Below are 50,950 nucleotides of genomic sequence, written 5' to 3'. Positions count from 1 at the left end.
TCCGGCATAGTAGTACATGGTCGTCCCTCGATGATGCTTGGAGCGGGCTTGCCCGACTCCGGTTTTTGACACCATCAGTTTGAGGGACGACCGCCTCCCGGCAAAGCCGCACGCGAGCGCGCTTTCAAATCGCGCCGTAGCGAGCGTGCGGCTCGATCGGCCGGCCCGTTACCCCATCTACGCTTGTTAGCCACCTTGACCGCGGATAGGAGGTCCTGCGCGTTTGCCTAACCGAGATCCACGTAAACTTCAAATGGCAAGTTAAGCTTGTGCGAGAGCTCCATCGTCGGTGAAATCATTGAGCTGCCATTCCTTCTATCAACTCGAATGAAGATGAGATCACGATAAAATCGCATCTCCGAAATCAGTGGATCCAGATTGCGAGCCGCAAACTGATCGATCCATCTTGTCAGCTTATCTCCCGTCAGAACTGATTGATCCTTGCTCCATGGCTCCGCTTCAAGCCGTTCAAGGATCCATGTCCTCGCTTTGCCGGGAGCAACATGCTCGATGTCAGGATCAAACACGACGAAGCACATGTTGGGCGCTAGCCCAGATCTGGGCCTCCCCCCATCTAGGACCGAGATATGGAAATCCCGCGCTCCCTTCGGTGGCTTCCGGGGTAGCAACTGTTCGCCGACCAAGAGACGCAGACCGTGTTTCCCGGCAAGTCTCCAGGCGTGCAGGACCCCCTCCTCCCCAGCTGAGCCCGCAAAGATCACGTCGATTACATTCCAATAAAAGCAATACTCCGTACTGTAGGGGTCATCCGGATGTGCATCCCCTATCAACGGAAAGGAACGGCACATGTCGTCAAACCATTTTCGTAGACGAGGCGAAGACGATCCTGGCTTGTCCCAGTCGCCCTTTGGGGCGCCCTTGATCTCGCGCATGATCCAGTCGCAATAATCGGCCTGCGCCAACGCAGCGCGCTCATCGAACACGAAAACTCTGATACCCACCTTTTTCTTCCCCCAAGATGGCTTGTGACTAGACGTCCGAAGCTACCGGATTTGCCAAAGAGTTTGGTGATTTACCTGCGGTCCGAGCATGCCCGGTCGAACTTGCAGGCAGCAAGTAGCGCGAATGAGCGCAGCGGCATACGAGAATCGGGACGCGCTCCCGTGGATATCGTTTCGCTCATCCGTGCTACGGGTGTTCACGTCAAGCGTTGCGAGTTGCCCCAGACCCGCTCTTCCGTCCAACCCAGCTCCGCGAATTCAGCCGCCCGCAGCGGCGCCTCACCCACCGCGAAAAACTCGTCGAGTTGCGGTGGGCTCACCGACGTGCCGCTGAGCATGCAGTGCGCCTGGCCGCGGTGATGCACCTGATGCTGGAACAGATGCAGGAGCAGGCGGTCCATCCGCTCGCGCTGGATGGAGGTTTCCCGATGCACTGAGACGATACGCTGCAATCCGGCGGCGTCGAGCGCTTCGACGACCTTGAGCAAGCGCTGGTCGACTGCGGCCTGCGCTTCTTTCAGCGCGGCAACGGTTGCACAGGGTTCGTCGTTCGCAAAGGCAGCCGGTCCGAGCGTGCCGCCTTCCATCGCGTCGACGTAGAAGCGATCGATGATCAGGATGTGGTTGAGCGTGGCGCGCAGGCTCGGAAAGAAGCCGGTTCGTTTCGCGGTGAATTCATCCTGCGACAGCGCAAGACAGGCGGTGAGCAGACGGTGGTTTGCCCAGGCGTTGTTGTACGCCATGGTGCGGAAGGGAAGGACAGCGTTCATTGGCGTTGCCAGCGAGTAGCCCGCATGAGCGCAGCGATATGCGGGGAACGATAACGAAAATCCCGGATATCGCTTCGCTCATCCGGGCTACGCTTGCTGACCGACCCTACCCAACAGCATCATACAATTTCCAGATCACTAGCCAACATTTCGATGGCCAGACCCGATTCATTCTCGACAAGCACGCACACTGTTCCCACAGCGACACCTCGCTTTTCGGCCACCGACGGATCGTCAATTGTCCGAAAACCACAAACCGAACCTTGGCTGAACTCATAGGGGTTCGGCGTCGCGCTCACGCGAACAGATGAGCCGTAGTCGAAGGGCGGGTGCGGCGGCACCATTTGATAGATAGTCATAGTCCTATCCGAGATTGGTACTCGCATCGCGGATTTGCGAGACGTGATCCGCCCGCTGTCGTGACAAGAACGGTGGGTTACGCCTTCGGCTAACCCACCCTACGAATTGAGAACTACTCCGCCGCCTGCCGCGTCGGCTCGTCCAGCTTCTCCAGCACCTTCGGCGGCGACATCGGCAGCGCGTAGAAGCGTTTTCCCAGCGCGTTGTAGATCGCGTTGGCCACCGCGGCCATCACCGGCACCAGCGGGACTTCGCCGACGCCTTTTACACCTTGCGGGTGCTTGGGGTTCGGGATCTCGACCATGATGCAGTCGATCATCGGCAGGTCCGAACAGACCGGCATGCGATAGTCGAGGAAGCCGGGGTTATCGACCTTGCCCTCTTTCGTGTAGATGTATTCCTCGTTCAGCGCCCAGCCGATGCCTTGGGCGACGCCGCCCTGGAGCTGGCCTTCGACATAGCCGGGGTGAATGGCGCGGCCGACGTCCTGCACGGCGGTGTAGCGGATCACCCGCGCGATGCCGAGATCGACGTCGACCTCGACGTCGCAGATGTGCGTACCGAAGCCGCCGTCGGCACCTTGGGTGTTGAGCTGCACGCCGGCCCCAATGGGTCCGCCCATCGCCGGCGCCTTCTCGGCGAGTTCTTCCAGCGTCAGCGGTTCGAACTGGCCGGCGTTCGGGCTCACCGGATACGCCGCGCCGTTCTCCCACTTCACCGCTTCGGGATCAATCTCCCAGATCTTGGCCGCGCGCTCGCGCAGCGTCTGGATGATCTTTTCGGTCGACTGCGTCACCACCATCGACGACGCAAACAGCACGCGGCTGCCGCCCGTGAGGTTGGAGAAACCGACCGTCTGGGTGTCGCCGATAATGACGGAGACGCGGCGGTAGTCGATGCCAAGCAACTCGGCGCAGATGTTGGCGATGCCCGCGCGCGAGCCGCCAATGTCAGGATGCCCCGTGGTGACGACGACGTTGCCGTCCTCGGTAATGTTGACTTGGGCTGAGGATTCGCCGCCGGCGTTGAACCAGAAGCCGGAAGCAACGCCCCTGCCCCTCAGCTTGCCGTGGCCGTCGCCGAGCGGCGCGGCGTAATGCGGCGAAGCTTTGGCCGCTTCCACCGTCTCGATATAGCCGATGCGCGGGAAGACCGGGCCGTGCGCGGCTTTGGTGCCTTCCTTCGCCGCGTTCTTCAGGCGGAAGTCGAGCGGGTCCATCTTCAGGGCTTCGGCGACTTCGTCGAGCACGCATTCGACCGCGTAGGCGCCGATCGGCGCGCCCGGCGCGCGATAGGCCGCGACCTTCGAGCGGTTGGAGCAGACGTCAAAACCTTCCGAGAGCAGGTTCGGGATGTCGTAGGGCGTGAAGCTGCATCCGGCGGCACCGCGGATCGGCGAGCCCGGGAAGGCGCCGGCCTGCAGATAGAAAGTGCCGTGCGCGGCGACGATCCTGCCGTCCTTGGTGGCGCCGATCTTCACCGTGCTCTTCGAGCCTGAGGTGGGGCCGGTCGCGCGCATCACTTCCTCGCGCGTCATCACCATCTTCACCGGGCGGCCGGATTTCTTCGCAAGCAAGGTCGCGAGCGGTTCGAGATAGACGATGGTCTTGCCGCCAAAGCCGCCGCCGATCTCGGCGGGGATGGCGCGGATGTCACTCTGCGGGATGCCGGTGAGATAGGCCGTCATCGCGCGCACCATGAACTGGCCCTGGCTGGAGCTCCAGATCGTGGTCTTGCCGTCGGGCGCGACCGAGATCAGGCAGGCATGCGGCTCGATATAGCCCTGGTGCACCGGGCGCGTGGTGAAGGTGCGCTCGATGACGATGTCGGCCTGCTTGAAACCTTGTTCGATGTCGCCCTTCTTGTGCTCGAGGCGGCCGACGATGTTGGACGGCTTGCCGTCGAACTTGTTGAACTCGTGAAGGATGGGCGCGTCGGGCTTGATCGCGTCCTCGATCTCGATCGACCACGGCAGCACCTCATAATCGACCTCGATCAGCGCGCAGGCTTCGGCCGCGATCGCTTCCGTGGTCGCGGCGACGGCAGCTATCGGGTGCCCGGGAAACAGCGCCTTGTCGCGCGCCATCACGTTGCGGCACATCCAGCGCATATCCTGGATGCCCAGCATCACCGCGCCCTTCTCGATCGGGAAATCGACGATGTCCTTCGAGGTGACGACGGCCTTCACGCCCGGCAGCTTCTCGGCCTTCGAGGTATCGATCGATCTGATGCGTGCATGCGGATGCGGGCTGCGCAGCACCTTGCCCCAGATCATGCCGGGCATCGTTGTGTCGGCGGCGAACTGGGCGCGGCCGGTGACCTTGTCCATGCCGTCAGGCCTGATGGTGCGCTGGCCGATCCACTTGTTGTTGGTGACGAGGTTCATTGAACTATCTCCCGCAATTCATTGCGCGCGCATTTCGGCAGCGGTTTCCATCACCGCGCGGACGATCTTGTCATAGCCGGTGCACCGGCAGAGATTGCCGGCGAGCCAGAATCGGACCTCCTCCTCGGTCGGGTCCGGGTTTTTCTTCAATAGCGCGTCGGAAGCGACCAGCATGCCGGAGGTGCAGATGCCGCACTGGAGCGCGGCCATTTCGAGAAATTTTTGCTGCAGCGGATGAAGCTTGTCGCCCTGCGCCATGCCCTCGATGGTCCTGATCTCGTGCCCCTCGGATTCGACCGCGAGCATCAGGCAGGAGCAGACCAGGCGATCGTCGAGCGTGATCGAGCAGGCGCCGCAGTCGCCGGACGCGCAGCCTTCCTTGGAGCCGGTCAGCGCCAGCGGCCCGCGCAGCGCGTCGAGCATGGTATCTGATGGCTCGCACAGAAATTCCATCGGCTCGCCGTTGATTGACGTGGTGACGTGAACTTTGGCCATGAATTATTTTCCTGTCGCGCGTTGGGCGGCGATCACGGCGGTGCGCTTGAGCAGCACGCCGGCCACCTTGGTGCGGTAGGCGATGGTGCCGCGCTTGTCGTCGATCGGGCGGCAGGCGGCGGAGCATGCAGCGGCGGCCTTCGCCAGCGCGGCGTCGTCGAGCTTTGAGCCGATCAGCGCCTTTGCGGCGTCTTCCACCAGCAGCACGGTCGGCGCCACCGCGCCGAGGCCGACGCGGGCGGCGGTGACGGTGCCGTCCTTGATCGTCAGGCTGACGCCGACGCCTACCACGGCAATGTCCATTTCGGTGCGCGGGATCATGCGCAAGTAAGCATCGCTCGATCCAGGCGGGCGTGGCGGCAGCGTGAAACTGACCAGGATCTCGCCGGGCTTAAAGTTGGTGCGGCCGGGGCCGGCGGGGACGTCCTCCACCTTCATCTCGCGGCGGCCATCCGGGCCCTGCACGGTGACAATGGCGCCGGCCGCGACCATCGCGGGCACGCTGTCGCCGGCGGGCGAGCCGTTGCAGAGATTGCCGCCGGCGGAGGCGCGGCCCTGCACCTGCTTGGAACCGATCAGGTTGACCGCCTCGAGCACGCCGGGCCACGCCTTGCCGAAATTCTTGTGTTCGGTGAGCGCCATACCCGAAACGGCGGCGCCAATGCGAAAGCCGCCGTCGGCGGTCTGTTCGATTGCCGTCAGCTCAGGGATTTTCTTGATGTCGACGATCAGGCCGGGCTTCAGCGCGCCCGATCGCATCTGCACCAGAAGATCGGTGCCGCCGGCCAGGACGCGCGCCGCGCTGCCGGCTTTCGCAAATGCGCCGACCGCTTCGTCAAGCGTGCCAGGCGCCAGATATCGGAGTTCCGTCATGGTCTTTCCGCCATCTCCCTCGTTCCGCCCGCCCCAGTGATTGTCGGCTCACCTTCAAAAGTCGGGCAGACGGCAAGCCTACACGGGGAAAAGCGGTTGGAACAGCCTGCGAGATCAGGTTGATACGGCAGGCTCCTATGCGCAAGGCGGGATTGTGTGGGCGGCAGGGCTGGTAGGAATCGCCAATTTGTGGTCGAGATCGCTACTTTCGTTTGATGAGGGAAATGCCGGATGACAGCAAGGCTCGCGGGCAAGGTCGCGATCGTGACAGGGGCCGGACGCGGCATCGGCAGCGCAGTGGCTAGGGCGCTTGGCCGCCAGGGAGCATCGGTGGTCGTGAACTACGCGCGTAACCACAGCGCGGCAAAGGAGACGGTCGCTGCGATCGAGGCCGGGGGCAGCCGCGCGCTCGCGGTGCAGGCGGAACTGAACGGCGAGGCCGCCGTGCGCGCGCTATTCGACGCGGCGCTGGCCGCATTCGGCCGCGTGGACATCCTGGTGAACAACGCCGCCATCGCCCGGTTTGCGAAGATCGATACGGTGACCGAAGTCGAGTTCGACCAGACGGTGGCCGTGAACGTCAAGGCGGCGTTCTTTGCCTTTCAGCAGGCCGCGCTGCGGATGGCGGATGGCGGTCGGATCGTGAGCATTTCGGCGGCCATGACCGCGGTAGGTTATGAGAACACGGTGCTCTATGCCGGCACCAAGGGCGCACTGGAGCAATTCGGCCAGGCGGCCGCGAAGGAGCTCGGCAAGCGCAGCATCGTGGTTAACACCGTCAGCCCTGGCGCGACGGAGACCGAACTTTACCTTGGCCTCAGTACCGAAGCCGGGCGTGCCGCGGCAGCGCAGCGTTCGCCGTTCGGGCGGATTGCGAAACCTGAAGACATCGCGGATGTGGTCGCCTTCCTGTGCGGGCCGGAAGCGCGCTGGCTGTCCGGCGAACGGCTCCGGGTCAACGGCGCGGCATTGTTCTGATAGCGTGCGGTGGGCTGATGACGGTACGGCTCGGGGACTCTACGATTCCTCTGATTGCGGCGGTGATATTGATGCCAACTTGCAGATTTCTCCTGGTCGCCGCGGCATCGTTGGCATTCTCATCGGCAAGCATAGCGCAACCGGCGCCCGCACCGGCCCGACCGGCGGCGGTGCAACCGAGACCGCCGGCCGCAGGCGTTCCCGGCCAGCCGGTCGCGAGGGCGCCCTCGCCCCGCGCGGCCGCCTGCCACAACGGCCTATCATTCGACCGTTTCCTGGCCGACCTCAAGCAGCAGGCGATTGCGGAGGGCGTGTCGCAGCGCACGTTGGCCGAAGCCGCACCTTACCTCGTCTACGACCAGGGCATCGTCAACCGCGACCGCGGCCAGCGCGTCTTTGGCCAGGTGTTCACCGAGTTCGCACGGAACAGGGCGTCCGATGCCGCGGCGAAAAACGCGCAAGCGCGAATCCGGATGCATGCGGCCGCGTTCAACCGCGCCGAGAAGGAATATGGCGTGCCGCCGGCCGTGATCGCCGCGTTCTGGGGGCTGGAGAGCAGTTTTGGCGCCGAGTTGGGCAATCTGCATGCGCTGCGCTCGCTGGTGTCGCTGGCCTATGACTGCCGGCGCTCCGAGATGTTCAGCAAGGAAACCATCGCCGCGCTGAAGATCATCGACCGCGGCGATCTCACGGCAAGCGAGATGATCGGCGCATGGGCCGGCGAGCTCGGGCAGACGCAGTTTCTTGCGACGCACTACTTCAACTACGCGGTGGACTATGATGGCGACGGCCATCGCAACCTGTTGCGCAGCGCGTCCGACGTAATCGGCTCGACCGCGAACTATATCGCCAACGGATTGAAATGGCGGCGCGGCGAGCCGTGGCTGCAGGAAGTGCGCGCGCCGCAAAATTTTCCGTGGGAGCAGGCTGACCTGACGACAAAACTGCCGCGCGCGAAATTCGCGCAGCTCGGCGTCACCTATCCCGACGGCCGGCCGCTGCCGAACGACGACATGCCGGCCTCGCTGCTCTTGCCGATGGGCCGCACCGGACCGGCGTTCCTGGCGTATGCGAATTTCGCGGCCTATACCGAGTGGAATAATTCGCTGATCTATTCGACTACCGCAGCCTACCTCGCCAGCCGCATCGCCGGCGCCCCGCCGATGCGCCAGCCATCCGCGCCGGTCGTGCAACTGTCGCTCAACGAGCTGAAGGAGTTGCAGCTTTTATTGGTGCGCGCCGGCTTCAATGTCGGCAAGGTCGACGGCGTGATGGGGCAGTTGAGCCGCACGGCGGTGAAGGCGATGCAGATCAAATACGGCCTGCCTGCGGACTCTTGGCCGACGGCGGAGCTCTTGGCGCGAATGCGCGGCCCCAGCGTCCAGGCGCAGCCCGCCGGCCTGGTAATGCCGGCGCGGTAATCGTAGCCCGGATGGAGCGCAGCAAAATCCGGGGCCCTCGCCACCGGCGAATTTCCCGGATTGCGCTTCGCTCCATCCGGGCTACGACGCGATCGGATGCGTCCCAGCCGTTGCATTCTTCCGCCCGCCGCCCCATCTCGAAATGCACCTCATCCTCCCGAGGCATCATTCCACATCACGAAAAGAGCATCGCATGTCATTCCACGACCTAACCGTGCCGGCCTTCCTGCAAATTCTCGGCAGCCTTTCCGGCCTGCTCACCAAGGCGGAAGCGCATTGCAAGGCAAAGAACATCGAGCCCGAGGTGCTGCTCAATGCACGGCTCTATCCGGACATGTATCCGCTGATCCGCCAGGTGCAGACCGTCTGCGATTTTGCCGCGAAAACCTGCGCGCGCCTCACCGGTAGCGAAGTGCCGTCCACGCCCGACACCGAAAAGAGCTTTGAGGAATTGCAGCAGCGAATCGCGAAGACGGTCGACTATGTGAAGGCCTTCAAGCCGGCGCAGTTCGAGGGCGGCGAGATGCGCGAAGTGACCTTTCCGATCGGCCCGAGCAACACCATGACGGTGAAAGGCCAGCAATATCTCGTCAATTTCGCGTTCCCGAATTTTTACTTCCACGCCGCCACCGCCCACGGCATTTTGCGCCACAACGGCGTGGAAATCGGCAAGCGGGATTTTCTCGGGGTGAGGTAATCGTCAGCGCAAGGACGCCAGCTCGCGCGCAAGGTTTTCGCGGGCCTGCCGGTCATATCTCGCAGCAAAGGTCGCATCGGGAAAGATTACCGGCCGCGCGGCGAACTGCCCGAGCACCCTGGCGCGGCCGGCGCGATAATCGCGCTCCGGCACGTGGATGAACTCCTGCCGGATCGCGGCGGCGTAAGCGTCGTAGCGCGCGGGCTCGGCGCCGAGGATGCTGAGGTCGATCGAGATCAAAATGGCGCCCAGACGATCGCCGGGCTGGACGTCATGCGTCTTCGTCAGGCGGATCAGGCGGGCGACTTCCGCTCCGATATCCTCGCGGACGTGCTGCTCGGCCAACTGCGCGCTGAGCTCTTCATTGTCCGAGCGGGTCGGATCGTAAACGACATCGTGCCACCAGATCGCCTCGGTGAGGATTTCGCGCTCGGCTGCCGAAAGATTGTCGACGCGCGCGAGCGCAGCGAGACAGTCTTCGATGTGCGTGAGGTTGTGGTAGTGGCGGCCCGGGGCAGAGTAAGCGGCGATCAATTGTTCGCGGTTCATCGCAAGGCTCCGCGTCCCTGCCGTAGGGTGGGCAAAGGCGCGAAGCGACGTGCCCACCATCCAAGACACTGATCAAAATGGTGGGCACGCTTCCGCCTTCGCTCGTTGAGCTACGGCGGACAAGTCGCTTTGCCCACCCATCTCTTTTCTACCGCATGGTGATCGCTAGCCCGCTGAGATCCGCGTTCGCCATCAAGCCGACCTGGTGCCCGGTCAATTCCAGCACCGCGCCCTTCTGGTTGGTGAGCACGATCGCGCGCGCGCCGCGGCCGATCGCAAGGCCCGCGCCGGCTGCGCCGTAAACGCCGGCGACGTCGCTGGGGCGATAGATGTTGCTGACGCGGCCGCGCAGCACCGTCTTCGATCCGCCGAACACCAGGCCGTAGTCGAGCCCGCCGGTCGAAAGCGGGTAGCGCCGCCCGCGGAAATCCAGGACGCCGCTGCCGCCGGAGCCGCCGATCACCCAGCCCGCCTTATAGATCGTGAGCTGCACGAAACCTTCGTCGGCATGCGCGGCGGAGGACAGCGTGACGCCCGCAAAAGCCGCAAGCGCGAGCACGGCGGCGCGAAGGGCGGATGGCATGTTCATGGATCGTATCTCCGGAGGCTTGCAAAATCAGAAAGTGTCGGGTGGGCTTTGCGGCTCAGATTGAGTCGCAACTATCGGATTGTAACCGATCGGCGGAAGGGGCAAAGCATATTCAGGCCCCTGCGCGACGGACTCCGCGTCGACCCGCGCCGTGCGCCCGACACAATTTCATCACGATTGCACGAACACAAAATCCCGGCCCTGTGAACTGCATTACTGTCACAGCAACCGAACCCGCTATTTCGTGTCAGGCGAATTTCCCTGACTTGCGGGACCTTCAAACCAATCGGCGGGTCGTGAAGCGCGTGCGCCGCTGCCTTTCCAGCGAGGCAGCGGCGCGTTAGGCTTCAAGGCACCGAACCATCCACGAGGTGTCCCATGCCCCCGATCCAGCATTTTGCGCCGCCTGCCGGCGTCAAGGCCCCGCCGCTATCCTTTGCCACGCGCACCGGCGACCTGCTGTTCATGTCGGGCATTCCGGGCTTTGACGACAAGGGCGCGCTGGCGGATGGTTTCGAGGCGCAATTCGGCTTCGTCGTCGCCAATATCAAGCGCGTGCTCGACGAAGCCGGCGCGACGTTTCGCGATCTGGTCAAGGTCAACGTGCTGCTGACGCGCGCATCCGACGTCGCCACGATGAACGTGCTGTATGCGGCGGCGTTCGGGCCGGCGCCCTACCCCGCCCGCACTACCTGCGTGGTGCAGGCGCTGCCCGACCCGAAGATGCTGATCGAGATCGAAGCTGTTGCCTCACTGACGAAGGCGTAGGGCGGATTGGCTCTACTGCGTCACCTGCTTGAACCCCCCATCCTGAGGAGCCCGCAGAGCGGGCGTCTCGAAGGATGTAGGCCACGGACCGGGCCCTCATGGTTCGAGACGGCGCGGAGCCTGTCATCGGGCCGCGCTTTGCGCGGACCCGTTGGCGCTCTTCACCATGAGGGGCTTATGACGCTCACGGCTTCGGCATGGATTCCTTCAGCGTATTGCCGACGAAATCGGCGGCATGGCGATAGGCGGCATCGTTATCGCCGCGGAACGTCACCGTTCGCCGCATCAACAGTTTCTCGGCTTCGAGATCGAGCAACTGGATTTCGCCCCATTGCACCAGCGTGCTCATCTTGCGGATGCCGCCATAGACCACAAGGCGCGCGCCGGCCTTGCGGGCAGCGGCGATGAAGAGGTCCTGCGACATGCTGGTGGCCGTGCAGGGATGATCGGGACATTCGATCGGCACCACGCGATAACCGCCCTGCGCCGCCAGATTATCGCGCAGCAACGCGGCAAACGACGCCACGCGGGCGCGGTGCTCCGCGCTCTGGTCCAAAACCTCGCCGGAAGTATCGAAATAATCGAAATCCGCTACCGCGACCGCGATCGGCGCGGCGGCCGGCGATCCGGTTGATGCAAACGACAATGCGGCCAGCGCGCACAGCATCGTCAGCACGGCGCTCGCGTCATTCCACCGACGCGACGCGTGCCATCCGGTTGCCGTTTTCGTCATGCCTGGCCTCCTTGAACTCCGACGTCGGCATCGCTCCGCGGCCGACGGGGAGCGAAATTGTAACAGGGCTGAAGGATTTCGCTAACCCATTCCGCAGCTCCCATCTTTGAACCTTCTCGCCCTCCTCGCTACTCAATCGGTGATCGGGCGCTGAGCCCCGTATGCCAAACAGGAGATTGAAGATGCGTCGCATTTTTGCCCTTTGCGCCGTTGCCGTTATCGGTTTTACCGCACTTGCCGCGTCGAGCCCGGCGCAGGCCGCGTATCACCTGATCCGCTGGCAGGACACCGGCTTCTGCCAGATCTGGGACCGGAGCATCCCGACCGCGCCTTATCCCGGGAATTACAGCGTGATTGTAGGCTCGGAAGTGCCGACGTTCGGTGACGCGCTGCTCTTCAAGGACGGCTTGCTGCGCAATGGCACCTGCGCGTTCTGATTTTTCTTGTAGCCCGGATGAGCGCAGCGAAATCCGGGTTCTCGACCCTGAATAACCCCGCATGTCGCTACGCTCATGCGGGCTACACAAGGCCGGCGAGAGGATGAATCGCCGGCCTTTTCGTGAGGCACGTTTGAACCAATCACGTATCGCTTACACCAAAGGGATGCCCGGTCATCCCGGCCGGAAGCCCGCTCCCTCAATTCCCCCTTGCGGAGCGCGGCCACGCATTTTCAAGACAGGAGTATTTTGCCCATGCTTCGAGTTACCGCCCTTGCTGCCACCGCCGGCCTCGCGCTCACGGCGATCGCCACGACCAGCCCCGCCGAAGCCGCCTTTCACCTGATCCGCTGGGAAGGCACCGGCGTCTGCCAGGTCTGGGATCAGAGCATCCCGACCAAGCCGATCCCCTCGAATTACAAGACGGTCAGCAAGCCGGTCCCGACATTTGCCGCCGCGCTCGCGGTGAAGGATGGCATGCTCAAGAAGGGCACCTGCAAGCTGTAAGTGCAATAGCAGTTCCGTAGGATGGGTGGAGCGAAGAGATACCCATCATTTCGCTCACCAGCACCAAATCGATGGGTTTCGCTTCGCTCTACCCATCCTACGGACTGCAACAACCGCTCCCACTTGTACAAGCGGGCACGCTTGCTATCCTCTGCCAAAATCAAGCAAGAGGAAATGCCCATGCCCCTTCTTCAAAATCACATCGCCGTCGTCACCGGTGCAGGCTCCGGCATCGGACGTGCCATCGCACTCGGCTACGCCCGCGAGGGCGCGCGCGTCGTGCTGCTCGACAGGGACGAGAAGGCGGTAGCAGAAGCGGCAAAGGAAGTCCGCGACGCCAGCGGCAATGCGGACAGCTTTGCGCTCGATGTCAGCAAACGCGAGGATTGCGTCGCAATTGCGAAGCAGATCGCCGACAAAGTCGGGCAGGTCTCGATCCTCGTCAACAATGCCGGCATTGTCCGCCGCAACGGCATGCTGGGCGCGGCCGAGGCCGTGATCAGCGACTGGGAAGACATCATCGCGATCAACCTCACCGGCGTCTTCAACGTGACGCATGCCTTTCTCGAACCCTTGCGCGCGAGCAAGGGGCGCATCGTCAACATCGGCTCGATCCAGTCCTTCGTGCATGTGCGCACGCCGAGCTCGCCGGCCTACACCGCCTCCAAACACGGCGTGCTCGGCTTCACCAGGGCGCTCGCCGCCGAACTCGGCAAGGAAGGCGTCCGCGTCAATGCAATCGGCCCCGGCTTCATCGCAACGCCACTGAACGCCAATGCCCGTGCCAACAATCCGGAACTGGTGAAGACCTTCATGGATCACACGCCGCTCGGTCGGCCCGGTACCGCGGAGGACATCGTCGGCCCCGCGATCTTCCTGGCGTCCGACCTGTCGGCCTATGTCTCCGGATCGATCGTGATGGTCGACGGCGGATATCGGGCGGTGTGAGGTCATCATGTCCAACGCCCCGCACTTCAACATCGACGTCCCCGCCTTCTGGGCCGATCCCTATCCTGCGCTGGCGAAGATGCGCAAGGAGGCGCCGATCGCGTTCGTGCCGCAGCTCGGCTCGACCGTGTTCACCCGGCGCGACGACATCTTCACCCAGGAGAAGCGCATCGACGTGTTCTCCTCGCATCAGCCGAACGGGCTGATGAACGTGCTGATGGGCCACAACATGATGCGCAAGGACGGCGAAGCGCACATGACGGAGCGGCAGGCGATGTTTCCCGCCGTGTCGCCGCGCACGGTGCGCGATACCTGGATCCGGCAGTTTCAGGCCCATGCCGACCGCATCCTCGATGAACTGGCGCCGCAAGGCAGCGCCGATCTCTGCAAGGCGTTCGCGCTGCCGCTGTCGGCCGAATGCCTGAAGGACGTCACCGGGCTGACCAACATGCGCTACCAGGACATGGACGCATGGTCGCAGGCGATGATCGACGGCATCGCCAATTACACCGGCAACAAGGCGGTCGAGGCGCGCTGCCATGCCGCAACCGCCGGCATCGACGCCGCGATCGACGACATGATTCCGGTGGTGAAGAAACACCCCAACACCTCGATCCTGAGCGTGCTGCTGGCTTCAGGCCAGAACATGGAAAGCATCCGCGCCAACATCAAGCTCGCGATCTCCGGCGGACAGAACGAGCCGCGCGATGCGATATCAGGCGCGACCTGGGCGTTGCTGATGCATCCCGATCAGCTCGCGCTGGTGCGCGATGGCAAAGCGAAATGGATCGACGTGTTCGAGGAATACGCGCGCTGGATCGCGCCGATCCAGATGTCGCCGCGCCGCGTCGCAAAACCGTGGACGTATCACGGCGTCGATTTCGAACCGGAGGATCGCGTGTTCTTCATGTTCGGCTCGGCCAACCGCGACGAGGCCTGCTTCAACGACCCCGATCGTTTCGACATCACCCGCGATACGCAAAAAAGCATCGCCTTCGGCGCCGGCCCGCATTATTGCGCCGGCGCGTTCGCCTCCCGCGCCATGGTGGCCGACGTCGCACTGCCGAGCCTGTTCGCGCGGCTGAAAGGCCTGCGGCTGGACCAGCGCGAGCCGGTGCGGATCGGCGGCTGGGCGTTTCGGGGGTTGCTCAATCTTCCGGTGAAGTGGGACGCAGCCTGAAGGCGCGAGCTGATCTGGCGCTCGCTCTGTAACATCCAGCGGCGATGGACCATGATTAATTCGGGAAAACTGGAATAAAACTGGAACCACGCGGCCCGATGGCGCTTGAATCGCGTGAGTTGCAGGACATGCGCCTATGCCAAGCACTGGCTGGTCACCCGGTGTGGTACCGTACGGGGCAGACGAAACCGTCTACCTTGTCGTTGATAGCTTTTCCAACGGGACGGTTTACCGGGAAACCGAGATCGAAAAAGCCGACGTTGAAACCATCGTCGGCGATCTACTTTCCGGCCAATACAACAGTCCCGTACGCGTCGTTGCGTTCAACACGCTGGAGCACTGGTCCGAAGACGTTTCTTCGGACATAGCGGCTGAAATCCAGATGCGCTGCGACGTGGATGGCGTCCCTGTGCCGGAATATTTGACTGACTTCGTTCAATCTCATGTGCATCCGGTCCGCCAGTTAGCTCTTCGGCTTGTCTAAGCCTAGACCATACGTCGACACCAAGACGCGCTTTCTACCGGACGAATGCAAGAACGGCGAGAGCCCGCATGGCCAACCTGCCCGGTTCATCATGTCAAATAAGCAGCAGTCGATGAGGGCGTCATCGCATCATGACGACGTCTCGCTGCTGGCGCCGTGATCGCCATTCAGCGGAAGCAGGTGCGGGCGTTGAAACGCCCAGCGCATGCCGAAGTACCAGAGATAGCCTGCAACGGCTCCACAGATGACCAGAATGACGATGTTGGCGGGATAGCGTTCTTCGCTCCACCACAGCATCGCGGCGACCCAGAAGATCGTGAAAGCGACGGCGCTCAGTTTCAACCGCTTGGCTTGATCCATGGCAGTGCTCCGATGGCTGAACCGATGCCATCATGGACGCCACGGCCGCACCATGACGTGCATCACGCCCTGCGCCGGAACCGGGTGACTATGGACCCATAATTCAGAGTGGTTGGCCGACTTCCCCTTTGATTCGCATTCCGGACTCATGTCGGACATCGCGTGAGGTCCGAAAAGTGCCGATTGTGTTGCAAAAGTTTTTTGGGGTGGCGAACGAAAATTCTTAGAGCCGCTGATCCGTTTTACGCGCGGCGACGTGAGGGGGCCAAGTCGCTTCATCCAAAATTGATCACGGACCTCCGTAGTGGCGCTGAAAAGGGACGCAGCAGCAGAGAAGTCAAAAAATCAACTTTCGCGAGATTTTTGGTGCTGTTCGATTTTCGACTTTTGCAACACAATCTGCCAGAAGCTGCCCTTCACGTGCAGTCAGCTGGTGGTGTTTCCCCGTGCCCTGCCGGCCACTTTGCAGTAGGCTTAAAGCACCTGGTACTCTGAAACGAGAGCCGGGAGGAGCCCATGGACGTCGGGGCCTGGCTAATTAGTTTGGGGCTGGGACAGTACCAACATGCGTTCCGGGAGAACGACATCGACGCCGAGGTCCTCATGGACCTCACGGCCGAGGATCTGATCGGGCTCGGCGTCGCCTCGATCGGCCATCGCCGCAAGCTGCTCGCCGCCATTGCTGGCCTGCGCGCCGGCTCAATGTCGGCGACCACCCCTGCCACCGCCGCACCCGCCGCCGTCTCCGGGAAGGCCTCGCTTGCACCCGAGGCCGAGCGCCGCCAGCTCACCGTGATGTTTGTCGACCTGGTCAACTCGACCGCGCTCGCGGCGCGGCTCGATCCGGAGGAAATGGCCGAAGTCCTGCGGACCTATCACAGCGCAGTGGCGGACGCGATCGCGCGGTTCGAAGGGCACGTGGCGAAGTACATGGGGGATGGTGTGCTGGCCTATTTCGGCTATCCGCGCGCCCATGAGGATGAGGCCGAACGCGCGGTACGGGCCGGCCTCGCCGCAGTCGCGGCGGTGCACAGCCTGGGATCGGTGCATGGCGAGACGCTGGCGGCCCGTGTCGGCATCGCGACCGGCCGGGTGGTTGTCGGCGAGTTGATCGGCGAAGGCGCGGCGCGCGAGGAGACGGTGGTCGGCGATACGCCGAACCTTGCGGCGCGGCTGCAAACCCTGGCCCAGCCGGGCACGGTGGTGATCTCCGCCCGCACCCGGGAGCTCATTGGCGGGCTGTTCGAGCTCGCCGAACTCGGCTCGCAGATCTTGAAGGGGTTTCCCGTTCCGGTGCGGGCGTGGCGCGTGGTCGGGGAAGGCGCCGCCGAGAGCCGTTTTGAAGCGCTGCACGGGGCAGGCCTGACGCCGCTTGTCGGTCGCGAGCATGAGATCGGCCTGCTGCTCGAGCATTGGGAGCGAGCCAAGGAGGGTGAAGGCCAGGTGGTGCTGCTGGCGGGTGAGCCTGGCATCGGCAAGTCGCGCCTCGTGCGGGCGTTGCGCGGGCGACTTGAAAATGAGCCGCATACGGCCCTGAGCCACTACTGCTCACCGCACCATCAGACCAGCCCGCTTCATCCGGTGATCGGGCTGTTGGAGCGCGCGGCCGGCTTCGCCGCGGACGATCCCGCCGCAACGAAGCTCGACAAGCTCGAGGCGCTACTTGCGCTATCGAGCGATGATGTCACCGCGGTGGCCCCGCTGCTCGCGGCATTGCTGTCACTCGAGACGGATGCGCGCTATCCGCCGCTCGACATGAGCCCACATCGGCAGAAGGAGCGGACGCTCGAGGAACTGGTCAATCAGGTCTTGGGCCTCGCCACGCGGCGGCCCGTCCTAGCCCTGTACGAGGATGTGCATTGGGTAGATCCGACCTCGCTCGAGCTGCTCGATCTCATAGTCGACCGGGTGCAAGGCGCCCCCGTGCTCGTCCTCATCACGTTCCGGCCCGAGTTCGAGCCGCGCTGGACGCGGCGCTATGCCCATGTCACCGCGCTGAACATCAGCCGGTTGAGCCGCCGGCAGGGTGCGGCCATGGTGGCCCGGCTGAGCGGCGGCAAGGCGCTACCTCCTGCGGTGCTCGACCAGATCGTCGCCAAGACGGACGGCGTGCCGCTGTTCGTCGAGGAGCTGACGCGGACCGTGATCGAGACCAATCTGCTCCGGGACGAGGGCGACCACTACGCGCTCGCGGGGCCGCTGCCGCCCATGGCGATTCCAACCACGCTCCAGGAGTCGCTGCTGGCCCGGCTCGACCGGCTGGCCCCGGCCCGTGAGGTAGCCCAGGTCGCGGCCGCGATTGGCCGGGAATTCTCTCACGAACTGCTCGCGACTACGACGGCGCTGCCGGAGAGCGAACTGCAGGCGGCGTTGGACGATCTCGTCGGCGCGGGCCTGGTGTTCCGGCGCGGGACGCCGCCTCAGGCGACCTACAGCTTCAAGCATGCGCTCGTGCAGGACGCCGCCTATGCGACCCTGGTGCGCGCGAAGCGGCAGCGCATGCACGCCCGGATCGCCGCCGCGATCGAGCAGCATTTTTCGGAGACGGTGCAGGCGCAGCCCGAACTTCTGGCCCACCATTACATGGAGGCGGGACTGGCCCAACCGGCGATCGACTATTGGCTGAGGGCGGGACAGCGAGCCATCGCCCGCTCGGCTATGACCGAAGCGCTTGCGCAGTTGCAGAGCGGGTTGGACCTGCTCGCGAGCCTGCCGGAGGCCGATCGGAGCCGGCGAGAACTTGACCTCCAGGTGGCATTGGGCGTGGCGCTGATGGCCACGCAAGGCTGGGCAGCGCCGGAAGCTGGGCGGGCCAACGCCCGCGCCCGCGATCTCTGCGAGCAGATCGGGGCCACCGCCCAGCTCTGGCCCGTGCTCTATGGTCAATGGGTGTTCCACGGCGTGCGCGCTGAGCAAAACGCAGCGCGCGAAGTGGCAGACGAGTTTCTGCGCCGGGCGCAGGACCATCAGGAGGCTTCCGCAACCGTGGTGGCTCACCGCATCAGCGGGACCGGTGCCTTCTGGCGCGGCGAGGTGGCTGCTGCCCGCACCCATCTGGAGCGGACGCTCGCCCTCTATGACCCGGAACGGCATCAGTCACTCGCCTTTCTCTACGTGCAGGATCCGCGGGTGGCGGCGCTGTCGGCGCTCTCATGGACGTGGTTGGTGCTGGGCTATCCGGAGCAGGCCCGGGCGCGGAGCCGCGAGGCGCTCGACGCCGCCCGCGAAATTGCTCACCTCAACACGCTGGCGTACGCGCTGTTGTTCGCGTGTTTCTTCGAGCAGTTCCGTGGGGCGGGGCGCGAGGCAAAGGACCGAGCCGAGAAACTAATTGAGCTCGCGACCGAGCAGAACTTTCCGCATTTTCTCGCGGCGGCCACGGTGATCCGGGGGTGGGCGCTGACTCAGTCGGGTGAGCTGGAGACAGGGCTCGCGCAGCTTCGGCAGGGTCTTCCGGCGTGGCGGGCCACCGGCGCTGGGCTCTATGAGCCGTATTTCCTCGGTCTCCAGGCCGAGGCGCTCGGCCGTTCCGGCGCAGCGGAGGAGGGGTTGGATCTGGTCGCAAAGGCGCTGGAGCGCGTGGAAGAGACCGGCGAGCGGTGGTTCGAGGCCGAACTCCATCGGATCATGGGCGAGCTGATGCTGCGGTTGCCGAAGCCCGATCCGATCGCCGCGGAAGCACGGTTCGGGCATGCGGCGGCAACGGCGCGCCAACAAGGCGCCAAGGTGTGGGAGTTGCGCGCGACGACGCGCCTTGCAGAAGTTTGGAGAGAACAGGGCCGGTGCGGCGAGGCACACGACCTGCTCGGCCCGCTCTATAGCCAGTTCACCGAGGGTTTTGGGACACCGGATCTCCAGGCTGCCAGCGCACTACTTCGAGAGACCGCTGCCAGCTTCGAACCGAACAACCCGATCCCAAATGCCAGTGGTTGATTCTGCACACGAGCATGGCCGTGCGGCCACAGTTCGCCTGTTGCCCCTTAAGCCCAGCCCAGTTGCTTTAGTGCCATGCCAGAATGCCAGATCTTCGTCATGTGGCTGATCTTGTCGTCGGTGAATTGCATCACGTAGACGTAGTCTGAAGTCGTCTTTCTGCCGGTTGGCTCACACGGACCACCGGGACCGGTGTGAGTACCCGAAAAGACTGCATAGGCGGCGACGTTGTTTCGTTCGGTATCGGTAGCGAAGGATTTCACCTCGTAGCCGCTGTCCGGCATAGCGGTTGTTACCCCCTTCATCCAATCCGCGTATTCCGCAAGCGTTTTAATATCTGTAAGCGGTTCGGCCTGAGCGGCGAAGGTCGCGTTTGGAGCACAGTAAGCCTTGCAGATTTCCCAGCCTTTTCCTGTCTCGCAGGCGGCAAAGAAATCTTTGGCAATTGCCGTGATCGATGCCATGAGCGGTTCTCCTTGGTGTTTATTGCACACTTGGCTTGAAATGAACTAACCGCGCGAACCGAGGGACTTCCACGTTAACGCCGCGATCGTGGTCCCCCACAGGCGATGCCTGACATCAGCATTGGTCCGCGAGAATCCTCATCTCAGGAGGCACGAGGTCATAACTGGGCGGCACACCCTGCTGATGAAACCTGCATCGTCGGTGATGAGGAAAACCACGCTGTCGCGATCTCCGCTGGCTCGCGAGGCGATTGACGGGAATATGCGGCAGCATGTTTTTGTCCACCATATCCTTCGGCACCGCCTGTGCCACCTCGGCGTTCTGACGCGTCCCACTGCTCGCTATTTCGCGACCCGCTCTTCACCCTTCTTGCTCACGTGCCAAATGTGGATGTGATAATGGGGCTTATCGAGTCCAGGGTGACCGGAATTGAAGTAGAAGGTTACGTGGTCGCCCTTTCCGGCGAGGCCTTCAAGATCGAAGTGTTTCCGATTCTCAAGGTCCTCGATGGGGAGCATGTAGATCGTGCTGCTCAGTCTGCCCCGGCGGTCGAAAGCACGGTACGGTCCGTTCGGGAGTTTTTCGGGCTGAACGTAAAGCGCACCGATTCCGGGAAAGAAGGGCGGAAAATTCACGAGCGAGCTCACCTTCTTATATCCTATGCGCTCGCTCTTCCTTCTGTCGCTTATGTGCACCGCCACTCGTTTCGGCCTGCGCGTGCGCATGTAGATCGTCCTGCTCAGTCCGTCCCCAAGGTCGAAAGCACGGCACGGTCCGCCCGGGAGCGCCTTGGGCTGGCCGTAAAGCGTGCCGATGTTGGGGACGAAGGGCGGAAAATTCACGAGCGAGCCCAGCTTCTTATATCCCAGGCGATCGCTCTTCTTGTCGCTGATGTCCAGCGCCACTCGTGCAGGTGGACTGCGCGTGAGGGTTTCCGTTTTGCCTGCTGTCTGCGCGTTCGCCGCAAGAGGCATAGCGAGGATGGCCAGAAATCCGATGGCAGATGCATGCGTCATCATTGTCATGACCCCTTTCCATTGCTGCTCGTAGGCCGCCCTATAACGGATGTGAGATCGATCAACGGCCTCTCCCCTCCCGCCACCAACGTAGGAAATCCTTAAACAAGCGTTCGCGCTCGGTGGCGGAAGGAACGATGCCCGACTGATCCAAGTACCGTTCAAACTCCGCGCGCGACTCGGCATCGGGTGCCGCTAATCGGCGCTGCTTCAGCCAGCGTTCCGCGGGAGCGAAGCGGGTCCACCCGGGTAACACCGCGGCAAGATTGATCTCTTTCCATTTGGGGTGCCGCGCTGGATTCTCAAACTCCGAAATACGCGAAAAGAACGCGTTGACGAACGTCTCCAAGCGTTGGTAGCGCTCGCTTGTCCGAGGCGCGTTGTAAGCAATGAGGACCGAACCAACCGCAAGCGTGGCGATGCGCTCGTCAGTAGCGATCAGGTTCGGGTAATCCTGGTGGGTGAAAGTCGCCGGCAGATAGTCCTCTTCCAAGGATGATGTGTATGGCACCGGAACGAGATGGAAGCCGTCCTCGCGCGCGTATCGTTCAAGCCAACGAGCGGGCTTGCCTGTGATGAACACCGTGGCCGCGATGTCGCCGCTCCGCATGCCTTCAACAGCTGCATTCTGATCAATATTGATTTCTGTCGCTTTCAGGCCCAGTCGACTGAGGATGTCCCGCGCCAGGATGTCCGTACCGCTATTCTCCTCACCAACGTTGACGCGTCTTCCTGCGAGGTCGGCAAAGGTGCGGATCTCTCGGCGAGCAAGGACGTGGAGTTCTTCTTGGAAGAGCGGCGCGATGTAGACCAAGCTCTTGGAGATATCACCCAACTCTTTGCTGGCGCGCAGGCGGTCGAGCAAAATTTTGGGCGCAATGCCCATGTCGGCGCCAGCTAGGGTTAGCACGTCACGAACGTTCTGAATGCCGCCCTTTCCGACCATCGGCAGAATCCGCAATGCCACCTCACCTCTCGGACCAGTCTCCTGTCCGGTCGCGAGGACCATCGAGATCTCTTGCGCGATTGCAAAATCAGTTCCGTTTGGGCGGCCCGTCACGATCCCAACCGTATTTGGGTTAGGGGAGCGCTTGGCCTGTGCCAGTCGAGGCATGGTCTGCATTGGATAGGGCTGTGTCTGTGGTGCAGCTTCAGGCGCATTCGTTAGCGCGATCGACGGCACAGCCTGATGAAACATGCAGGCCAATAGCAAGAAAACAACTGTCGCCAGTCGCATTGGCACAAGCTTGCCATGCGGTCTAAAAGCTATCTTCCGATCCTCGACGATGGCAATGAAGATGCCTCTCAATCCTATGTTCATGGTAGGCTCCGTCTCGTCCGGCCGCGCCGCATGTGGTACTTTAGGCTGGCCAAGCTACTGCCTTCGATCAATCCGGCCCGCAAGGCGCGCCTCGCCGATGTTCGTGGCGCCTATTTCGTTGCCTCGATCCGCGTCCGCGAAAACTGGACGCTGATACCGGGTCATGTTGAACGCTGATTTGCACTCTAACGGTCGGCTCAGCCCACCGATACTACCTCTTTCGAGGTATTTGGTGAGGCCAGTGAACGTACCTTGTGTGATGCGCCTCGTTGCCCAGCTGAAGCTCTCTTAAAGGCCGCCGCCGTCATATTGGCGTGAAGCGACGATGTGGGGTTTGGGAGGAGAGCGGAGTCGCTCATCCCCGCCATTCTGAGAATGTCGCAGTTGGGTCAAATTCGGAAGTCCGAGCGTGCAACTCGGCAGTCCGCTTTACCCTCAAGAACATAGATCATCAGCCGGGCCTGTCAGGTTTCCGAAAAGTGCCGATACTGTTGCAAAAGTCGAAAGTTGCATCAGTCCAATTTTTTGGTGAAACCTTAAAACGCGAGGCGATCGACGATTCGGATAACCTCAATCGCGTTACCGAAGTCGCCTATGAGTTTAGCGTGAGGCGATGAGGTCCCCTCAGATCTCTACACGAAAATCGCGCCTGCGGCCCTCAGAATTTTTGACACCTTCGGCAAAACGACTTTTGCAACACAATCTGCCAAAGTCAGACATAGCCAAATCAGACATAGAATGGCTTTAGGCGAGTAGTCCGCGTTCTCCTTGGCCACCATGTCTATGTCGGTCATCGGCAGAAATCTTTTCAACCTTCAGTAGCCAAGTTCGGAAGTTTCAGCTATGTGCAGTAACGTGCATACGCGGTGGCATGTCCGCCCTCGGGAGGACATGGGGTCATGAGATTGTCGTCAAGCTTTGTCGCGCCCTCAGCCGTCGCTGTCGTGTCAACTATCTTGCTGTGCGGCCCGGCAACGTCGCAAACCGCAACAGGCGCCGCCACCCCACTTCCCAGCATCACGATCGTCGCGCCGAAGCAGGTAGCAAAGCCACAGAGGCCGCAGCAGACGGCAAGGCCACCACAGAGGCCGACGCAGGTGGCAAACACCGTTGCATCTCGCCCGACATCGCCAACTACTCAAACGTCATCGGCACCGCGAACCGCTCAAACGCCGTTGCCCGCGAAGGGTTCGACAATGGCGAAGTTTGCCGCGCTTGAGAAAACCTCCAGCAATTGCACCGATGGTTGCCAAACAAGTTTCAAGTACGGCAACCAACCCTGGAATGGATGCTCCACGACGGGGGGTGAATTTAATTTCTCGGCAACGTGCAGAAACGTAGGCAACTACAAAACCTACTTTGAGTGCAGGGACGCCAGAATGTTCTTGGGCGCGAGACAAGGTGAAGCCTGGTGGTATTGCAGCAGCCTGCTCGCCGGAGGGAAGTTGGCCGGGGAGAAGTATCAGGTCGCCGAAATCAAGCGATCAGGACGTCGGTAATAGCCCATACCGCCCGCTGGCTGTCCTTTCCGATGTCCGTGTTGGGTCGATTTTTGTTGTAAAAGTCTTTTTGGGGTGACGAACGAAAATTTTCAGGGGCGCTGACGCGTGTTGCACGTGGCGACGTGAGGGGACCACGTCGTTCCTCGGAAAAACGACCACGGACCTGCGTAGCGGCGTGATGTGGCTTCGCAACGTTACAGCTCTCTGAAAATCACCTTCGCGAGATTTTCGGGATCGTTCGATTTTCGACTTTTGCAACAAAATCGCTCACTTGCTGACATCGCGACTAGGCCGTCCAATGTCCGCTCTTCTCTGACCAGCAGACATTTGTCGGGACGGCGATCATGGCCGCTTAGTGCCAGAAGCGGAAAATGCGTTTACCGAGACCTGAGATCGAATACAGACTTCGTGGGTGCCGCTCCACGTTTACTTAAGATTAAGTTTCCTTAGAGAACAACCGTAAGGTGATGCGCCATGGGCGCACCGTATCGGAGAGGTTTTGACCATGAGTAATGACGTGCCGTGGTACGTAAGCTTGATCGTGTCTTTCCTTCCGCTCGTGCTCGCCTGCGGAGCGATCATGTGGCACGGTCGACAGATTAGAAGGTCCATGACAACCAGAGACGGCCGCTCTTTGGCGCAAATCTTCGATAATCTCGCGCAGGAGATGAAACGTGCCAGTGATCTCAGGGAAAACAGCAAGCAATAAAAAGCGCAGCAGGGCGTAGGGCGCGACTTCCCTTCTGGGTCAAATATTGGCGCGGATGGTATCATTGAATAGCAGCGGATCCTGCAGCACCACGCCGATGTTCCGGCGCAGCGAACTCTGCCTGACAGTACGGAGATCACGGCCGTCAAGGGTGATCCGGCCTTGCTGTGGTCGTAGAATCGCATCAGCAATGCCATCAGTGTGGTCTTTCCCGACCCGCTCGGCCCGACAATGGCTATTGATTGCCCGGGCGCGACATGCAGCGACACATGCTTGAGAACCGGGCGCGACGCCTGCTCATATCGAAATTGCACTTTCTCAAACCGGACGTCGCCCCGGATATCGCCGAAGTCCGTTGCGTCGGGAGGATCGCCCAGATGTTCCTGAATGCTGAGGATGGAGAATATCTCGTCCAGCGAAACGGCGGCCTTGCTGAGGCTGGAATAGACCCCGCTCAATCCCTGCACCGGAGCAAACAGGCCTCCGACGTAGCCTAGAAACGCAATCAATGTGCCTAACGTGACCTGCCCGTTCCATGCCAGGTAGCCTCCGACACCGATGGCCGAAAGCCGCGCGAGAGCGATCGAGAGATTGCTGGCGGCGCCGTAGCCCGCATCGGTCGCAACGCCGCGGACGACGACCTGGTTGGCGGCAGATACATCGCGCAGAAAGCGAGACTTCTCGGCATCTTCCATCGCAAAGCTGCGCACCACCACAATGCCGGACAGCACCTCGTTGAACCGGGAGTAGATGTGCGCCCAGCGGTCGAGCAGCGCCCGCTCCCGACGGGTCTGCTCAGGCCCGGCGTACATTGCGATCAATGCGGTATCGGCGCGAACATCAAGACGATCAGGGCGAGCCGCCAATCAAGGCTGAACATGATGGCGCCGACGACGCAGAGAAAGATCAACGACGGCAGGACATTGAACAGGATCAAGCTTACCGCGCTGGTAAACTCCTGGATGCTGCGGTCGAGCCGCATCATGATCGCGCCGACGCCTTCACTGCGCTGCATTCGCAACGGCATCTTGTGAAGCTTGCCTATCGTCGCCTCGAGTAGCGCGTATTGCGGGCCAATACGCGTACGCCAGGTCAGCCAGTTTGCGGTAGCGTCCAGACTCTCGCGCAGGAGTGCCAAGCCGCCCAAAGCAAAGCAACGATACTCAGCACCAGAATTTCTGCGCGATGGTTTGTCAGCTCATCGAACACCGTCTTGATGACGAGCGGCTCGACAGCATTGAGCGTGGCAACAGTAAGGGTGAGCGCCAAGATGATGCCGATCGCATGCTTCTGCGGTAGCGCAAACCGCACTGCCTGGTACAATCGTCTGGGTCTGCTCGGCGATAATTGTCCGGCAAAAAACGTCCCCTGTGAGTGATCGTCCAGGTTTCCACGTCTCTGCCCGAGCGTTGCCAGCAGCCGCCCAAATGTTCCTCGCCCAAGTGTCTCTCTCAAGCCAACAGGCATGATTGGCCCCCTGTAAGCTATCGAAATCCTGGAATGGGCGGGAAAAACGGATGCACCCACCGACGCGGCCCCTTCAGGTGACCGGGCCAGCTTGGAACTTTCGTCTGGCAGGCTCTTACTTACTGGACAGATGACCGATTGACGAACTTGTGAAACCGGCTCAGCTCTCCTGACTCGGTTCGGTCCTGATGCAGGAATGCCAGATCTTCCTTATCGAACTTCTCGAAGAACTCATCCCACCCGATCGGTTCCAGACTTTCGTCGCGCGGTTCGAAGTCGAGGCGAAGCACCCCCGGCTCGCCACCCTCCTTCGTTCGTTTGACGGTGGCCGGCGTGCCGCCACGTTCCTCGGCCCAGCGCCTGATACTCTCATGGTCCGTCGTAGTCTTGCCATTGGACATAGCTCGTCTCCTCGCTCACGTCCTTCTCGAATCCCGTCCGGTGCGCGGGCGTCGCTACACTCTAATTCGATGACGGCAGCAAGCGTTCCAGACACCAAATCACCTGGTGGGAGTTGCCTCTGAGGGTCAGCTCCACCTTATTTGTGATCCTGCTGCTGCCACATCCTCAGCTTCTTCCTCTGCCGGCCTCTTCATCTTCATCTTCTTCATCTTCATCTTCCTCATCATCTGCTTCATCTTCATCCTGTCGCTGTTATCGGCATCATCTTCTTCCGATCATCTAGAAAGAGATCGCTTGACGCCGCCAAGCAGGAACAAACAATCACATGCCCGCATTACGGATTGCAGAAACCGTCTCCAGCGACATGGCCTGCAAATGCAACAGACATCCCTCTCTCAAAAGGTTCGCGTGGGCATCGTCGGTGTTGGCAACTGCGCTTCCTCATTCGTGCAGGGCCTCACTCACTACGCCGATGCCCATGCCAACGAGCCGCTTGCCGGCCTGATGAACATCGACCTCGGCGGTTACCATATCCGGGATATCGAGATAGCTTCTGCGTTCGATGTGAACGCGAAGAAGGTCGGACGGGATGTATCGGAGGCGATCTACACTGCACCCAACAACACATTCCGCTTCGCCGACGCCAAACCGACCGGCACCACCGTCGAGCGCGGCCCTACGATGGACGGACTGGGCCGCTATCTTCGTGAAGAGATCGAGGAATCGAACCTGCCGGTGGTTGATGTCGCCGAGCGGCTGGCAAGCACCCGCACCGATGTGCTCGTATCCTATCTACCGGTCGGCTCGCAGCGCGCCAGCGAATGGTACGCAAACTGCGCACTGGAGGCCGGATGCGCCTTTGTCAATTGCATCCCCGTGTTCATTGCGTCCAACCCGCTCTGGCGCAGCAAGTTCGAAAGCCGCGGACTTCCCCTTATAGGCGACGATGTAAAGAGCCAGGTTGGCGCAACCATTCTGCATCGCATGCTGGTCAACCTCTTTCGTGAGCGCGGCGTTCGGCTCGACCGCACCTACCAACTCAACTTCGGCGGAAACTCCGATTTCAGGAATATGCTCGAACGTGAGCGTCTGGAATCGAAGAAGATCTCGAAAACCCAATCCGTGCTCAGCCAACTCGACGTGCCGCTGCCCGATGGCGGCATTCATGTCGGTCCGAGCGACCACGTGCCGTGGCTCGCCGATCGCAAGTGGGCCTACATCCGGCTGGAGGGCACCACCTTTGGCGACGTTCCACTCAATCTCGAGATGAAGCTCGAAGTCTGGGATTCGCCCAACTCTGCCGGGGTCGTCATTGACGCCGTGCGTTGCGCCAAGCTTGCGATCGATCGCGGCATTGGCGGAGCGCTGGTAGGTCCGTCGAGCTATTTCATGAAGTCACCGCCACAACAGTTTTCGGACCACGAGGCTCGCGAGAGAACTCTGGGCTTCATCGCAGGGACCGGTTGAGTCGGATTCCGCCATGACGAAATTCTCACTGATCAGACACGGAGTTCATGACGTGGTCGATCACATCCTAGTCGGGCGCATGGCGGGCGTGCGGCTGAACAGCCGAGGGCGCGACCAGGCCCGGCGGATCGCCGATATCTTTGGCAGTAGCGACGTCAGGACGGTTCACTCAAGCCCTCAGACGCGGGCGCTGGAAACGGCGGAGCCGCTGGCGCAACGGCTCGGACTTGCCGTCCAAATCTGCGCCGGCATTGACGAACTGGACGTCGGGGCATGGACTGGGCGCTCCTTCGCATCGCTCCATGACGATCCCCTGTGGGGTCAGTGGAACACGAAGCGAGGTCGCGTCCGCCCGCCGAACGGTGAAAGCATGCTGGAGCTACAGGTGCGCGCCGTAGACCATCTGAACAAAATCGCAGCGTCGTTGCCGGATGGCCATATCGCGTTGTGCAGTCATGCCGAAGTCATCCGCGCCATTGTTCTGCACGCTTTGAGCTTGCCCCTCGACGACTATCACCGCCTCGACATCGCTCCCGCCACGATCAGCACCATCTCAATCGGTCGAGGCGGCACTGAAGTCATTGCATTGAACCAGCCGGTCGTATCATGAAGCTCGTCATCTTCGGTCTTACATTCAGCTCGTCATGGGGAAACGGTCATGCGACGCTCTGGCGCGGGCTGTGTTCTGCGCTGATCCGGCAAGGACACGAGGTCGTCTTCTTTGAGCGCGACACGCCGTACTATGCGATGAATCGCGACCTCTTCGCCCTGCCCGGCGGCGAACTCGTCATCTACGCCGACTGGAGCTCTGTCCAGTCGAAGGCCCAGCGCGAAGTACGTGAGGCAGACGCTGCGATTGTGACATCCTATGCCGCTGACGCCCTAGCAGCGACCGACCTCATCATTTCCGCAAGCCGGACACTCAGCGTCTTCTATGATCTCGATACGCCGGTCACGTTGTCGCGGCTTCGTCGCGGCGATACCATCCCCTACATCGGCGAACGAGGGCTCGCAGACTTCGATCTCGTCCTGAGCTACACCGGTGGCGCGGCACTTGACGCGCTTCGCGACGAGCTCGGCGCGCGTCAGGTCGTTCCGCTTTACGGTCACGTCGATCCGGACGTGCACCGCCCTCTCGAAGCGGCATCCCTGCGTCAGTTCACTTTGTCATACCTCGGGACCTACTCCGCAGATCGACAGGATGCCCTCGAGGCGCTGTTCAACGCTCCCGCAAGAGCGCGACCTGACCTTCGTTTCGTGATCGGTGGCGCACAATATCCGCAGGACTTTCCCTGGTGCCCGAACATCTTCTTCGTTCATCACCTGCCTCCGACCGATCACCCGGCATTCTATGCCTCGTCTCGCCTCACGCTGAACGTGACCCGCCGACCCATGGCCGATCTGGGCTGGTGCCCGTCCGGACGGTTGTTCGAAGCCACTGCCTGTGGTGTGCCGGTTCTTTCCGACGCCTGGGCAGGGCTGGAGACATTCTTCACCCCCGGGGATGAAATCCTGGTCGCTCGCGATACTGCCGACGCGCTTGCCGCGATCGAGCTTTCCGACGCGGAACTCGAGCGCGTGGCCAGCGCCGCGCGTGAGCATACGCTTGCCGCGCACACGTCGGAGCAGCGCGCCCACGAACTGATCGCCGCGGTATCCACGACACTGATCTCACCGCCGCGTGAAATGGAGCAGGTATAGCCATGTGGGGTATTGTGCCCGCAGCAGGACGTGGAAGCCGGATCCAGCCGCTTGCGTTCTCAAAGGAATTGCTGCCGGTCGGCAGCCGCACCGAAGGCGGCGTCGAGCGGCCCTGCGCCGTCAGCGAGTATCTCGTCGAACGCATGGTTTGCGGCGGCGCGGACAGGATCTGCTTCGTCATCTCTCCCGGCAAATCCGACATCATGGAGTATTTCGGGGCGAGCTACGGCTCCACGCCCATCGTGTACGTCGTGCAGGAACAGCCAATCGGGCTTTGCGACGCGGTGTTCGCGGCGCGGCCGATCGTCGACTGCAACGCGCCCGTTGTCATCGGCTTGCCTGACACCGTCTGGTTTCCTGAAAACGGGCTCGCCGAACTGCCCGATGACGTCTTGTCTTTCCTGCTGTTTCCAGTTGAACGGCCCGAATTCTTCGACGCTGTTGTTCTCGATCAAGACCAGGTGCGGGAAATCCAGGTCAAGCAATCTAGCCCCGACTCGAACTGGATCTGGGGCGCCTTCAAGATGCCAGGAGACGTGTTCGAAGAGCTTAGGCAGCTATGGCTGGCGCGAAACCGAACGGACGAATATTTCGGCACGCTGGTGAATGCCTACCTCGCCCAGGGAGGCAAGGCCGCCGCGGTGAAAGCGGGCCAGGCGTATGTCGATGTCGGAACCCTGCACGGCTATCGAGCCGCCATAAGCCTGCTCGAGGAGATCCGGGGCAAGTCGCGATCGGACAGCGGCGTTGCCGCGGCCCTGCCTCATATGCGGCGCGACAGCAACCCGCTTGCACACGAGGTTCGGACGTGATGAGCACCCGGCAATTGACGACGGAAGACATCCAGCTGCGGATCGAGCAGCTCGGGCCATGGTTCCACAACATCGAGCTCGGCGGCGTCTGCACGGCGCCGATGCATTTCCTCGGCGACTACCCTGCGGTGAAGTGGCGCCGATTTGCGCAGGCAATCATACCGGAGATCGAAGGCCGCACCGTTCTCGATATCGGCTGCAACGCCGGCTTCTATTCACTCGAAATGAAGCGGCGTGGAGCAACACGCGTGCTCGGCATCGATACGGATGAGGATTATCTGCGCCAGGCGCGCTTTGCTGCGGAAGTCAGCAGCCTCGACATCGAATTTCGCAACATCTCCGTGTACGACGTCGGGACGCTTGGAGAACGGTTCGACATCGTGCTGTTTCTCGGCGTGCTCTACCATTTGCGTCATCCCCTGCTCGCGCTGGATCTGATTCATGAACATGCGGCAGGCGATCTGCTCGTCTTTCAATCGATGCTGCGTGGCAGCGCCGAAGTGGAGCAGTTGAAGCAGGATTATGGATTCTGGGAAGACGATCACTTCAATCGTCCCGGCTATCCCAAACTGCACTTCGTGGAACATCAATACGCCGATGATCCAACCAACTGGTGGATCCCCAACAACGCCTGCGTCGAGGCGATGCTGCGCAGCAGCGGGTTCAAGATAGAGCTGCACCCCGAGAACGAGGTCTATATCTGCCGACGGACCGAGGCTCCGCCGGGCGCCGGCGCGGTCTACCCGAAGAGAGGTCGCTCGACATGATCGAAGCCGTGATGATCTGGAACGAGCCGAACAACAAGTCGCATTGGGATCCCGAGATCGACCCCAACTGGGACCTGTTTGCCGAGATGGCGATCGGCGCCGGCAAGGCGATAGAACGGGTCAATCCCTCATTGCCACGCGTGCTCGGAGGCATCTCACCCATCGATCCGGCTTTTATTGCAAACATGATGGGAAAAGGCGTGCTCGACCATGTCGATGCAGTGGCCGTGCACGGTTTTCCGCTCGACTGGAATCTTTGGCAGATCGACGACTGGCCGGCCAAGATCCAGGAAATCAAAGCGATCACCGATCTGCCAGTCTGGGTGTCGGAAGTTGGCGTATCGAGCTTCGGCGCCGAGGAGGTGCAGGCTTGGGGACTTGATCGCACTGCGCCACTGCTGATCGGGCAAGCGCCGCGCATTCACTGGTACAGCCTTTATGATCTGCCGCGCGCGTGGCCGGCCACGACGCGACACAAGGAGGCGGAGGGCTCTTCGTACTACCGTCACTTTGCGATGGGTCTGTTACGGGAGGATGGATCGCCGAAGATGGCGGCCGAGCGCTTCCCGCGCCACGCACCTGCACTTGGCATCTGCCAGTGGTTTCATTTTGAGGATCACCGGCTCTACGAAGCCGTGGCGTGGATGAGACGGCTGGGCGTGCGGAGCCTGCGGACCGGCCTCTCCTGGGCCGACAGCTTTCGCCCCAACGCGCTCGACTGGTTTGACCGGCAAATGGACGCGCTATCGGAGTTCGACGTTACGATCACCTATTGCTTCACGCCGGAACATCGCGGTATCGCACCGCACCACACGAGCGCGCCTCAGGTGCCGGAGGAGTTCGCCGAATTTTGCGCCGCGATGACCGAACGGTATGCGCCGCCGAGGATTGCCGGGCACACATCCTTCAGATCGGCAGTCGCCGAGCAGACGGGAGCCGCGCAATGACCGCCATGGCAGTCACCGAGCGACATCCAGCACCACAACGTGCAACAGGCGAGGCACTTCTCAAAGTCCTCGCCGATCCTAAGCGCCCTCACGCCCCGGCAGATGACGTTGCCGTCATCGTCGCCCATCCCGACGACGAAACCATCGGCTGTGGAGCTCAGCTTCACCGACTTGATAACGTGACCGTGGTCGTCGCGACAAACGGCGCACCGCGTGACGGCGTAGATGCCCGGGCGCACGGTTATGCCAGCCCGACCGCTTATGCGGCGGCCCGCGAGCGCGAGCTTTGCAACGCGCTGGGTCTGGCGAATCTGCCGGCAAGCAGGATCGTCGAGCTCGGCTTCTCCGATCAGACCACCGCATTTCGTCTCGCCGATCTCGCGCGCGCGATCCATGTTCTCGTTGCGGCGCGTGACATCAAGGTCGTTCTCTCGCACGCGTTCGAAGGAGGACACCCGGATCATGACGCCACGGCATTCGCGGTGCATGCGGTCGCCGCACTAAGGCGGCGCCATAGGCAGGCGCTCGATATGATCGAGATGCCGTTCTATCACCGGGAAGACCACGGCTGGACGACACAGCGCTTTTCGCGCCATCCGAGACGGCCCGCTATTGCGGTCCGACTGAATGCTGCGGAACGGGACTGGAAGCGCCGCATGGTTGCGGCGCACACGACCCAGCGTGCGATCCTGTCGGCCTTTGATTCCGACGTTGAACGCTTCCGATTGGCGCCTGCCTACGATTTCCACTCGCTGCCCAACCGGGGAAAGCTGCTCTACGAGCAGTACAATTGGGGGCTCACCGGCAACTCCTGGCTCATGCTGTCCCGTTCCGCGCTGATCGAACTTGGCCTGGCAGGCGAACGATGGTTCTGACGGTACTCAATGTCGCATATCCCTTTGCTCCGGTCGGCCCCAATTCGGTTGGCGGTGCGGAGCAAGTGGTTCATCAGCTCGATAAGGCGCTGGTTAATTCCGGTCATCGTTCGATCCTGATCTCGTGCGAGGGGTCTGAGGCCGCCGGCATTCACATATCGGTTCCTCGCGTATCGGGCGATTTGCATCAGGTCGAGATCGAGGCTGCGCAGTACCGACACCGCCACGCCGTCGCGCTCGCCCTAGCGCGCTGGCCAATCGATATTGTCCATCTGCATGGTGTCGACTTCCATGCCTACCTGTCGCGAGACGGCCCGCCTGTGCTCGTGACCCTTCATCTCCCGATCGATTGGTATCCGGCGGAAGCTCTCAGGCCAGGTCGGCCGAATGTGTGGTTCAATTGCGTCTCGCGATCTCAGCATGCAGCCTCGGCGCCCAATCCGCACATGCTGGCTCCCATCGAGAACGGAGTTGCAGACCACTTCTTTGCCGCCAGCGGCGCAAAGCGCAATTTTGCCTTGATGCTCGCGCGCATATGCCCGGAAAAGGGCATCCATCTTGCCATCGAGGCCGCCAAGCGAGCAGACATGCCGCTTGTGATCTGCGGCGAAGTCTTTCCCCATGCGGCGCATCGGCGGTACTTCGAAACGACCATCAAACCGGCGTTGGATCGCCTGCGTCGCTTCGTCGGACCTGTCGGCCTCGCTCGCAAGCGCCGCCTGCTCGCGATGGCCAGATGCGTGCTCATACCCTCTCTTGCGCCCGAGACAAGTTCTCTGGTTGCGCGCGAGGCGCTTGCGTGCGGCACGCCGGTGATCGCGTCTGCCCGCGGCGCGCTTGCAGAAACCGTCGAACACGGCCGGACCGGTTTTCTCGTTCGCGATGAGGTGGAGATGGCCAAAGCCATCACGCAGGTATCGGCGCTTGACGGCGAGGCCTGCCGCCGTTCGGCACGTCAGCGATTTTCTCTTGAGCGGACGAACAGGAGCTATCTGTCGGTCTATGAAGCGCTCAGCCAAATGGTGGTGTCAGGTGCGGCATGACGGCTCCGTTCACATGTCGCGTGATTACGGACGTATCCGAGCTTGCGGCGCTCGCGCCGGAATGGTGGGAGTTGTGGCGGCAATCGCCGACCGCGACGCCATTCCAATCGCCGGCGTGGTTACTGCCGTGGTGGAATAATCTTTCGGACGGTGACGCTTGCGTTCTCGCTGTTCACTTCGATCGACGGCTGGTCGGACTAGCACCGTTCTGCTGCGAGCGCCGCCTGCGCGGACGGCTTGCTCGGCTGATGGGATTTCCCGTGACCGACTATCACGATTTTCTGATCGCCCCCAAGCTCGAGGAGCCCATACTGGCGCTGCTGAGTTCGCGTCTCGCCGACGTTGGCTTCTGGGACGTTCTGGAACTCACGGAGCTGCCGCCAGACGCTCACGCGCTCCGGATGGCAGTCCCGCCTGGCTGCGATGTGGCTAGCGCGTGCGCCAGTGCATGTCCGGTCCTAAACTTGCCAGGCACGCCTGACGAGCTGCCGCAGATATTGCCACCAAGAAAGCGTCGCGCACTTCGCACCGCCCACAATCGCGCGGCGCGGCGTGGCTCGCTCCAGGTCAAGGCGGCCGACCGCAACTCCGCCGTCGATGTATTCGAGTTACTTGTTGCGCTTCACCGGCATCGTTGGAACTCGCGCGGCGAGCCGGGTGTTCTTGCCGATTCCCGTGTGCAGCAATTTCATCGCGATGCGTTGCCGGACCTGATGGCCGCCAACCTTCTGCGCCTCTATCTCCTGCAAATCGATGGCCAACCCGCGGCAGCGTATTACGGTTTCATGCACCGCAATCAGGCCTATGGCTATCTCACCGGGTTCGACCCTGCCTACGCCTTCGAGTCTCCCAGCGTGGTCCTCCTCGAACACGTTATTTCGGAATCGATCTGCGAAGGCGCCCACAAGTTCTATTTTCTTCGCGGCCGGGAGCCATACAAATATGGATGGGGCGCGCGTGATAGCTGGAACGAATGCCGCGTGTTTCACCGCATCAGCGTCGACAGCCATGACATTGCACGACAAGCCTGACGATCTCATCGACGGACGGCTGCTCGAACCTGCGCTTCGCGGGGCGTACGGCCACACACCTGAAAACGTGGCCTTGGCGCTATTATTGATGGCCGCCTCTAGTGCGGACGAGGCCAACCGGGCACTCGATGCGGCGATCCACCATATCCGCCCCGATCGGCATGAGCGCAGCGAATCCGTAAGGCGGCTCCAGCGCATGCGCGCGCTCTGGGATCAAACGCCCGATGCATTCGCAAGCATAAAGGCCGTCATGCACTCGCTCGACCACCCTGGCGCGCGGGATCCGCACCCGTCACCCGAAACATGGGCAACGATCTTTGACGACGCTGTCGGCGTCTCACGCGAGGCAAGCGTCGCGCTCTATTGCCTTGGCCGCGCGGATCTGTTGCGTGCCGCGACCGACGAAATTGTCGAACGCATCCGCACGTGGAATCTGCTGCGGGCCGACGCCTGCGTGCTCGATGTCGGTTGCGGCAGCGGACGCATCGTCGAAGCGCTGGCCCGACACGTCAAAACAGCAATCGGCATCGACGTGTCTATGCACATGCTTCAGGCTGCGCGCGAGTGCTGCGCCACTTGCCCCAACACCGCCTTCGTTCGCACCTCCGGACAAGACCTGTCGGTCTTCCGGGACGAGTCCGTCGATCTGGTTTGTGCCGTCGATGTCTTTCCCTATTTCGTGATGTCCGATCTCGCGCAGCGCCACATCGGCGAGATGGCGCGTGTGCTGCGCCGCGACGGTCACCTGCTGATCCTGAACTATGCCTACAGCGACGACCCGAGAGCGAGCGGAAACGAATTGCGGCGTTTCGCGCAAGAAGCGGGACTAAGCGTGCGACACGGCGCGACGCGGGAATTCTCCCTCTGGGACGGCACGTGCTTCTTACTGCGGAAATCAAACCAGCAGGAACGTTCGATATGATCCGGAGTTGGCCCGCAACTGCCGTGCGAACGGAGAAGTGACGATGGCGCGCGCTCTTGTCCTGGTACTTGATTCCGTCGGTATCGGCGCAGCTCCGGACGCAGCCCATTACGGCGACGAAGGCGCGGACACCATAGGTCACATCGCCGATCTCTGCGCGCGTGGCCAGGCCGACCGCGCATCCCTGCGCGCAGGTCCGCTTCGGCTACCGAACTTGGTGGAACTCGGCCTCGGAGAGGCGTGCCGACTTGCGACCGGTCACGTGCCGCCCGGACTGCAGAGCGATACACATCCGATCGGACGGTATGGCTGCGCTGCGGAAATCTCAAAGGGGAAGGACACACCGTCGGGTCACTGGGAGTTGGCCGGCGTGCCGGTCCTGTTTGACTGGGGCTATTTTCCCCGCGAAGTTCCGTGCTTCGCGCCGAAGCTCATCTCGGCATTATGCCAGCAGGCCGACCTTCCCGGAATTCTCGGCAACTGTCACGCGTCGGGCACCGAAATCATCGCCGAGCTGGGCGACAAGCACATCAGGTCGGGCAAGCCGATTTGTTACACGTCGGCCGATAGCGTCTTTCAGATTGCTGCGCATGAGGACGCCTTTGGACTTGAGCGGCTCTACGAGCTCTGCACCGTCGCCCGCCGGCTGGTCGATCCACTTCGGATCGGACGGGTCATCGCTCGGCCATTCACGGGCTCGTCGGCGGAGGGTTTCGTTCGCACCGGAAACCGGCGCGACTACTCCGTACCACCGCCTAGCCCGACGGTCCTCGACCGCGCAACGCAGGCCGGTCGCTGCGTCCTTAGTGTCGGAAAGATCGGCGACATATTTGCACACAGCGGCACCGGACGCGTGCTCAAGGCCAACGGCAATGCCGCATTGTTCGACCGAACGCTTGAAGGGATAGCCGCCCTGCCCGACGGCGGGTTGTTATTTGCAAATTTTATCGATTTCGACAGCCTTTATGGGCATCGCCGTGATCCGGCCGGATACGCCGCCGCGCTGGAGGCTTTCGATGCACGCATCCCGGAGATCCGCCGGATGCTGCGCGAGGACGATCTCCTGGTTATCACCGCCGATCATGGTTGCGATCCGACCTGGCGAGGCACCGATCACACTCGTGAGCAGGTTCCCGTGCTGCTGTTTGGACCATCGCTGGTGGCCGGACCGATCGGCCGCCGCGAGACCTTCGCCGACGTCGCTGCCGCGGTAGACGAACATCTGGCGCTGGCGTCGGCATCGGCGGGAGCCCGACGCGATATGCTGCACAGTCGAGCGCCTGCGTTCTGACGAGGTCTCGGCCGCGACAACACTTTGTAGCGCAACCGGACCCGATCGCCGCTCGAGCGTGGCCTTGCCCGCCTCAACCATTTGAGGAGGCCATAGACTTCACGACTTCAGGAACAAACAAATTTTTTCCGCGTTCGACCAACGTGTGCTTCGCAAGCCAATGTCGGCTTTGCGACACAGCACGGACCGATCACAGGATCAGAGCATTTTCCTCGATGGCGCCATTCGGGTCCGCCAAGGTTAGCAACACAGTCGTTTCGGGAGAGGCGATGTCAAGGCGCGTTTTAATCACAGGAGGTGCCGGCTTCATCGGCTCCCACGTCACCGACCTTCTGCTTTCGTCCGGCTACTCGGTACGGGTTCTGGATTCGCTTGCCTCGCAGGTTCACCAAGACGGTACGCCTCCGAACTATCTTGACAAGGAAGCAGAATTGATTGTCGGCGATATCAGAAACAGAAGCGAGGTCGACCGGGCCCTTGCCGGCGTAGATGCCGTCGTTCACCTCGCCGCCGCAGTGGGCGTCGGTCAGAGCATGTACGAGATTGCTTCATACACTAGCACCAACGATCTCGGTACGGCCGTGCTTCTCGAAGCGCTCGCCTCTCGGCCGGTCGAGAAACTTGTTTGCGCCTCTTCGATGAGCATCTACGGCGAGGGTCTCGCCAGGCGCAACGACGGAACGACTGTCGCGCCGCAGCCGCGTCCTATCGAACAACTCCGTCGTGGCATCTGGGATGTTCTGGACAGCGATGGCACGCCGCTGACGCCGCTGCCAACTCCCGAAAGCAAGCAGCCCTCGCTGAGCTCGATCTATGCGCTCGGCAAGTACAATCAGGAGCGCCAGTGCCTGATCATCGGCGGGGCCTATGGCATTCCTACCGTGGCGCTGCGCTTCTTCAATGTCTACGGCCCGCGGCAGTCGCTGTCGAATCCATACACCGGAGTACTCTCGATCTTTGCGTCGCGGCTGCTCAACGACCGCCCGCCCCTGATCTTCGAGGACGGCAACCAATGCCGGGATTTTGTCCATGTCCAGGACGTCGCACAGGCTTGCAAGCTGGCGCTGGAGTGCCGCGACGGCGCCGACGACGTCTACAACATCGGTTCGGGCGAGTGCCGGAGCATCAGCTCCGTCGCCAGCGATCTGGCCCGCGTGACGGGGCGGCCGCGCATCGCTCCGCAGGTGACCGGCAAATATCGCGCGGGCGATATCCGCCATTGCTTTGCCGACATCGGCAAGGCCCGCAGTCGGCTTGGCTACGTTCCGAAAGTCGATTTCGAGGACGGGCTTGCCCGGCTCGCGCAATGGCTCGCGGGTCAGGCGGCCGTCGATTCGGTTGAAGCAGCTACGCGCGAGCTGGAGGAACGGGGGCTCGTGGCATGACCTTCGCCAGTCCCAGTATCAAGAGCGCTTCCGAACGCATCCTGGTAACCGGCGGCTGCGGATTTCTTGGCTGCAACATCGCCGCCGGACTTGCCGCGCGGGGGCGCAGCGTCGTGGCCATGGACAACCTGTCGCGACGGGGATCCGAAGAGAACGCGGAGTGGCTGAGGCAACGGTACGGTAACCGTGTTGCGATCGAGATCGCCGATACGCGCGACACGAACGCCGTCGACGCATTGGTTTCGGCGAGCACCGCCGTCATGCACCTCGCCGCTCAGGTGGCGGTCACCACCAGCCTTGAGGACCCGATCTCGGATTTCGAGATCAACGGGCGTGGCACCCTCAACGTCCTGGAGGCGATCCGCCGGCACAATCCGCGCGCGCCTGTCATCTTCGCATCGACCAATAAGGTCTACGGCAAGTTGCTCGATCCATCCGAGGTACGTCGCGTCGACGGCCGTTATGTGCCCGACGAGCCGCGGTTCGCCTATGGCGTGGCCGAGGACACCCTGCTCGACCTCTATAGTCCTTATGGATGTTCGAAGGGCGTTGCGGATCAATATGTCCGGGATTATGCGCGCGTCTTCGCCCTGCGCTCGGTCGTGCTACGGATGAGTTGCGTCTACGGCCCGCGCCAGTTTGGCAACGAAGACCAGGGCTGGATCGCGCACTTTCTGCTCCAGGCGATTCGGCGGCGGCCGATTACGGTCTACGGGGACGGTCACCAGGTCCGCGATGCGCTGTTTGTCGATGACGCGGTCAATGCCTGGATCGCAGCGCTCGATAACATCAACGGCATTTCCGGCCGGATCTTCAATCTCGGCGGCGGCCCCTCCAACGCGATCAGCCTGCGCGACGTGCTCGGCCTCATCGCCGAACTGCGCGACGATCGGCCGGATGTTCGCTACGCGGCTTGGCGTCCCGGTGACCAACCGTGGTACGTCTCCGACATTCGCGCAGTATCGCAGGCGGTCGACTGGGAACCACGGGTCCCGGTCCGGCAGGGTCTGCACCTCATCGAGCGCTGGCTGGACAGCCATATCGGCGCTGGCGGCGCCTCGTCCTCTGAATTGCTGGAGGCCCGCATATGACGGCCGCAGCTTTCCGCATGCCGCGCAGGACTCTCGCGGAGTTGAGGCCATGACGCCACCGTGTCGAGGCCTCCGTATCTTGATGACGACCGACGCCGTCGGCGGCGTTTGGGTCTACGCCTCGACGCTCGCGCGCGCGCTGTGTCAAATGGGAATGGAAGTGTCGTTGGTGACGCTGGGTCCCCCGCCACGCGGCGATCAACTCGAATCCATCGCCAGCATTTCCGGCCTGACGCTTGAAATCACCGATCTCACGCTCGAATGGCTTGATCCCGAGGGTCGGGATTTACATCGCGCCGCCGATCGGCTAGCCGCGATCGAGAACCGCGTGAAGCCGGACGTGGTGCATCTCAACAGCTATCGCGAAGCGATGAGCACCTGGCGTGCCCCCGTCCTCGTTGTCGCCCACTCCTGTGTACGCTCCTGGTGGCTTGCCTGTCGCGGCGAGGAGCCGGCCGAGCCGCGCTGGTTCGACTACATAGCCAACGTTCACGGGGGGCTGTCCGCTGCAGATCGGTGGATTGCACCGACGCATAGCTTTCGCGATAAGATAACCGAGCTCTACCGGCCGGAAAGTGCCGGCCTGGTAGTCCATAACGGCGTAGAGGCGCACGTTTCCCGCACAAGGAAGCAGCCATTCATACTCGCTGCCGGCCGGCAATGGGACGAAGCCAAGAACCTGTCAATCCTCGCCGACATCGCGCCGCGCCTGGCTTGGCCGGTCCGGACCAATGGACCTCTGGGCATTGGTCGCGACGATCGGCACGCGGAAAGCTCACCGGAGTTGTCGCATGCCGCGTTGCTCGAAACGATGCGATGCGCCTCGGTGCTGGCCTCGCCTGCCGTGTACGAGCCGTTCGGACTTACCGTGCTCGAGGCAGCGACGGCGGGTTGCGCGCTCGTTCTGTCGGACATTCCTACATTTCGCGAGCTTTGGGACGGAGCGGCATTGTTTGTGGAGCCACGCGACCGGGATGAGTGGCAGGCGGTGCTCGCCTGCCTGACGCACAACGACGCCCTGCGACACGACCTGCAGAAGCGCGCGACGCTGAGGGCGCGCCGTTACCGGCTGAAGGCAACGGCCGATGCGTATGCCGGGCTGTATCGCGAACTCGCAGGCAACGCCCGCACTGCCGCGCCGAGGCCCCACCGACAGCTGGCCGAGGTGCAACCATGAAGTTCGTGATGTTCTATCATTCGTTCGTATCGTGCTGGAATCACGGCAATGCTCATTTCCTGCGCGGCATCGCACGCGAACTTCTCCACCTCGGACACCAGGTCACGATCTACGAGCCGCGCGATGGCTGGAGCCGGCTCAACGCGTTACGCGACGGCGGTGAGGAATATTTTCGGGAAGCTGCGCAACTTGTGCCGGGTGCAGACCTCCGGACGTACGATCTGGCGACATTGGAGCTCGATCAGGCGATCGACCGGGCCGATGTCGTTGTCGTGCACGAATGGAACGACCCCTCTCTCATCGAGAGGCTCGGCACCAGACGCCGCAACGGCGGCCGTTTTCTTCTGCTGTTCCATGACACGCATCACCGTGCGGTGACGGCATCAAGCCAGATCGGCAACTTTCAGCTTGGCGACTACGATGCAATTCTCGCCTTTGGCGAGGTACTGCAGCAGCTCTACCAGCGCCTGGGTTGGGGCCGCAGGGCCTTCACCTGGCATGAGGCCGCCGATGTCGCGCTGTTTCGCCCACAGCCGGACGCGGCAAGGGAAATCGATCTGATATGGATCGGCAACTGGGGCGACGATGAGCGCGATCGGGAATTGCAGGAATTCCTCGTCCAGCCGGTCGTGGAAACCGGACTTAGAACGCAAGTGTTTGGCGTGCGCTATCCCGATGAGGTGCGTGAACAGCTGCGAACCACTGGCATCGAATTCCGCGGCTGGCTTCCCAACCACCGCGCGCCGGACGCATTTGCCCGCGCGCGCATGACCATTCACGTGCCCCGCCGCCCCTACGTCGAGACGCTGCCCGGCATTCCCACCATACGCGTATTTGAGGCTCTCGCCTGCGGAATTCCGCTGGTCAGCGCACCATGGAATGACGCGGAAGGGCTGTTTCCTCCGGAAAGCTTCGTCACGGTGAAGAACGGTAAAGCGGCGAGTGCAGCCCTCCGGGCGCTGGTGCAGGACGAGGATTTCGCCGCCGAGACTGCGCGCAGGGGCCTAGCGGCGATCCACGCGCGCCACACATGCGCCCATCGCGCGCAGGAACTGCTTCGCATCGTAGAGGTGCTCGGTGGGAAACGACATCCAGCGCGCGCCGATCTCAACCGCGCAACTGAACAAATGGTCTCATCATGAAGATCGCTTTTTTCGGATCGAGCCTGGTGTCGTCGTACTGGAACGGTGCTGCGACCTACTATCGCGGCTTGCTCAAGGCGCTCGCTGCGCTTGGCCAGGAGATCACTTTCTACGAGCCCGATGCGTTCGAGCGCCAGCAGCATCGCGATATTCCCGATCCGGATTGGGCGCGCGTGGCGGTCTATCCGGCGACCGACGACGGCTGGCGCCGCGCGCTGGAGGAAGCGGCGCGCGAAGCCGATTTGGTTGCCAAGGCGAGTGGCGTCGGCGTTTTCGACGAGGAGCTTGATTTGGCCGTGTCCGAACTCGCTCACACCGGATTGATGACCGCCTACTGGGACGTCGACGCTCCGGCGACGCTGGAGAGCATGACCATCGATCCCCTTCATCATCTACACCGGACGATTCCACGCCATGACCTGGTTCTCACCTATGGTGGAGGCGACCAGGTGGTTGAGCGCTACCGCCGCTTCGGCGCGCGCCAATGCGTCCCCATCTACAATGCAGCGGATCCCCAGACCCATCATCCCGCTCCGCGCCGGAATGACTATGCATGCGACCTCAGCTTCCTCGGCAACCGCCTTCCGGACCGCGAGGCGAGAGTCGAAGAATTCTTCCTTGCTCCCGCGCGAATGCTTCCCGGCCGCAAATTCCTGCTTGGCGGCGCGGGCTGGAACGATAAACCAGTGCCGGCAAACGTCACCATCGCAGGCCACGTCGGCAGTGGCGAGCACAACGCCTTCTTTTGCTCCGGGTTGGCCACGCTGAACATCAATCGCGACAGCATGGCGAAGATCGGCTTCTCCCCACCGACGCGCATCTTTGAAGCGGCCGCCGCCGGCGCATGCATCATCACCGATGCGTGGGACGGCATCGACGATTTCCTCAAACCTGGAACGGAGATCCTCGTCGCTCGCGACAGTAGGGATGTCGTCGAGCTCCTCGAAGGTTTGCGGCCTGAACAGGCGAAGCGCGTCGGCGAGGCCGCACGCCGGCGCATCCTGGATCAGCACACCTACATCCAGAGGGCACGGCAGGTTATGCAAGTCTTGAATCTCGCAATCAGCAGCAGAGAGGCAGCGGAATGAAGCTCGACATCGTGATGTTCGGACTTTCCATTACCTCCTCCTGGGGTAACGGTCATGCCACGACCTATCGCGCACTGATCAAGGCACTCGCTGCACGAGGCCACCGGATCACCTTCCTCGAGCGCAATGTGCCCTGGTATGGCGATCACCGCGATCTGTCGAGTTCGCCCCATTGCCGGATCAAGCTTTATGACTCGTTGCGGGACGTATCACAGCACTATAGCTCGATGGTGGCCGCCGCTGACGTCGTCGTGCTTGGCTCGTTCGTTCCCGATGGTGCCGCTCTGGGCGACTGGATCACCAGCATCGCTCGTGGCGTCACCGCTTTCTACGATATCGATACTCCGGTGACGCTGAGCCAGTTGGCGACCAACAGCTCGGAATATATCAGCCCCTCGCTCATTCCCCGTTTTGACCTCTACCTTTCGTTCACCGGCGGTCCGATCCTGCAATTAATCAAGGGAATGTACGGCAGTCCGCGGGCACGTGCGCTCTATTGCGCCGTAGACGTGGACGTTCACAAGCGAGTCAGAGTCCCGACGCAGTGGGCGCTGGGTTACATCGGCACCTACAGCGAGGACCGGCAGCCGCTGCTGGAGGAGCTTCTCCTGGAACCCGCCCGGCGCTTGCCGAAACACGACTTCGTCGTGGCTGGAGCGCAATACCCCAGCAGACTTACCTGGCCGAAGAACGTTCGGCACATCGAGCATCTGCCGCCGGGCTCACATTCGAAATTCTACTGCAGCCTCCGCTACACATTGAACTTGACGCGGCAGCACATGGCGGCGGCCGGATATTCGCCGAGCGTTCGGCTATTCGAAGCAGCAGCATGCGGCGTTCCGGTCATCAGCGATCGCTGGCCCGGGATCGAGGAATTCTTCGTCCCCGAACGCGAGATCCTTCTCGCCAGTAGCGCCAACGACGTCGTGAATATCCTTTCCCGATCCGGCGAACTGCAGCACCGCAAGCTTGCGGCCGCGGCGCGCGAGCGCGTGCTCAAGAGCCACACCGCTGAAATTCGCGCAGCCGAATTTGAAGGGTACATCAAGGAGGTGATCAGCCAGCCCGCAAACGCACCGTCGGTCGAAGCGGTATAGGCGGTCGAGATCCGGCGAGTTCTGACACTCGCTGCGATGACGCATGTCAACATTTTGACGTTCTCGGGGCGAAGTCACGCTCATTCAGGAACAGTCGAGCGCAATAATTGTTTGTACCTTGTAGCCACCAAGGCAAGCCGAGCAATTTCGAAAAACACTGGCTTGCCGCAAGCATGGTCACGAGTTGCAAACGAGTGAAAGGACGTACAATGGGCTTCGCCTCGAAGCTGAACACGGTGGTGACAGGTGGTGCCGGCTTCATCGGTTCGCATCTGTGCGACCGACTCATTCAGCAAGGTCACCGCGTATACTGCGTCGACAACTTCCTGACTGGAACGTTGTCGAACATCCGGCCACTGCTCAACCATCCCGATTTCGAGTTCATCGAGCACGACGTTCGCGATCCCCTCGAGATCGTCGGACGAATTGATCGTATCTATAATCTCGCGTGCCCCGCCTCCCCACGTCACTATCAGCGCGATCCGCTCGGAACGTTACGCACGTGCGTCCTTGGCGCAGGCCATGTGATCGAATTCGCCAGGGAAAAGGGCGCGCGAGCACTTCAGGCATCGACCAGCGAGGTGTACGGTGACCCGGATGTTCACCCGCAGCCCGAGACCTATTTGGGAAACGTCAATCCGGTTGGTCCGCGCGCCTGCTACGATGAAGGCAAGCGCGCTGCGGAAACTATCTTTTTCGATAGCCATCGCGTTCATCGCATGCCGATCAAGGTGGCACGCATCTTCAATACCTACGGTCCACGCATGCTGGAGAACGACGGCCGCATCATTTCGAATTTCATCGTTCAAGCGCTCAAGGGCACCCCGATCACTGTCTATGGCGACGGCTCGCAGACTCGTTCGTTCTGCTACATTGACGATCTATTGGCCGGTCTCCAGCTTCTGATGGAAAGCCCGCCCGAGATCACCGGCCCATTCAATCTCGGCAATCCTGAGGAGCATACGGTCAGGCGAATCGCCGATCTCATCGTCGAGCAAACGGGATCGAAGTCCACAGTCGAGTACCATCCGCTGCCTCAGGACGATCCCAAGCGTCGTCGCCCCGTCATTTCGCGCGCGCGCGATGTGCTGGGCTGGAGTCCCAAAATCCCTCTCGATGAGGGCCTGCGCGCGACCATCAACTATTTCTCGCTAAGACTCTTCACCGAAGAACGGCAGCGACGGCGGCCCGGGAACGGCACGCTAGCCGCGGGCAAATCAGGACCACGGACAAGCGCGGCATCGCGGGCTGGGCTGGTGCGGTGACGGTGCATGGCGGCGCGGCGCTGATCCCGTTCGGCATCAACGCGATGTTGTCGAGCGCCGTTGCAACGGGCGGATCGAGCCGAAGTTGCCGCTCTTCCCTCTGGCATCCCGCCGCGGCGGCCGCAACGCTGAGGGACACACTAGTAAAATCCGCGTACTCCAGATCGCTGATGTGCGAAAGTGCGACTCTGACAAGCTTCGGCTGGCCAGTGGGTTCCAACCCAGACGTCGCCGATTAGCCGCTCAGCGACACTAGCCAAGCAGTTGCTGATAGCCGCCGCAGCTCACATCGAACTTCAGCCGCCGTTTCACACCTGTTCGCGCCTCTTTCGCTTCGCCTCAGACCATTCCACTTGTCGGAGCGCGAAAGCCTTGGCGCCGCCTGGCGTCTCGACGACCACGGTTTCCCCTTTGCTCTTTCCGATTAATGCCCTGGCAATCGGTGAAGTTATCGAAATCTTGCCCTTGCTCGCGTCGGCTTCCGGTTCGCCGACGATTTGCCAGACCCGCTTCTTGCCGGTGTCCTCATCAATCAGCGTCACTGTGGCGCCAAACTTGATGGTATTGCCGGAAAGCTTGGATACATCGACAATATCGGCACGCGCGAGTTTGTCCTCCAACTCGGCAACTCGAGTTTCGTTGACATTTTGCTCTGCAAGAGCAACCTGATATTCCGAATTCTCAACCAGATTTGGATCGTCGGCGATCGCCTGCTGAATTCGCTGAACAAGATCGGGCCGCTCGACGCGGATGCGGTGCCTCAGTTCATCTGCAAGGGCAGCGTAGCCCGCAGCCGTCATTGGAAGTTTTGTCATCGCGAGTTTTCTACCGAGCTAATCGACGGAGCATGCATTCGGACGAGCAGCAAGAAGCACGAGCGCCTACCGCCAGTGGCATCAGCGCAGCGGCAGCCATCCTTCTGTTGGACCGAGACCATGTTTGCAGCCGACCGAAATCGATCACCGTACCTGCGGTGGGGAACGCCGAGCGAGGACACGGGTTCCAATTCTGGTGGGATTGCCTGTAGTGCGGTTGCTGCCGGCTTTCCATAGGGCAGCCGCCGCGGCGTCGCGCTCGCGGTGCGGCTCTGACAGTCTATGAACGCTCGGCCACGGAACCTGCACGGCGGTATAATGGAACGTTCACCTTATGTAGGGTTGCCAGCCGACTGCGTGAACGGTTGCGCGCCGTAGCGAAGATGCTGCGGTAGAGAGAACCGCTGCTCGCTCCCCTCAGGGCCGCGGAGGTGATATCCCGCGCCACTCAATAGATCGTCAGGGCCGGGAAGTAGCTGACCGCAAGCAGCACAGCCATCGCCACCGCAAAGAACGGCCACAGCTCCCGCGTGGTCTCCGCCAGGGAGCATCTGGCGATCGCAGCCGAAATGAACAGCGTTGTGCCGATCGGCGGCGTGTAGAGACCGATGCCGAGATTGATGATCATGATCAGGCCAAGTTGCACCGGATCGAGGCCGATGGCCGCGGCGAGCGGCACGAAGATCGGGCCAAGCAACAGGATGGCCGGCGGCAGATCGAGCGGCATGCCGACAACCAGCATCAGCAGATTGAGCACAAGAATGATGAGAAGCTTGTTGTCGATCGTCGCCTTCACCCACTCCGCAAACCGGACAGGGATCTGGTCGAAGGTCAGAAGCCAGCCGATGACGGCACTGCCCATGACAACGAGCATCACGACGCCTGTAGCGATGCCGGCCTCAACCATCGACTCTCGAAAGCGCGCCCAGGAGAGATCCCTGTACAAGAACACGCTCAACAGGAGCGAATAGATGACGGACAGCACCGCCATTTCCGTCGGGGTCGCGAAGCCAAAGCGCAAGCCGAGCAGAATGAGGATCGGCAATGCGATTGCCGGCGCGGAACTGATCGCAAGTCGCAGCATCATTTTGCGGTCGACCGGGTCGCTCGACGGCCGATAGCCGCGGCGCTTTGCGATGTACCAGCATACCGCGACGAAGCCGCCTGCCATGAGGAGGCCGGGAAGGATGCCGGCCACGAAAAGATCGGCGACACTGACGCCGCTGACGAGCGCGTACAGGATCATCGGGATGGAAGGCGGGATCAGAATGTCGATGACCGAAGAGGTGGCGTTGTTCGCTGCAGCTAGCCCAGCAGGATAACCACGGGTTCTTTGCCACGGGATCAGCACCGCGCCGAGCGCGGAGGCATTGGCGACCGCGCTCCCCGACACGCCGCCGAATGCCACAGATGCGACGACGGTTATCGAGAGTTCCCCTCCACGCCAGCGCTTCATGCCCTCGGATGCGAAATTCAACAGCTCCTGACCGAGTCGGCCTCCCATCATCAGCGAACCGGCCAGCATGAAGAACGGCAGCGCCAGCATGGGAAAGGATTGCGTCTGATCGAACATCTGCTGCGCGACCATCATCAGCGGCAGACCTCCGTCCCAGAGGACTGCAGCCGCCCCGGCAATGACAAGGGCATGCCCGACCGGAATGGCCAGAACCATCAGCACAACAAAGGCTGCGACCAGCACCAGCGTCATGAGAGATCCTTGTATTGAATCGCAAAACGCGCTTGCGGGCCAAGTAGCGCGATCCGGACGGAGGCGCAGACATGGGCAAGGGCAAGCATGGTGCAGCCGAGCGCGATCGCCCAATAGCCGTGACTTCCGGAGAGTCCCAGCACTGGGCTCGTTTCGATCTTGGCGATCTCCGCCACCGCGAGAGCCTGGTAGCAGAGCACGGCATATGAGCCGACAATGATCGCATTGCCGAACAGCAGCAGACCGCACTTGCCGCGGCTATCCAGCCGATCGAGCAGCCAGTCGACGGCCATATGGCCGCCGGCCTGCGCCGCAAGAGCTATGCCGGCAACAATGAACCACGGGAACAGGCGTTCAGGCAATTCCTGCGCTGCGCTGAACCCACCGGACACCAGGACATAGCGTGCGACGACGTTTGCCGTCATCACCATGGTGAGGGCTATTCCGGTGACCAGCACCACGAAACGGCAGATCATCGTGATGTTGCGATCGACGAAGTCTGCAGTTGCGAGTGCGGCCCGTCTGATCCGCGCTGCATCGTTGACGCCGACCGTGTTCCCGGCGCTCATCGTTCACGCTTTCGCGGCTTCGGCAACGCGGCTGACGAACTCACCGAATGGTTTGGCTTTCCAGGCGTTGAGCACACCAGCCGTCGCGTTCTGAAACGCGGCAAGGTCCGGTTTGTTTACGGTCACGCCGGAATTTGCCTTGTAATCGGCGAGGAGCTTGGCATCAGCCTCCTGCATCAGCCGGCGCTGCAGTGCTCCAGCCTCCTTGGCCGCGGCTTTGATGATGTCGAGCTCTGCCGGCTTCACCTTCCGCAAGGCTATTTGAGACATCAGAAATGGCGTGGATTCCCACTTGTGGCCGGTGAGGCTGATGAACTTGTTCACCTCATGCAGCTTCGCGCTGTGGATGTTGGCAAGAGGATTCTCCTGCCCGTCGACCACGCCCTGCTGCAACGCGATGTAGAGCTCACCAAATGCGATCTGCTGCGTTGTGGCGCCCAATGCCTGAAAGATATCGACCGTCATCGGGTCGGCCGGCGTACGTATCTTCAATCCGGCAAGATCGGACGGCGCTGCAATCGGACGCTTCGAGTTGGTGGTGTGGCGCACGCCATTGTCCCACCAGTCGAGTGGGACAATACCGACGGTGGAAAACTTCTTCGCAAGCTCCTCGCCAACCGGGCCATTCAGCACCTTCATCGCGGCGCTGGTATCGGCGAAAAGAAACGGCAGGCCCAATGCCGAGAGTTCAGGCACGAGCCCGGAAGCTGCCCCCTGACTGTTCGCCGTCAGGTCCAGCGCACCGGTACGGAGGCTAGTGAGCATCGAGACGTCGCTGCCGAGCTGTTCGGATCCCGCAATCCTGATGGACACGCTACCATTGGTGCGCTCCGTCACCATTTTGGCAAATGCATCCGCCGCAACTGTGCGCGGATTCCCCGGCGCCGCGCCGTGTCCGAGCGTCAGCGCAACTGCGGCACGGGCGTCGCGGCTCGATGCGAGCAGCGCCGGCGCGGCGGCGATGAAGGCGGCACTCTTCAGGAAGGCACGGCGGGTTGCTAAGACTCTCATGTCTGTTTCCTCTCGCGATGATGAACGCTTTTCTTTTTGCGGTCAGCGGACGCTTCGTTTCGAGCGCCCGGCAGCCGGGACTTGATTGCGGCAGGCTTTACAGCCACGTCTTGATGCGATTGCTGATGGCCGCTGTCGAAATTCCATATCTGTCATGCAGGGTCGGCAACGCGCCGGCGGCGAGAAACTCGTCGGGCAGTGCAATCTGGCGGAAGACCGGATGAACGCCGGATCGCATCAACAAACCGGCGATTGCCTCACCAAGGCCGCCGATCACCGTGTGGTTCTCGGCAACGACGACCAGGCGGCCCGGCTTGCCGGCTTCGCGCAGGATCGCCTCGGCATCGAGCGGCTTGATGGTGGGAACGTGCAGCACGGCGGCGTCCACGCGGTCAGTGACAAGCTCCTTCGCGGCCTCGAGCGCGCGCATAGTCATGATGCCGGTGGAGATGATCAGGACATCGTTGCCATCGCGGATCAGGGCCGCCTTGCCGAGCTCGAACTTGTAGCCGTACTCGTCAAGCACCACCGGCACCTGGCCGCGCAGCAGCCGCACATAGACCGGGCCTTGATGAGCGGCGATGGCAGGCACGACCTGCTCGATCTCGTGCGCGTCGCAGGGATCGATCACGGTCATGTTCGGCATGGCGCGGAACAGCGCAAGATCCTCGGTCGCCTGGTGGCTTGGACCATAGCCGGAGGTCAGGCCCGGCAGCGCGCAAACGATCTTCACGTTGCGGTCTTCCTCCGCAATCGTTTGATGGATGAAATCGTAGGCGCGGCGGGAAGCAAACACCGCATAGGTCGTGGCGAAGGGCGTGAAGCCTTCGGCGGCGAATCCCGAGGCAGCGCCGAACAGGAGCTGCTCGGCCATGCCCATCTGGTAGTATCGGTCGGGAAATGCCTTGGCGAAGATGTGCAGGTCGGTGTACTTGCCGAGATCGGCGGTCATGCCGATCACCTCAGTGCGGGTGCGAGCGAGTTCGACCAGCGCGTACCCGAAAGGCGCGGACTTCGTCCTTTGCCCTTCGGCCGCGATCGAGGCGATCATGGCCGAGGTGGTCAGGCGCGGCTTGCCCGACAGTGTAGCTGACATGGTGGGCTTCATGACTGTTTCCCTGCTTCGAGCGCGCCAAGCGCGAGCTGCCATTCGTGTGGCTCGACACGGATGAAGTGGTTCTTCTCCCGCTGCTCCAGGAACGGAACGCCTTTGCCCATGAGCGTGTCGGCAACGATGATGCGTGGCCTGTCCTCGGCGTGGGATTTGGCGGCATCAAATGCGGCCACCACTGCATCGAGATCGTTGCCGTCCACGCGCTGCACGAACCAGCCGAATGCGTTGAGCTTCTCCACGAGCGGCTCGAACGCCATCATTTCCGTCGAAGGACCATCGGCCTGCTGGTTGTTGACATCGATGATGGCGATCAGGTTGTC

At 61.9% G+C, this 50,950-nt stretch carries 52 protein-coding genes (1 of these 52 running past the window's edge); 29 read left to right on the top strand and 23 right to left on the bottom strand.

Translation table 11 applies throughout. The annotated features are described in order from the left end of the window. Positions 1–227 precede the first annotated feature (227 nt). The 6 genes from IVA95_RS00720 to IVA95_RS00695 form a co-directional block, all read right to left on the bottom strand. Positions 228–962 (bottom strand): hypothetical protein, encoded by a 735-nt coding sequence (locus tag IVA95_RS00720; protein ID WP_247508744.1) that lies wholly within the window; start codon positions 960–962, stop codon positions 228–230. 197 nt (positions 963–1,159) lie between these two features. Further along, complete coding sequence (locus tag IVA95_RS00715; RefSeq protein WP_247508743.1) at positions 1,160–1,732, bottom strand: DinB family protein; 573 nt, start codon at positions 1,730–1,732, stop codon at positions 1,160–1,162. Between the two features lie 119 nt (positions 1,733–1,851). Further along, positions 1,852–2,091 (bottom strand): hypothetical protein, encoded by a 240-nt coding sequence (locus tag IVA95_RS00710; RefSeq protein WP_247508742.1) that lies wholly within the window; start codon positions 2,089–2,091, stop codon positions 1,852–1,854. A 113-nt stretch (positions 2,092–2,204) separates the two neighbouring features. Beyond that, complete coding sequence (locus tag IVA95_RS00705) at positions 2,205–4,478, bottom strand: xanthine dehydrogenase family protein molybdopterin-binding subunit (protein WP_247508741.1); 2,274 nt, start codon at positions 4,476–4,478, stop codon at positions 2,205–2,207. Between the two features lie 18 nt (positions 4,479–4,496). After that, the gene (locus IVA95_RS00700; protein ID WP_247508740.1) at positions 4,497–4,973 is read right to left on the bottom strand and encodes a (2Fe-2S)-binding protein; all 477 of its coding nucleotides are present in this window, start codon (positions 4,971–4,973) and stop codon (positions 4,497–4,499) included. A 3-nt stretch (positions 4,974–4,976) separates the two neighbouring features. Then, on the bottom strand, positions 4,977–5,846 hold the full coding sequence (locus IVA95_RS00695) for a xanthine dehydrogenase family protein subunit M (RefSeq protein WP_247508739.1): 870 nt from the start codon (positions 5,844–5,846) through the stop codon (positions 4,977–4,979). A gap of 231 nt (positions 5,847–6,077) precedes the next feature. Between IVA95_RS00695 and IVA95_RS00690 the strand changes: the two genes are divergently transcribed. The 3 genes from IVA95_RS00690 (at position 6,078) to IVA95_RS00680 (ending at position 8,942) form a co-directional block, all read left to right on the top strand. Then, on the top strand, positions 6,078–6,824 hold the full coding sequence (locus tag IVA95_RS00690) for an SDR family oxidoreductase (protein WP_247508738.1): 747 nt from the start codon (positions 6,078–6,080) through the stop codon (positions 6,822–6,824). Between the two features lie 71 nt (positions 6,825–6,895). Next, positions 6,896–8,245, top strand: coding sequence for a lytic murein transglycosylase (locus tag IVA95_RS00685; RefSeq protein WP_247508737.1), 1,350 nt, complete (start codon positions 6,896–6,898; stop codon positions 8,243–8,245). A 193-nt stretch (positions 8,246–8,438) separates the two neighbouring features. Further along, positions 8,439–8,942, top strand: a complete 504-nt coding sequence (locus IVA95_RS00680; RefSeq protein WP_213253845.1) for a DUF1993 domain-containing protein — start codon at positions 8,439–8,441, stop codon at positions 8,940–8,942. A gap of 3 nt (positions 8,943–8,945) precedes the next feature. On the opposite strand, the gene IVA95_RS00675 is transcribed toward IVA95_RS00680, so the two are convergent. Continuing rightward, positions 8,946–9,491, bottom strand: a complete 546-nt coding sequence (locus IVA95_RS00675; protein WP_247508736.1) for a phosphohydrolase — start codon at positions 9,489–9,491, stop codon at positions 8,946–8,948. A gap of 148 nt (positions 9,492–9,639) precedes the next feature. After that, a complete protein-coding gene (locus tag IVA95_RS00670) occupies positions 9,640–10,080 on the bottom strand; it encodes a hypothetical protein (protein WP_213253843.1) in 441 nt (146 codons plus the stop codon). A gap of 378 nt (positions 10,081–10,458) precedes the next feature. On the opposite strand from IVA95_RS00670, the gene IVA95_RS00665 reads away from it, so the two are divergent. Beyond that, complete coding sequence (locus IVA95_RS00665) at positions 10,459–10,848, top strand: RidA family protein (protein ID WP_247508735.1); 390 nt, start codon at positions 10,459–10,461, stop codon at positions 10,846–10,848. A gap of 184 nt (positions 10,849–11,032) precedes the next feature. Here the strand turns inward: IVA95_RS00665 and IVA95_RS00660 are convergent, their stop codons facing one another. Beyond that, complete coding sequence (locus tag IVA95_RS00660; RefSeq protein ID WP_247508734.1) at positions 11,033–11,581, bottom strand: DUF2380 domain-containing protein; 549 nt, start codon at positions 11,579–11,581, stop codon at positions 11,033–11,035. A gap of 182 nt (positions 11,582–11,763) precedes the next feature. Here IVA95_RS00660 and IVA95_RS00655 point away from each other — a divergent pair, with 182 nt between their 5' ends. The 5 genes from IVA95_RS00655 (at position 11,764) to IVA95_RS00635 (ending at position 15,137) form a co-directional block, all read left to right on the top strand. Continuing rightward, positions 11,764–12,018, top strand: coding sequence for a hypothetical protein (locus tag IVA95_RS00655; protein ID WP_247508733.1), 255 nt, complete (start codon positions 11,764–11,766; stop codon positions 12,016–12,018). 255 nt (positions 12,019–12,273) lie between these two features. Further along, on the top strand, positions 12,274–12,525 hold the full coding sequence (locus IVA95_RS00650; protein WP_247508732.1) for a hypothetical protein: 252 nt from the start codon (positions 12,274–12,276) through the stop codon (positions 12,523–12,525). Positions 12,526–12,705: 180 nt separating this feature from the next. Then, on the top strand, positions 12,706–13,473 hold the full coding sequence (locus IVA95_RS00645) for an SDR family oxidoreductase (protein WP_247508731.1): 768 nt from the start codon (positions 12,706–12,708) through the stop codon (positions 13,471–13,473). 7 nt (positions 13,474–13,480) lie between these two features. Then, positions 13,481–14,653, top strand: a complete 1,173-nt coding sequence (locus IVA95_RS00640; RefSeq protein ID WP_247508730.1) for a cytochrome P450 — start codon at positions 13,481–13,483, stop codon at positions 14,651–14,653. Positions 14,654–14,789: 136 nt separating this feature from the next. Further along, positions 14,790–15,137 carry a hypothetical protein gene (locus IVA95_RS00635; protein WP_247508729.1) on the top strand — a complete coding sequence of 116 codons (348 nt, stop codon included), beginning with the start codon at positions 14,790–14,792 and terminating at the stop codon, positions 15,135–15,137. Positions 15,138–15,266: 129 nt separating this feature from the next. Here the strand turns inward: IVA95_RS00635 and IVA95_RS00630 are convergent, their stop codons facing one another. Beyond that, a complete protein-coding gene (locus IVA95_RS00630; RefSeq protein WP_247508728.1) occupies positions 15,267–15,497 on the bottom strand; it encodes a hypothetical protein in 231 nt (76 codons plus the stop codon). Positions 15,498–16,013: 516 nt separating this feature from the next. Here IVA95_RS00630 and IVA95_RS00625 point away from each other — a divergent pair. After that, on the top strand, positions 16,014–19,430 hold the full coding sequence (locus tag IVA95_RS00625; RefSeq protein WP_247508727.1) for an adenylate/guanylate cyclase domain-containing protein: 3,417 nt from the start codon (positions 16,014–16,016) through the stop codon (positions 19,428–19,430). A gap of 47 nt (positions 19,431–19,477) precedes the next feature. On the opposite strand, the gene IVA95_RS00620 is transcribed toward IVA95_RS00625, so the two are convergent. The 3 genes from IVA95_RS00620 to IVA95_RS00610 form a co-directional block, all read right to left on the bottom strand. Then, on the bottom strand, positions 19,478–19,894 hold the full coding sequence (locus tag IVA95_RS00620) for an ester cyclase (protein WP_247508726.1): 417 nt from the start codon (positions 19,892–19,894) through the stop codon (positions 19,478–19,480). A gap of 342 nt (positions 19,895–20,236) precedes the next feature. Beyond that, complete coding sequence (locus IVA95_RS00615; protein WP_247508725.1) at positions 20,237–20,920, bottom strand: hypothetical protein; 684 nt, start codon at positions 20,918–20,920, stop codon at positions 20,237–20,239. Between the two features lie 52 nt (positions 20,921–20,972). After that, positions 20,973–22,232, bottom strand: a complete 1,260-nt coding sequence (locus IVA95_RS00610; RefSeq protein ID WP_247508724.1) for a TAXI family TRAP transporter solute-binding subunit — start codon at positions 22,230–22,232, stop codon at positions 20,973–20,975. Positions 22,233–22,262: 30 nt separating this feature from the next. On the opposite strand from IVA95_RS00610, the gene IVA95_RS00605 reads away from it, so the two are divergent. After that, the gene (locus IVA95_RS00605) at positions 22,263–22,409 is read left to right on the top strand and encodes a hypothetical protein (RefSeq protein WP_247508723.1); all 147 of its coding nucleotides are present in this window, start codon (positions 22,263–22,265) and stop codon (positions 22,407–22,409) included. Positions 22,410–24,160: 1,751 nt separating this feature from the next. On the opposite strand, the gene IVA95_RS00600 is transcribed toward IVA95_RS00605, so the two are convergent. From IVA95_RS00600 to IVA95_RS00585, 4 genes are all read right to left on the bottom strand, one after another. Beyond that, positions 24,161–25,255, bottom strand: coding sequence for an ABC transporter transmembrane domain-containing protein (locus IVA95_RS00600; protein WP_253075368.1), 1,095 nt, complete (start codon positions 25,253–25,255; stop codon positions 24,161–24,163). Between the two features lie 5 nt (positions 25,256–25,260). Beyond that, positions 25,261–25,458: an ABC transporter transmembrane domain-containing protein gene (locus tag IVA95_RS38650; protein WP_253075367.1), complete on the bottom strand. Its 198-nt coding sequence runs from the start codon at positions 25,456–25,458 to the stop codon at positions 25,261–25,263. 77 nt (positions 25,459–25,535) lie between these two features. After that, positions 25,536–25,766: a hypothetical protein gene (locus IVA95_RS00590; RefSeq protein ID WP_247508722.1), complete on the bottom strand. Its 231-nt coding sequence runs from the start codon at positions 25,764–25,766 to the stop codon at positions 25,536–25,538. Between the two features lie 263 nt (positions 25,767–26,029). Then, positions 26,030–26,311, bottom strand: a complete 282-nt coding sequence (locus IVA95_RS00585) for a hypothetical protein (protein WP_213249193.1) — start codon at positions 26,309–26,311, stop codon at positions 26,030–26,032. 376 nt (positions 26,312–26,687) lie between these two features. On the opposite strand from IVA95_RS00585, the gene IVA95_RS00580 reads away from it, so the two are divergent. The 18 genes from IVA95_RS00580 to IVA95_RS00495 all read left to right on the top strand — a co-directional run bounded on the left by IVA95_RS00580 (position 26,688) and on the right by IVA95_RS00495 (position 45,413). Further along, positions 26,688–27,779, top strand: a complete 1,092-nt coding sequence (locus IVA95_RS00580; protein WP_247508747.1) for an inositol-3-phosphate synthase — start codon at positions 26,688–26,690, stop codon at positions 27,777–27,779. 13 nt (positions 27,780–27,792) lie between these two features. Beyond that, positions 27,793–28,389 carry a histidine phosphatase family protein gene (locus IVA95_RS00575; RefSeq protein WP_256470129.1) on the top strand — a complete coding sequence of 199 codons (597 nt, stop codon included), beginning with the start codon at positions 27,793–27,795 and terminating at the stop codon, positions 28,387–28,389. Further along, positions 28,386–29,480 carry a glycosyltransferase gene (locus tag IVA95_RS00570; RefSeq protein WP_247508720.1) on the top strand — a complete coding sequence of 365 codons (1,095 nt, stop codon included), beginning with the start codon at positions 28,386–28,388 and terminating at the stop codon, positions 29,478–29,480. Before IVA95_RS00575 ends, IVA95_RS00570 begins: the two co-directional genes overlap by 4 nt. 2 nt (positions 29,481–29,482) lie before the next feature. Then, a complete protein-coding gene (locus tag IVA95_RS00565; protein WP_247508719.1) occupies positions 29,483–30,292 on the top strand; it encodes a nucleotidyltransferase family protein in 810 nt (269 codons plus the stop codon). Further along, positions 30,292–31,059, top strand: a complete 768-nt coding sequence (locus tag IVA95_RS00560) for a TIGR04290 family methyltransferase (RefSeq protein ID WP_247508718.1) — start codon at positions 30,292–30,294, stop codon at positions 31,057–31,059. Before IVA95_RS00565 ends, IVA95_RS00560 begins: the two co-directional genes overlap by 1 nt. Continuing rightward, positions 31,056–32,006 carry a beta-xylosidase gene (locus tag IVA95_RS00555; protein WP_247508717.1) on the top strand — a complete coding sequence of 317 codons (951 nt, stop codon included), beginning with the start codon at positions 31,056–31,058 and terminating at the stop codon, positions 32,004–32,006. Before IVA95_RS00560 ends, IVA95_RS00555 begins: the two co-directional genes overlap by 4 nt. Further along, positions 32,003–32,881 carry a PIG-L family deacetylase gene (locus tag IVA95_RS00550; RefSeq protein WP_247508716.1) on the top strand — a complete coding sequence of 293 codons (879 nt, stop codon included), beginning with the start codon at positions 32,003–32,005 and terminating at the stop codon, positions 32,879–32,881. The genes IVA95_RS00555 and IVA95_RS00550 overlap by 4 nt, the downstream gene beginning before the upstream one ends. Beyond that, a complete protein-coding gene (locus IVA95_RS00545; protein ID WP_247508715.1) occupies positions 32,872–33,924 on the top strand; it encodes a glycosyltransferase family 4 protein in 1,053 nt (350 codons plus the stop codon). Before IVA95_RS00550 ends, IVA95_RS00545 begins: the two co-directional genes overlap by 10 nt. Further along, positions 33,921–34,955, top strand: coding sequence for a GNAT family N-acetyltransferase (locus IVA95_RS00540; RefSeq protein ID WP_247508714.1), 1,035 nt, complete (start codon positions 33,921–33,923; stop codon positions 34,953–34,955). The genes IVA95_RS00545 and IVA95_RS00540 overlap by 4 nt, the downstream gene beginning before the upstream one ends. Continuing rightward, a complete protein-coding gene (locus IVA95_RS00535; RefSeq protein ID WP_247508713.1) occupies positions 34,939–35,877 on the top strand; it encodes a class I SAM-dependent methyltransferase in 939 nt (312 codons plus the stop codon). Before IVA95_RS00540 ends, IVA95_RS00535 begins: the two co-directional genes overlap by 17 nt. Positions 35,878–35,920: 43 nt before the next feature. Beyond that, positions 35,921–37,168 carry a phosphopentomutase gene (locus IVA95_RS00530; protein ID WP_247508711.1) on the top strand — a complete coding sequence of 416 codons (1,248 nt, stop codon included), beginning with the start codon at positions 35,921–35,923 and terminating at the stop codon, positions 37,166–37,168. 269 nt (positions 37,169–37,437) lie between these two features. After that, positions 37,438–38,553 carry an NAD-dependent epimerase/dehydratase family protein gene (locus IVA95_RS00525; RefSeq protein ID WP_247508710.1) on the top strand — a complete coding sequence of 372 codons (1,116 nt, stop codon included), beginning with the start codon at positions 37,438–37,440 and terminating at the stop codon, positions 38,551–38,553. Further along, positions 38,550–39,644 carry an NAD-dependent epimerase/dehydratase family protein gene (locus IVA95_RS00520; RefSeq protein ID WP_247508709.1) on the top strand — a complete coding sequence of 365 codons (1,095 nt, stop codon included), beginning with the start codon at positions 38,550–38,552 and terminating at the stop codon, positions 39,642–39,644. The genes IVA95_RS00525 and IVA95_RS00520 overlap by 4 nt, the downstream gene beginning before the upstream one ends. An 82-nt stretch (positions 39,645–39,726) precedes the next feature. Continuing rightward, positions 39,727–40,821, top strand: coding sequence for a glycosyltransferase family 4 protein (locus IVA95_RS00515; protein ID WP_247508708.1), 1,095 nt, complete (start codon positions 39,727–39,729; stop codon positions 40,819–40,821). Continuing rightward, positions 40,818–41,963 (top strand): glycosyltransferase, encoded by a 1,146-nt coding sequence (locus IVA95_RS00510; protein WP_247508707.1) that lies wholly within the window; start codon positions 40,818–40,820, stop codon positions 41,961–41,963. The genes IVA95_RS00515 and IVA95_RS00510 overlap by 4 nt, the downstream gene beginning before the upstream one ends. Continuing rightward, the gene (locus tag IVA95_RS00505) at positions 41,960–43,051 is read left to right on the top strand and encodes a glycosyltransferase (protein ID WP_247508705.1); all 1,092 of its coding nucleotides are present in this window, start codon (positions 41,960–41,962) and stop codon (positions 43,049–43,051) included. Before IVA95_RS00510 ends, IVA95_RS00505 begins: the two co-directional genes overlap by 4 nt. Further along, on the top strand, positions 43,048–44,148 hold the full coding sequence (locus IVA95_RS00500) for a glycosyltransferase (protein ID WP_247508704.1): 1,101 nt from the start codon (positions 43,048–43,050) through the stop codon (positions 44,146–44,148). The genes IVA95_RS00505 and IVA95_RS00500 overlap by 4 nt, the downstream gene beginning before the upstream one ends. A 209-nt stretch (positions 44,149–44,357) precedes the next feature. Then, positions 44,358–45,413 (top strand): UDP-glucuronic acid decarboxylase family protein, encoded by a 1,056-nt coding sequence (locus tag IVA95_RS00495; protein WP_213249291.1) that lies wholly within the window; start codon positions 44,358–44,360, stop codon positions 45,411–45,413. 308 nt (positions 45,414–45,721) lie between these two features. Here the strand turns inward: IVA95_RS00495 and greA are convergent, their stop codons facing one another. From greA to IVA95_RS00465, 6 genes are all read right to left on the bottom strand, one after another. Further along, positions 45,722–46,228: a transcription elongation factor GreA gene (gene greA / locus IVA95_RS00490; RefSeq protein WP_247508703.1), complete on the bottom strand. Its 507-nt coding sequence runs from the start codon at positions 46,226–46,228 to the stop codon at positions 45,722–45,724. A 448-nt stretch (positions 46,229–46,676) separates the two neighbouring features. Next, complete coding sequence (locus IVA95_RS00485; protein ID WP_247508702.1) at positions 46,677–47,936, bottom strand: TRAP transporter large permease subunit; 1,260 nt, start codon at positions 47,934–47,936, stop codon at positions 46,677–46,679. After that, the gene (locus tag IVA95_RS00480) at positions 47,933–48,505 is read right to left on the bottom strand and encodes a TRAP transporter small permease subunit (protein WP_247508701.1); all 573 of its coding nucleotides are present in this window, start codon (positions 48,503–48,505) and stop codon (positions 47,933–47,935) included. Before IVA95_RS00480 ends, IVA95_RS00485 begins: the two co-directional genes overlap by 4 nt. 3 nt (positions 48,506–48,508) lie before the next feature. Then, positions 48,509–49,516, bottom strand: a complete 1,008-nt coding sequence (locus IVA95_RS00475) for a TRAP transporter substrate-binding protein (protein ID WP_247508700.1) — start codon at positions 49,514–49,516, stop codon at positions 48,509–48,511. A 97-nt stretch (positions 49,517–49,613) separates the two neighbouring features. Then, positions 49,614–50,624, bottom strand: a complete 1,011-nt coding sequence (locus IVA95_RS00470) for a transketolase family protein (protein ID WP_247508699.1) — start codon at positions 50,622–50,624, stop codon at positions 49,614–49,616. Beyond that, positions 50,621–50,950, bottom strand: partial view of a transketolase gene (locus tag IVA95_RS00465; RefSeq protein WP_247508698.1) — the end only. 519 nt of this gene lie beyond the right edge of the window; the window shows 330 of its 849 coding nt (coding positions 520–849); the start codon falls outside the window, past its right edge — the gene reads right to left on this strand; it ends in the stop codon at positions 50,621–50,623. The genes IVA95_RS00470 and IVA95_RS00465 overlap by 4 nt, the downstream gene beginning before the upstream one ends.

It is taken from the genome of Bradyrhizobium sp. 157, assembly GCF_023073815.1.
Lineage (GTDB): Bacteria > Pseudomonadota > Alphaproteobacteria > Rhizobiales > Xanthobacteraceae > Bradyrhizobium.
The sequence above is the reverse complement of the archived record's forward strand: the minus strand, read 5'-3'. Positions and strand labels throughout refer to the sequence as shown.

Excerpts from the sequence above, each read along its gene's own strand:
- IVA95_RS00715 (WP_247508743.1), bottom strand. The coding sequence starts at position 1,732 with ATGAACGCTGTCCTTCCCTTCCGCACCATGGCGTACAACAACGCCTGG.
- IVA95_RS00710 (WP_247508742.1), bottom strand. The coding sequence starts at position 2,091 with ATGACTATCTATCAAATGGTGCCGCCGCACCCGCCCTTCGACTACGGC.
- IVA95_RS00705 (WP_247508741.1), bottom strand. The coding sequence starts at position 4,478 with ATGAACCTCGTCACCAACAACAAGTGGATCGGCCAGCGCACCATCAGG.
- IVA95_RS00700 (WP_247508740.1), bottom strand. The coding sequence starts at position 4,973 with ATGGCCAAAGTTCACGTCACCACGTCAATCAACGGCGAGCCGATGGAA.
- IVA95_RS00695 (WP_247508739.1), bottom strand. The coding sequence starts at position 5,846 with ATGACGGAACTCCGATATCTGGCGCCTGGCACGCTTGACGAAGCGGTC.
- IVA95_RS00690 (WP_247508738.1), top strand. The coding sequence starts at position 6,078 with ATGACAGCAAGGCTCGCGGGCAAGGTCGCGATCGTGACAGGGGCCGGA.
- IVA95_RS00685 (WP_247508737.1), top strand. The coding sequence starts at position 6,896 with ATGCCAACTTGCAGATTTCTCCTGGTCGCCGCGGCATCGTTGGCATTC.
- IVA95_RS00680 (WP_213253845.1), top strand. The coding sequence starts at position 8,439 with ATGTCATTCCACGACCTAACCGTGCCGGCCTTCCTGCAAATTCTCGGC.
- IVA95_RS00675 (WP_247508736.1), bottom strand. The coding sequence starts at position 9,491 with ATGAACCGCGAACAATTGATCGCCGCTTACTCTGCCCCGGGCCGCCAC.
- IVA95_RS00670 (WP_213253843.1), bottom strand. The coding sequence starts at position 10,080 with ATGAACATGCCATCCGCCCTTCGCGCCGCCGTGCTCGCGCTTGCGGCT.
- IVA95_RS00665 (WP_247508735.1), top strand. The coding sequence starts at position 10,459 with ATGCCCCCGATCCAGCATTTTGCGCCGCCTGCCGGCGTCAAGGCCCCG.
- IVA95_RS00660 (WP_247508734.1), bottom strand. The coding sequence starts at position 11,581 with ATGACGAAAACGGCAACCGGATGGCACGCGTCGCGTCGGTGGAATGAC.
- IVA95_RS00655 (WP_247508733.1), top strand. The coding sequence starts at position 11,764 with ATGCGTCGCATTTTTGCCCTTTGCGCCGTTGCCGTTATCGGTTTTACC.
- IVA95_RS00650 (WP_247508732.1), top strand. The coding sequence starts at position 12,274 with ATGCTTCGAGTTACCGCCCTTGCTGCCACCGCCGGCCTCGCGCTCACG.
- IVA95_RS00645 (WP_247508731.1), top strand. The coding sequence starts at position 12,706 with ATGCCCCTTCTTCAAAATCACATCGCCGTCGTCACCGGTGCAGGCTCC.
- IVA95_RS00640 (WP_247508730.1), top strand. The coding sequence starts at position 13,481 with ATGTCCAACGCCCCGCACTTCAACATCGACGTCCCCGCCTTCTGGGCC.
- IVA95_RS00635 (WP_247508729.1), top strand. The coding sequence starts at position 14,790 with ATGCCAAGCACTGGCTGGTCACCCGGTGTGGTACCGTACGGGGCAGAC.
- IVA95_RS00630 (WP_247508728.1), bottom strand. The coding sequence starts at position 15,497 with ATGGATCAAGCCAAGCGGTTGAAACTGAGCGCCGTCGCTTTCACGATC.
- IVA95_RS00625 (WP_247508727.1), top strand. The coding sequence starts at position 16,014 with ATGGACGTCGGGGCCTGGCTAATTAGTTTGGGGCTGGGACAGTACCAA.
- IVA95_RS00620 (WP_247508726.1), bottom strand. The coding sequence starts at position 19,894 with ATGGCATCGATCACGGCAATTGCCAAAGATTTCTTTGCCGCCTGCGAG.
- IVA95_RS00615 (WP_247508725.1), bottom strand. The coding sequence starts at position 20,920 with ATGACAATGATGACGCATGCATCTGCCATCGGATTTCTGGCCATCCTC.
- IVA95_RS00610 (WP_247508724.1), bottom strand. The coding sequence starts at position 22,232 with ATGAACATAGGATTGAGAGGCATCTTCATTGCCATCGTCGAGGATCGG.
- IVA95_RS00605 (WP_247508723.1), top strand. The coding sequence starts at position 22,263 with ATGTGGTACTTTAGGCTGGCCAAGCTACTGCCTTCGATCAATCCGGCC.
- IVA95_RS00600 (WP_253075368.1), bottom strand. The coding sequence starts at position 25,255 with ATGTACGCCGGGCCTGAGCAGACCCGTCGGGAGCGGGCGCTGCTCGAC.
- IVA95_RS38650 (WP_253075367.1), bottom strand. The coding sequence starts at position 25,458 with ATGCAGCGCAGTGAAGGCGTCGGCGCGATCATGATGCGGCTCGACCGC.
- IVA95_RS00585 (WP_213249193.1), bottom strand. The coding sequence starts at position 26,311 with ATGTCCAATGGCAAGACTACGACGGACCATGAGAGTATCAGGCGCTGG.
- IVA95_RS00580 (WP_247508747.1), top strand. The coding sequence starts at position 26,688 with ATGCAACAGACATCCCTCTCTCAAAAGGTTCGCGTGGGCATCGTCGGT.
- IVA95_RS00575 (WP_256470129.1), top strand. The coding sequence starts at position 27,793 with ATGACGAAATTCTCACTGATCAGACACGGAGTTCATGACGTGGTCGAT.
- IVA95_RS00570 (WP_247508720.1), top strand. The coding sequence starts at position 28,386 with ATGAAGCTCGTCATCTTCGGTCTTACATTCAGCTCGTCATGGGGAAAC.
- IVA95_RS00565 (WP_247508719.1), top strand. The coding sequence starts at position 29,483 with ATGTGGGGTATTGTGCCCGCAGCAGGACGTGGAAGCCGGATCCAGCCG.
- IVA95_RS00560 (WP_247508718.1), top strand. The coding sequence starts at position 30,292 with ATGAGCACCCGGCAATTGACGACGGAAGACATCCAGCTGCGGATCGAG.
- IVA95_RS00555 (WP_247508717.1), top strand. The coding sequence starts at position 31,056 with ATGATCGAAGCCGTGATGATCTGGAACGAGCCGAACAACAAGTCGCAT.
- IVA95_RS00550 (WP_247508716.1), top strand. The coding sequence starts at position 32,003 with ATGACCGCCATGGCAGTCACCGAGCGACATCCAGCACCACAACGTGCA.
- IVA95_RS00545 (WP_247508715.1), top strand. The coding sequence starts at position 32,872 with ATGGTTCTGACGGTACTCAATGTCGCATATCCCTTTGCTCCGGTCGGC.
- IVA95_RS00540 (WP_247508714.1), top strand. The coding sequence starts at position 33,921 with ATGACGGCTCCGTTCACATGTCGCGTGATTACGGACGTATCCGAGCTT.
- IVA95_RS00530 (WP_247508711.1), top strand. The coding sequence starts at position 35,921 with ATGGCGCGCGCTCTTGTCCTGGTACTTGATTCCGTCGGTATCGGCGCA.
- IVA95_RS00525 (WP_247508710.1), top strand. The coding sequence starts at position 37,438 with ATGTCAAGGCGCGTTTTAATCACAGGAGGTGCCGGCTTCATCGGCTCC.
- IVA95_RS00520 (WP_247508709.1), top strand. The coding sequence starts at position 38,550 with ATGACCTTCGCCAGTCCCAGTATCAAGAGCGCTTCCGAACGCATCCTG.
- IVA95_RS00515 (WP_247508708.1), top strand. The coding sequence starts at position 39,727 with ATGACGACCGACGCCGTCGGCGGCGTTTGGGTCTACGCCTCGACGCTC.
- IVA95_RS00510 (WP_247508707.1), top strand. The coding sequence starts at position 40,818 with ATGAAGTTCGTGATGTTCTATCATTCGTTCGTATCGTGCTGGAATCAC.
- IVA95_RS00505 (WP_247508705.1), top strand. The coding sequence starts at position 41,960 with ATGAAGATCGCTTTTTTCGGATCGAGCCTGGTGTCGTCGTACTGGAAC.
- IVA95_RS00500 (WP_247508704.1), top strand. The coding sequence starts at position 43,048 with ATGAAGCTCGACATCGTGATGTTCGGACTTTCCATTACCTCCTCCTGG.
- IVA95_RS00495 (WP_213249291.1), top strand. The coding sequence starts at position 44,358 with ATGGGCTTCGCCTCGAAGCTGAACACGGTGGTGACAGGTGGTGCCGGC.
- greA (WP_247508703.1), bottom strand. The coding sequence starts at position 46,228 with ATGACAAAACTTCCAATGACGGCTGCGGGCTACGCTGCCCTTGCAGAT.
- IVA95_RS00485 (WP_247508702.1), bottom strand. The coding sequence starts at position 47,936 with ATGACGCTGGTGCTGGTCGCAGCCTTTGTTGTGCTGATGGTTCTGGCC.
- IVA95_RS00480 (WP_247508701.1), bottom strand. The coding sequence starts at position 48,505 with ATGAGCGCCGGGAACACGGTCGGCGTCAACGATGCAGCGCGGATCAGA.
- IVA95_RS00475 (WP_247508700.1), bottom strand. The coding sequence starts at position 49,516 with ATGAGAGTCTTAGCAACCCGCCGTGCCTTCCTGAAGAGTGCCGCCTTC.
- IVA95_RS00470 (WP_247508699.1), bottom strand. The coding sequence starts at position 50,624 with ATGAAGCCCACCATGTCAGCTACACTGTCGGGCAAGCCGCGCCTGACC.